The following is a 56,969-nucleotide window of genomic DNA, read 5'->3' on the forward strand; positions in this document are numbered from 1 at the left end:
CGAACCTGTCAGGAGATGAAATGTTCCCTCATGTTGCCAAACATGCGAGAAGAACAAAGAATCCGCCAAATGATACTTGGGTCGCATTTGCAAGCAATCCTAGAGGGTATAAAATGCTTCCACATTTCCAGATTGGATTATGGGAAACGCATGTATTTATCTGGTTTGCCATCATCTATGAAGCACCAGATAAAATGGCTGCAGGCAAGTTATTTGAGAACAGCCTGGACAAGATTTATAAAGAAATACCCAATGATTATGTCTGGTCCGGCGACCACACAAAACCAGATGCTGTTTTGCATGAGCAAATGGACAAGGAAGAATTGAGATCCATGTTTCAGCGTCTGCAAAATGTTAAGAAAGCGGAAATTCTTTGCGGCTATCATATTTCTCGAGAAGATGCCGTACGCATGTCACCTGATCAGTTTATTGAAAAAGCAGAATCTGTATTTAGAAATTTATTACCCCTATACAAATTGGCATAAACATGTTTTCAGAACGTGGATTTGGCAGTAAAAAAAACAAAACCTTCAGCAAGTTGAAGGTTTTGTTTTTTTTCAAAGTCTATTTCTGCATTTTTAATTTGTCCCCGGCTGAACGTTCTTTAGCCAATTTTACTGTTCTGTATGAGGAATAGCCGCTTTGTTCTTCAAAGTCATCGCAGATGTTTTTCTCCTGAGCTTTCCCCGGAACGATTTCCTTGAAGCGTCTATATGCATTCATGAATTGTTCCCGCTCAATTCCTTTTTCGTATGCCATTTCAATGCTTTCAAAATATTTTATAACATCCACTATTTCTTCTGTTGACCAATCCTGGTCAATCGGGTATTGATATTCCATTGCCTTTCACCTCATTTATGATATTCATGATGCATTTTAACATTAATTTGTCCATTTTCCCCTGATGGTTTCACCTTCTGATATAATCCGCTCGAATAGTTCTTCCACAGTGGGGATATCCTTAATTAATCCCATAACTTGTCCAGCCCATGCAAACCCTTCCTGATCTTTCCCTTCATATATATATTTCTTATTAGCATTCCCGCTAATATAATCTTTTAACTGCTCATAGCCGCCATTTTGTTTTTCGATTTCCAGTATCTTATCCGACCATGGATTCGCAATCACCCTTGCAGGTGCACCTAATGTTCTCTTAATGACCACTGTGTCATTTTCTGTTCCTTCGACTAAGCGGTTTTTATATAATTCAGATGCATGGACGCATTCCTTTGTTGCTACAAATCTTGTCCCCATCTCAATACCCTCTGCTCCAAGACTTAATGCTGCCATAAGCCCCCTGCCATCTCCAATTCCTCCTGAGGCAATCACGGGTATAGAAACAGCATCAGCCACCTGAGGGACGAGTATGAAGGTTCCAATATCATCCCTGCCTAAATGCCCTCCGCCTTCCTGCCCTACAACCATTACTGCATCAGCACCAAGCTCCTCCGCCTTTACTGCCTGCCTTTTTGCAGCCACAAGAACAAGCTTCTTAACATTTACACCCTTTAATTGATCAAAAATAGGTGCAGGATTTCCACCTGTCATAGAAATAACGGGAACTTCTTCTTCAATGGCTATATCCAGATAATCAGAGAATGGCCTTCCATGCTGCCCAATAGCAAAATTAACCCCAAATGGCATATCTGTCAATTTCTTAACCTTTTGAATCTCGTTTCTTAATTTTTCCGGACTGCTGAGAGACATTGCGGTAACCTGCCCTAAACCTCCTGCATTCGAAACAGCGGCAGCCAGATCTGAATAGGCAAGATGGGCAAGGCCCCCCAGTATAATTGGATATTTAATTTTAAGTAATTCTGTCACACGTGTATTCCAGTTCATTTATGTACCCTCCATTTCTTCATAATATTTTATTTCGATTTATGTGGTTTAATTTCCTGTTAACTTCTAAAACTAAACGGAAACTGAATTGTGGAGGCGAATGTCCGGAAAAGACACGCCTTAACAGAATGAAAAAACAATAGAACTTTCTATGCAAAGGGATTGAATAATGCTATAATGCAAATGTTTTAAATCAGCTTGAGCTTTCTGAAATATTATTATTAAAGAGGTGTGGGAATAAGTTGTCTCAATACAAAACACCGTTATTCAGCGGTTTGCTTGCGCACGCAAAGAAAGATCCCGTACAGTTTCACATACCCGGCCATAAAAAAGGAGCGGGGATTGATCCGGAATTCAGGGACTATATTGGAGATAATGCACTTGCCATTGATTTGATCAATATTGGCCCGCTTGATGATCTCCATCAGCCAAAAGGCATCATTAAAGAAGCCCAGGACCTTGCAGCTGAGGCCTTTGGAGCGGACAGGACATTCTTTTCCGTTCAAGGAACAAGCGGAGCCATCATGACCATGGTTATGGCTGTCTGCGGTCCCGGGGATAAAATAATTGTTCCGAGAAATGTTCATAAATCAGTCATGTCTGCCATTGTTTTTTCAGGCGCAACTCCTATCTTTATACATCCTGAAATTGATGAAAACCTGGGCATATCTCATGGGATTACAACTGAATCAGTATCGAAAGCCCTTGAACTTCATCCGGACGCAAAAGGGGTTTTAGTCATTAACCCTACTTATTTCGGTGTTTCGGCAGATTTGAAGAGTATCGTCGAAATTGCACATTCTTATAATGTGCCCGTGCTTGTGGATGAAGCCCATGGTGTGCATATTCATTTTCATGATGAGCTGCCCTTATCCGCCATGCAGGCAGGTGCTGATTTAGCCGCAACATCTGTCCACAAACTGGGCGGGTCCATGACGCAAAGTTCAATTTTAAATATGAAAGGAAATCTTGTTTCGGCCAAAAGGGTTCAATCCATTTTAAGCATGCTGACAACAACTTCCACTTCCTATTTATTGCTTGCCTCCCTGGATGTTGCCAGGAAACGTCTGGCTACTGAGGGAAAGGAGCTCATTCAAAAGACAATTGATTTGGCTCAATCCATTCGCCGCCGCATCAATGAGATTGACCGGCTCTATTGTGTCGGAGAAGAAATACTGGAAACCAAAGCCGCGCATGACTACGATCCGACCAAATTGATTATTTCAGTCAAAGAGCTTGGCATGAATGGTTTCGATGTGGAGAATTGGCTTCGGGAACATCATAATATTGAAGTAGAGATGTCTGATTTATATAATATCCTTTGCATTGTTACCCCTGGTGACTCTGAACGCGAAGCCGATATTTTAGTTACTGCTCTTGCCGAACTCGCCAGTGAGCGCAAAGGGAATACTGAAAAGCTTGAAACTCAAGTGCTTCTCCCTGATATTCCCGTTTTATCGCTTACACCTCGTGACGCATTTTATGCTGATACAGAGCTTGTTCCATTCGACGAGTCTGAGGGCAGAATAATTGCTGAATTCATTATGGTTTATCCGCCTGGAATACCTATTTTTATTCCGGGTGAAATCATAACCGGGGAAAACCTCCGTTATATAAAAACGAACATGGAAGCTGGACTGCCCGTTCAGGGACCTGAAGATTATGATTTCAAGTATCTTCGCGTTATTGAAGAGCACAAAGCCATCAGATAATATGCAAAAGAGCCTTCCATTTAGGAAAGGCTCTTTATGGTTAATGGCTATTTGTTTGTCTTCTCTGTTTTTTCTCCGTCACAGCAATTGCATTTTTTTGAATATAATACAGTTACTTTTTCATCCTCAAAGTGATCAATAGTTGAATTGCAAGCCTGGCATACGATTGTACCCATCTTTTCATTCTCCTTTTCAATGAGTTTTATTTGAAAGCGCTTTATCTTTAAATCTATAATAATATAACATTATTAATTTATCAAGCCTAATTGTATAACATAATTATTGCTTTTTATTGGCATTCTCCTTATTACCCATTGAAACTCTTCATTAATAGTATGTCATAATATAAAAAAACAGACCGATTATGGCCTGTTTTTTTATATTATTTTAGTCGTATTGTTCCTCAAAACGGGCACCTGGGATTGCTTCTAAGAAAAATTCGCTTAAATCTGCAGCCTGTTCATATAAATCAAGCTTGAATGCCTTTTGCAAATATTCGATGTCTTCGAGATCTTTAGGGTCGAGGAGAGTTGAGCGGCCTGTCTGCATACAAATAACCAGAGGCTTGGAAAAGAAGAGGTTTGTATATACAATTCCAAAATCATAACGTGTTGACTCCGTTGTAAAGCCAACAAAACGGACATTCACGTTTTCATGCTCATCATAGAGCTTCTCAAAAAAGTCCATAAGATTCCTCCTTATTTATAATAATATTTAGAATATTATTATAATTCATTATAGGCTCTTTGACAAGTAATATAAATTTACCTTACTATTTTAAGTTGTCATAAGATTTTATCTAATGCTAGAATGGAAGAGGATGTTCATTACCATAATTATTGGGATAATGGGGGGAAAGAAGTTGGCAGCTAATTCATTTATCAAGCTGGTTCCTTCATCAGCTAAGGAAAATATTTCAACAGAAGAGCTCAAAGAACTTTTTTTATATTATAGGGATATTACTGGAAAAACAGGCAGCCAGATTAAATGGGAATATAATGATGCCGCTTTTCCTTATGAGATAAAAGAGAAGCCTGAAGCAAAAGGAACCTGGTTTTACCTGCATTCTCAACATGACCGATATAACACCATATTGCTTGGCATTGACCAAGAAAAAGTGAAGGATGAAGACGGTTCTGAACGTGAGCAGTCTTACATACAAGTTACATTGCCGGAAGGTGCTACATTCGGGGATAAAGGCAAAGCAAATGAATTTTGCAAATTCCTCGCTAAAAAACTTCAAGGTGAATTGCATCTTTTCAATGGAAGAGTTATGTATTTTTATAAAAGAAAATAATCACATTCTTAAAAAATGAGAACAGCAGCGGCTGTTCTCATTTTGTTTCCGTGCTGATCAAAACTGGGTCAACTGGCGTAAATCCTTTATTCCTAAGCCCCTTCACAATATCCTCTAAAGCTTCTTTTGTCCATTTCCTATCATGCATCAATAAGTTTGCACCTTTCGATAAATAGGGTGAATTAACCATTATATCTGCTAAAGCTTCTTTTGACTGATATTCCTTCTCCCAGTCATACCCGTATGTCCAATTCATGAGCACCATGTTTTCAGCTTCAGCAATTTTCCTGCTGTAGTCTGTAATAGACCCGAATGGTGCCCGAAAGAATTTTGGCCTCTCTCCAATAATCTCCTCAACTCGATCATTAAGGTCAACAATCTCTTTATACTGCTGCTCTTCAGGCAAGCTATTCAGGTTAAGGTGACTATTTGTATGATTTCCAATAGCAAAGCCAAGTTCATGAATTTCCTTCAAAACTTTAGCTTCTTCCGGGGTATCTATGAAATGCCCGTTAACAAAAAAGATTGCAGGTGCTGAAAGTTTCTTTAAAATCCTGGCCATTTCCAATGCATTTTTATCTGGAGCATCGTCAATGGTCAGTAATACAACTTTTGAATCGGCCTGATTAATTGGTTCTATTGACCAATTATGTTCATTTATCTTGTATTGCGGTTCTGGCAGGGATACCGCTTCTTCTTTGGGCTTTTCATCGGCATCAGCTTGGTTTTTTTCAGATTTAGATGCCGGAACACTAGAATGATCAGCCAATTTATTTTCTTCTTCTTTTTCAAAATCTGATGGCTTATCTTCATCGGCAGAAAAATCCGTGCATGCTGTCAAGATTATAACGAAAATAATACAAATTGAAAATACAGCTTTTCTCATTGTTACCTCCCTAATGCATATTTCTTTAAACTCCCTTTCATAAGTGTTAATATGTAGCATGGCCTTTTTAAAAAGTAGTTCCCCTTAGGAAATCTTACTATTACCTACTGATTTTACCCGAAACAGTCTCGGTTTGAACATTAAAAGTAAAATTTAGAAATTAGATTGGATATCTACATCCTTTCCATTTTACTTTAAAGTCTGTTTTCGGGGAAGCTGCTCTCCCCTGCTGAGCTCCAATTGCTTAAAAAAATCAAGCAAACACTATCAGGAAAGCGGGATATTTAAATGCCTGCATGTTTAGGATTGGAAGTTTTACAGAATTATTTTATTTAGGTTTATATTATTGAGACTGGAGGGATTTGATGAAGAAACTGACACCCGTTTTTACGGTTTCAGTCATATTCACAGCAATATTTATTTTATGGGGATTAGTTCCGAAGACCATACTGCCAAAAGGCAACCTTGATTCTGTTACAGCATCTGTTCAGGGATTCATATTGGAAAAGTTCGGGTGGTTTTACCTTTTATCAGCTTCTATCTTTTTAATTTTTTCAATCCTATTAGCATTCAGCAAGTACGGAAATATTCGTCTGGGAAAGGATGCAGACAGGCCCGAATATAGCTACTTAAGCTGGTTTGCCATGCTTTTCAGTGCAGGGATGGGAATTGGCCTGGTTTTTTGGGGAGTTGCGGAGCCAATGTATCACTACTTTGCGCCACCTTTCCTTGAAGGGCAGACACCAGAAGCAGCAAGAGCTGCCATGAGGTACTCCTTCTTCCACTGGGGGCTTCATCCATGGGCTATATATACAGTCATTGGCCTTGCACTCGCTTATTTCCAGTTTAGGAAAGGTGCACCGGGAGTTATCAGTTCCATTTTGAGGCCAATTTTAGGGAGCAAAGTGGATGGTCCAATTGGAGTATTAATTGATTTTATAGCCGTCTTTGCTACTGTTTTTGGTGTTGCGACATCATTAGGTCTCGGGGCCATTCAAATATCTGGCGGACTTTCTGAAACATTTGACAGTATCGGCAATAATTTTACCACTCAGTTGATTATTATTTTGGTTGTGACAATTTTGTTTATGGTTTCAGCACAAACCGGTTTAAACAAAGGAATAAAATACTTAAGTAATTTAAATATTATTTTAGCTATCTCGTTATTGCTATTTCTGCTGTTTGTTGGCCCTACAAACTTTATTATGGATCTGTTTACAACAACGATTGGCTCTTATCTTCAAAATCTTCCTTCCATGAGCTTCAGGCTTAGTCCTTTTGATCAGGAGCTGACATGGTTTCAGGATTGGACCATTTTTTATTGGGCATGGTGGATTGCCTGGGCGCCATTTGTCGGCACATTCATAGCCAGAATATCACGCGGAAGGACAATAAGAGAATTCGTCATCGGCGTCCTTGCTGTTCCTACCCTCTTTGGAGCGCTTTGGTTCTCAGTTTTTGGAGGAACAGGCATATACCTTGAATTCTTTGAGGCAAAGCCTATTATGGAAACAATCGACCAGCAGGGAATGGAAGTTGCGCTGTTCACTGTGTTTGATAACTTCCCTTTCAGCACTGTTTTAAGCTTATTGGCTATATTCTTGATCAGTACATTCTTTATTACTTCTGCAGATTCAGCTACCTTTGTTCTTGGGATGCAGACGACAAACGGAAGCTTGAACCCTCCGGGCAAAGTGAAATTTGTCTGGGGAATAATCCAATCAGCCTCTGCAGCCATCCTTTTATGGACGGGAGGGCTGGAAGCACTCCAAAGAGCTTCAATTATAGCTGCACTTCCTTTTACAGTCATAATGCTTTTAATCGTGCTATCGCTGGCAAAATCGTTTAAAGAAGAAACCATACCAAAAAAATAGATGATAAAGACTAAAAAAATCGGCACCTGTAAATGGGTGCCGATTTTTTTGCTTGCCACTTTGCCAATTACCAATGTGTAATGTAGGACATTGCAAAATGAAAAGAAGCATATAAGCTTAGGCTCATAACTGTAACCATAAATGTTTTCTTTGCTGACTTAATAACCCAATTTCCAATATTGATTGCCAAATAGAAAAAAACAAAAAACATAATAACTTTATATACGAGCTGATCATATTTTGACAGCCACTCAATGAAAGTATATCCGCTCCAGATTAACATCTGCAGTAAAAGAGCTGTGTAAATCTTCATACACTCCACCACCAAATTTTTTAATCATTACCCGTTTTATTAATAGAAGAAACACTTGTGTTTGTAATATATGTTGAAAAGGATATTCTTATTTTTCATTTCTGTAACATTTGAATGACAAGCTAATATTTCCATTTACCATATGATAAAATACTCATAATTATTATGAATTGCTCACCTTCTGTCAAAAGGATGGAAAATTTTCATGACTTCTATACTGTTTTGGGGTCTCATGTAAAAAGGTGGAATTTATTATAAAGTGAGGGCAAAAGGATGAAAGGTCTGCCATTGTTATTGATTACTGCACTCTTGTTTTTGACCTCTTCATGCAATCATAAGGAAGTAAAAGAAGAGCTGAAGATAGACGATAATGTTAAGCAGCTTATTTTTTTTACTGATAATAAACAATATGAACAGGAAATCTCCTATTATGATGCCATCATCGAATTAAAAAGAAGCTATCCTGAACTAATTAAAGATATGAAAGTGATAACAGCAGCCGAAGCCAGTCACTTAAGCAATTATAAGGTAGAAAACTGCCCTGCCATTCTGCTGGTGTACCAAGACAAAGTATTAGTAGAAATAAAAGGCACTGTATCTAAAGATAAGATCATTTATCCGCTCGCCAAAGCCATGGATGAAAAGAACTAAAATCCGCAATCATCCACAAAAAAATCCTTCCCTGACAGGGAAGGATTTTTTATAGTATTATTTTACAATGTGAATTGGGCTTCCAATAGCAACTTCTGCTGCTTCCATTGTGATTTCACCCAATGTAGGATGTGCGTGAATAGTCATTGCAAGATCTTCTGCAGTCATGCCTGCTTCAATAGCCAATCCAAGCTCTGCAATCATATCAGATGCACTAGCACCGGCGATTTGCGCACCAATTACAAGTCCATCTTCTTTGCGTGTCACAAGCTTTAAGAATCCGTCAGTGGAATCAAGTGCAAGGGCACGGCCGTTAGCTGCAAATGGGAACTTCGCTGCTGTTACTTCGATTCCTTCTTCTTTAGCCTGCTGCTCAGTATAGCCTACAGAAGCTAATTCAGGCTCAGAGAATACAACCGCAGGGATAGCCAAGTAATCAATTTCAGCGTTATGGCCTGCAATTGCTTCAGCTGCAATCTTGCCTTCATAAGAAGCTTTATGAGCTAATTGAGGACCTGCAACAATGTCACCAATCGCATAAATATTGCTCACACTAGTACGGCATTGTTTATCAATTTCAATAACACCGCGTTCAGTCATCTTAACGCCGGCTTGCTCTAAGCCAAGTTCGTCTGTATTTGGACGTCTTCCGACCATTACAAATACATAATCTGCGTCAAGAGACTTCTCTTCGCCTTTTTCTTCAAACTTAACGGTAACTCCATTTTCATTCTCTTCAACACCCTTAGCAAGTGCCTTCGTAATGAATTCAACGCCTTTTTTCTTCAGGTTGCGTTTAACAAGAGATGACATTTGCTTCTCAAAGCCGATTAGAATATCATCTGCACCCTCGAGGATCGTTACTTGTGAACCAAAGTTCGCATATGCTCCTCCAAGCTCGATTCCGATAACACCGCCGCCGATAACGACGATTTTCTCTGGAATTTCCTGAAGAGCAAGGGCGCCTGTTGAATCAAGAACACGTTTAGAGAATTTAAACGTCGGCAATTCAATTGGACGGGATCCTGTTGCAATAATTGCATTTTTGAATGTGTAAGTTTGTGCTGAATTTTCATCCATTACACGAAGGGTATTACCATCAACAAAGTAAGCTTCACCACGCACGATGTCAACTTTATTTCCCTTTAATAGTCCTTCCACTCCGCCTGTAAGCTTCTTGACTACACCGGATTTGAATTCTTGAACTTTTGTAAAGTCAACCTTTACGTTTTCAGCTGTAATTCCCATTACATCTGAGTGCTTAGCATTTTCGTAGCGGTGGCCTGCTGCGATTAAAGCTTTTGAAGGAATACATCCAACGTTTAAGCAAACTCCGCCCATATTAGCTTTTTCTACGATTGTAACTTTTTGTCCAAGCTGTGCTGCACGAATTGCTGCAACGTATCCCCCTGGACCCGCACCGATGACTATAGTATCTGTTTCGATTGGGAAATCTCCTACTACCATTTGTAATTACGCCTCCATTAACAATAGTTCTGGATCGTTCAGTAAACGCTTGATGTGATTCAATGCATTTTGTGCAGTTGCTCCATCAATAATTCTGTGGTCAAAGCTTAGTGATAATGCCAATACTGGAGCAGCAACAATTTCTCCATCTTTCACTACCGGCTTTTCAGCAATGCGGCCAATTCCAAGAATGGCAACTTCAGGGTGATTGATGACAGGAGTGAACCATTGTCCGCCTGCAGAACCAATATTTGTGATTGTGCAAGAAGCACCCTTCATTTCGTCTGGAGCAAGCTTGCCGTCACGTGCTTTACCAGCCAATTCATTGATTTCATTTGAAATGGCAAATGTAGATTTGCGGTCTGCATCCTTAACAACTGGCACGAGAAGACCTTTTTCAGTGTCTGCCGCAATACCAATGTTATAGTAATGCTTCTGGATGATTTCACCTGCTGCATCATCGATTGAAGTATTTAGTGCCGGGAATTCACGCAATGCACTTGTTAATGCTTTTACCACATAAGGAAGGAATGTAAGCTTAATTCCTTTATTGGCTGCAACTTCTTTAAACTTCTTGCGATGTGCAACAAGTTTCGTAACATCAATTTCATCCATTAATGTAACGTGTGGAGCTGTATGCTTAGAGTTTACCATAGCTTTTGCAATAGCCTTACGGATTCCGCTCATTTTCTCGCGAGTTTCCGGATATTGTCCAGCAGGAATCACCTGTGCAGCTGCCGGTGCAGTTTCTTTTGCTTCAGCTTGTGGTGCAGCTTCCTGAGCAGGCGCTTCATTAGCTTGAGTACCGCCATTTAAGAATGAATCAATGTCATCTTTCTGGATGCGACCATTTTTGCCGCTTCCAGCTACTTGGCGAATATCTACGCCTTTATCACGAGCGTATTTTCTGACTGAAGGCATTGCAATAATGCGGCGGTTAGGATCTACATCCGTGTCAGAAATGGCTACGCCTTCTTTTCGTTCACCCTGTGCAGGAGCTTCCTCTTTCTTTACATCCTGGCCAGCTTCAGCAGTAGCCTGTACCTGTGCTTCTGTTTTTTCTTCTTTAGGAGCCTCATCTTCATGGTCTCCCTTGAATTTAAGATCTTCATATCCCGGAGCATCAAAAGTGATCAAAACTTGACCTACAGTTGCGACTGTACCTTCTTCAACTAGGATTTCTTCAACTTTACCTTTAACTGGCGAAGGAATCTCTACAACCGCTTTATCATTTTGAACCTCACAAAGCACGTCATCTTCTTGTACTTCGTCACCCGGCTTTACAAACCACTTGACGATTTCACCTTCATGGATACCTTCACCGATATCAGGCAATCTAAATTGGAATGCCAATGGAATTCACCCTCCTATTATTTCAATCGTTCTAGTAAAACACGTCAGGGGGATATTTTCCCCCTTGTGTCATTAGTTATTCAATTAAAACTCAAGTACTTTTTTAGCTGTTTCAATTACATCTTTATAGTTTGGAAGCCAAACTGTTTCAGCCTGCGGGAAAGCAAATACAGTATCTGGAGCAGCTACACGCAGAACTGGTGCTTCCAGGCTTAGAATCGCACGGTCATTGATTTCTGCAACAACATTTGCTGCAATACCGGCTTGCTTTTGTGCTTCCTGAACAACAATCGCTCTTCCTGTCTTTTCAACAGAAGCAATAATTGTCTCGATATCAAGAGGAGCCACTGTACGCAAATCGATAACTTCAGCAGATTTCCCTTCTTTTTCAAGCTCTTCAGCTGCTTTTAAAGATTCATGGACCATTGCCCCGTAAGTTACAATCGTCACGTCAGAACCCTCACGTTTAACTTCTGCTTTGCCAAGAGGAATTGTATATTCTTCTTCAGGCACTTCCTGACGGAAAGAACGGTACAATTTCATATGCTCAAGGAAGATAACAGGGTCGTTATCGCGAATAGCTGAGATAAGAAGTCCCTTTGCATCATAAGGAGTTGACGGAATAACAACCTTTAGTCCAGGCTGCTGAGCCATTAATCCTTCAAGGCTGTCAGCGTGCATTTCAGGAGTATGTACCCCTCCCCCGAATGGTGAACGGATTGTAACCGGTGAATTATATCTTCCGCCAGAACGGTAACGCATACGTGCCAGCTGGCCGGAAATAGAATCCATTACTTCATAAACGAATCCAAAGAATTGGATTTCAGGTACCGGACGGAAGCCTTGTAAACCAAGACCGACTGCCAGACCGCCGATTCCGGATTCAGCCAGCGGTGTATCAAATACACGCTCTTCGCCAAATTCTTTTTGAAGGCCTTCGGTAGCACGGAAAACGCCGCCGTTAACGCCCACATCTTCACCGAATACCAATACATTCGGATCGTTGCGCAATTCTGTGCGAAGAGCATCAGTAATTGCCTGAATCATTGTCATTTGCGCCATGGCTTACTTCGACTCCTTTTCTTTGTATAGTTCATACTGTTCTTTTAGGTTGTAAGGCATTTCTTCATACATGATGTTCATAAGGTCAGTAACCTTTTGCTTAGGTGTATCGTCAGCCTTTTTAATAGCTTCTTTAATATCTTCTTTTGCTTGTTCAATTACTTCGTTTTCCATATCTTCATTCCAGATTCCCTTATCTTCAAGGAACTTGCGGAAACGAACAAGAGGATCTTTCTTTTCCCATTCATTATCAAGGTCAGAAGTACGGTAGCGTGTTGGATCGTCACCAGCCATTGTGTGCGGTCCGTAACGATAAGTTAAAGTTTCGATTAATGTAGGACCTTCACCATTCAATGCACGTTCACGAGCTTCTCGAACAGCTGCATATACAGCAAGCGGATCCATGCCATCAACCTGAATTCCTGGAATACCGGCTGCCACTGCCTTTTGTGCAATTGTTTTAGCTGCTGATTGTTTTTCAACAGGAGTAGAGATTGCAAAACGGTTATTTTGAACAATAAAGATAGCAGGTGCTTTGAATGCTCCTGCAAAGTTGATGCCTTCATAGAAGTCACCTTGTGAAGCACCGCCGTCGCCAGTATAAGTGATGGCAACTTTCTTTTCGCCGCGCTTTTTCATGCCAAGGGCAACCCCTGCAGTCTGAATATATTGTGCTCCAATGATAATCTGAGGTGAAATAACATTTACACCTTCAGGAATATTTCCGCCTTCGAAGTGCCCGCGGGACCATAGGAAAGCCTGGTATAACGGAAGGCCATGCCAAATGATTTGAGGCACATCACGATAACCTGGAAGAATGAAATCTTCCTTCTCCAGTGCAAAATGAGATGCAAGCTGAGAAGCTTCCTGTCCGGCAGTAGGAGCATAGAAGCCCAAACGGCCTTGTCTGTTAAGTGAAATAGAACGCTGATCAAGAATACGGGTATAAACCATGCGGCGCATTAATTCCTGAAGCTGCTCATCGCTTAAGTCAGGCATTGCTGAATCATTAACAACCTTGCCTTCTTCATTTAAAATTTGTAGAGTTTGGAACTGTTCTTCAACTGTTTCGAGCTGTTTTTTCGCATCGAATTGTGCCTTCTTTGTTTTAGAAGCCATATCAGTCACCCTTTCCTTTCATAAAAAGACGTTAATTAAGAGTTTTTATACACAAAATTTAGGTTACCCAAAACGAAGCCATATTAGATACTCTTTCAAAAAGCAAAAAAGTACTTTTTCAGGCATGTTTTTATTAGCATCTCTAAATAGCAGAACGTTCTTTTCTGCCAAATGCATACTTGTAACTAGTGTTCCACAGATCACTTCTAAAAAAACGTCTTTCTGTTCATCTTTAACTATCATATTCTGTATTAGTTTATTTTGCAACAAAATTGATACAGAAATACTTACGAGATTTAGTTTAATACAGCTTCAGGACCTTCGTCAATAACCTTGCTTTTTGTTTTTCACAGTTATCATACTTTCTATATTTTATATCAAATTCCAGAACTGTATTAACGTCTGCACCTGATCTGTATTATAAAAAACTATTATATTTTCATGTGTTATAGTAAAGAAACTTCACCTGTCATTATTTTGAAATAAAAACGTCTGCATAAATTTAAGTAAGCGGATTCATAATGATCAGATGTCTCCATACGCATTAATAGCCAAAAAACAAAAAATGCCGCGCATTTACATGCCGGCATTAATATTATTCTTTTGTATTTATTTCCAGCCCTGCTTCTCTATAAAAATCAAGTTTTGCTTCATTATACTCTTTTGTTTTTTCATTGAAATGCTTATTTGAAGACAGAATCTTTTCATACATTTCATTTATTTCACTAATTTGAGTTTCAAGCTGCTCGAGAGTAAGGTCTTCCTTTTTAAACATTGCGTACAGCTCTTTATCCAGTTTAAGCGCTTTGGAATAGTCCTCATAAAGAGTGTCATGTATTTTATATCTGCCCATCATTATTTCGTGCAGTTTTTTAGCTTTATCTCTCAGTTTTTGACTCTCTATTTCCTCTATGATCGGAGATAATGATTCAAATTCCTTTTTTGATGCCTGTATGCTTTTCTGCTCTTTCTCCATATGATTTTTCCGCTGGTCCACAATCGAGGAAGCTTCATCAGACAGCTTCTTAATTTCCTCGAAATCCTTCATTCCCAGGTTGATAATTTTATCGTATAATTCCTTTTCTCTTTTCTCCAGCCTTACTAGCGGTTCCTGCTGCTTTTCAAAGTCCTTTTCTTTTTCAACTACATTCTCCAGAACATCATACACTTTTTCCTCTGGTTTTGGCTTGTTCATACAGCCTGAGAGGAAGATAGCTAAGATTATAAAAACATGCAACAGTCTGCTTTTGTTCAAAATTGACACGTTGAAACCTCCTTACTTATAACATTTTTAACTATAAAGGTACCCGCCATGTTTGACAATAGCCCTTTGGTTTGACACTTTTCACAACAGTTCACAGTTTGTCCTTTTTAGAAGTGTATTTAAAATTTATTCGCTTCATTTTTCCTTTATGACTTGGGCAAAGGCCTACACCATTCATCATTAAAAACATAGGCTATATTAATCGTCCGATGTGGCAAGGCAAAAAGATGGACGATAATCTTACTTTAGGGAGGTTATCCTTCATGTACGGATATGGCGGATACGGTTATGGATGCGGTTATCCAGTAGCGGGTGCAGGCTGCGGAAACGGCTTTGCGTTAATTGTAGTATTATTCATTCTCTTAATCATAGTTGGCTGCGCTTGCTGGAAGTTTTAATTACTTGAGAAGGTGCCAATAGCGCCTTCTCTTATTAACTTTTTTCCGCCGCTCTGATAGACTGAATATATTAATATTAACGTAATGCCTGGCAAACCTTTGGCTTTGCCATATGGTCTTCTTGCCAACAATTTAGCCATTTTTTTATTCTTTATTACATAGCGGGAGTGATAATCATGCTGAGCATGCAAGATATTATACGGGACGGCCACCCAACATTAAGGAAAATTGCCGCGGAAGTAAACATGCCTCCATCTGCAGAAGAAAAACAAATCCTGAGGGAAATGATGGAATATGTAAAAAACAGCCAGAATCCTGAGCTTGCTGCTAAGTATGGATTAAGGGCAGGCATTGGATTAGCCGCTCCTCAAATTAATATTTCCAAGAGGATGATTGCTGTCCATGTAACCTATAACGGCGAGCTGTTCAGTTATGCATTCTTCAACCCTAAGATTATTAGCCATTCTGTGCAGCGGTCTTATCTGGCTGCAGGAGAAGGCTGTCTGTCTGTTGATGAATCCATACCAGGTTTTGTACCCAGATATTCAAAAGTTACGGTTAAAGGCATTGACCTGGATGGCAATGAAATAAAACTCAAGCTAAAAGGGTTGCCTGCGATTGTCTTCCAGCACGAGATTGATCATTTAAACGGAATCATGTTTTATGATCACATAAACAAACAGAATCCTTTTGAGCCAATCGAAAATGCCATTGCTGTAGAACGATAGAGTGCCGATGCATTCACAACACTACAAAAGAAAGCCTCCAGCTATGAAATCGGAGGCTTTTTCTCTGCTATATTAATTGGAGTTCCTTTAGTCCCTTCCAGATTCCTTCCTGGTCCACTCCTGATGTTACGTGGTCTGCTGCCTTCTTAACCACTTCTTCTGCGTTGCCCATTGCTATCCCCGTTCCGACAGCATTCAGCATCTCTATATCATTCAGCCCATCACCAAATGCATATACATCCTTCAAATCAAATCCAAGTCTTTTAATCATTTGCTTTATCCCTTCAGCTTTGGACCCCCCAGCAGGCAATACATCTACGGAATATGGATGCCATCTGATAAAGCCAAAGTCAGGATATGCAGATGAAGAAATATACTTTTCCTCATCTTTTTCCTCGCAGAACAGCAATGATTGATATAATTCCCTGCCGCTGTAAAACTCCCGGTCTTCCTCAGGATGCGTGAACTTTAAGCTCCCCATGCTTTCCTCTATAAATGGATGATGGGTAACTGAGGCTTTCATTGTTTTCTCATTCATAAACACTAATGGATGTCCGTTTGACTGTGCATGCCGATATAGCTTTTCAATTTCAGCCGTTTTTAAAGGATTTCGGTATATCGGCTCGTTTTCAAATACGACATATTGTCCGTTAAAGCTGACAAATGAATCAATATCAAGCTCACTGCGCAAGTTCTCATACATGAAAGGAGCTCGGCCGGTAGCAATCGCCACAAAGGTCCCATTCTTTTTCAGCTTTTCTATTGCCTCTTTCGTACTATCCGGTAAATTTTTTTCGTGATCCAACAAGGTCCCATCTATATCAAAGAAAACAATCTTTTTCATATAAAACAATCTTCCTTTCAAGCAGTATTCTGCTGGCTTTTATTACTATTTTATCGTAATAAAACACTAAACCCATAAAGTAAAAAAGTCAATTTCATTGCTAGAAAGAATGGTAATTTCCATTTTTACCCACGATAAATTCAGTTATTTTACCATATAATATAATTAAGAAAAGCGGAATCTCCTTGCCCGCGAAGGACGCAGACTAAAAAAGCAGCCCGGTGGAGCTGGACAGCAAGAAAAGCAGCCACATTAATTACAAAAAACGTGTGAAAACGTCCTTGCTGTCTTTACTTTGGACAAGGATCGTTTAAAATAGAAAGTAAGGAGTTGATCCACTATGTTAAAGAAGCTGAGAAAGAAGCTTTTAAAACAGTGGAATGATATGCTTCGAAAAAAATCTATTGCCTGACAAATTTGAGCCCTTCAAACTTGCGAAGGGCTCCTTCCTTATTGTAAATTGGTTATCAGTATACTTTTTACATAGATTCGGAAGCGTATTAGCATCTAAGAGAATTAATATTCATATCCCGCAGGAAAAAACATGTAATACATGTTATTATTTTATATATTAGATAAAAGTTTTTTATCGGATTAAGGAGAGATAGAAATGATTTTCAAGGTATATTATCAGGAGTCCAAGACAGAAGTACCGGTTAGGGAAAAAACAAAAACGATCTTTGTGGAAGGCGATTCTGAAAGAGACGTTCGCAAAAAGCTGGCTGACCGCAACTATAATATTGAATTTGTAGCATCTGTTCAAGGAGATTTCCTGGAATATGAAAAACAAAGTGAAGACTTTAAAGTATTGGAGATTGAGTAATTTATGAAATTTGTTAAAAATGATCAAACAGCCGTTTTCGCCCTGGGCGGACTTGGCGAAATCGGAAAGAACACTTACGCGGTTCAATTCCAGGATGAAATTATCCTGATTGATGCCGGAATCAAATTTCCTGAGGACGAGCTTCTCGGAATCGATTATGTTATTCCTGATTACACTTACTTAGTTAAAAACGAAGACAAGATAAAGGGATTATTTATTACCCACGGACATGAAGACCATATTGGAGGAATTCCATACCTTCTAAGAGAAGTCAACATACCGGTTTACGGCGGAAAGCTGGCTCTCGGGCTTCTGAGAAATAAACTTGAAGAACACGGTCTATTAAGACAGACCACTCTTCATGAAATCAAGGAAGACGATATCATTAAATTCAGAAAAACTTCCGTGACTTTCTTCAGGACAACTCATAGTATTCCTGATTCATATGGAATCGTTGTCAAAACACCGCCAGGACAAGTTGTTCATACCGGGGACTTCAAATTTGATTTTACCCCTGTAGGAGAGCCTGCCAACCTGACGAAAATGGCCGAAATCGGTAAAGAAGGCGTCCTTTGCCTGCTTTCCGACAGTACAAACAGTGAAATACCTGAATTCACCATGTCTGAACGCCGAGTTGGCGACAGCATTCATGACATCTTCCGCAAGGTTGAAGGACGGATTATCTTTGCCACATTCGCTTCTAATATCCACCGTCTTCAGCAGGTGACTGAAGCAGCCGTTACAAATGGCAGAAAAATTGCTGTCTTTGGCAGAAGTATGGAAGCAGCCATAAATATCGGACAGGAACTAGGATATATTCAGGCACCTAAAGATACGTTTATTGATGCACATCAAATTAACAGACTACCAGCGAACCAGGTGACCATTCTTTGTACAGGAAGCCAGGGAGAGCCGATGGCGGCCCTTTCTAGAATTGCTAATGGAACGCATCGCCAGATACAGATCATTCCTGGTGACACTGTTGTATTCTCTTCTTCACCTATTCCAGGGAACACAATAAGTGTCAGCAGAACGATTGACAGACTTTCCCGTGCAGGTGCCGAAGTCATTTATGGTAAATTAAGCGATATTCACACATCCGGTCATGGCGGCCAGGAAGAACAGAAACTAATGCTTCGTTTAATAAAGCCCAAATTCTTCATGCCGATTCATGGTGAATACAGAATGCAGAAAATGCATGCCAAATTGGCTGTAGATTGCGGAGTGGAGGAAGAGAACTGCTTTATCATGGATAATGGTGAAGTTCTGGCTCTCAGCGAAGATTCTGCTCAGGTAGCCGGAAAAATCCCGTCTGGTTCTGTCTATATTGATGGTAGCGGAATCGGTGACATCGGAAATATTGTTTTGCGAGATCGCCGCATTCTTTCTGAAGAAGGTTTAGTGGTTGTTGTAGTGAGCATTAATATGAAGGATTTCAAAATTGCTGCAGGACCTGACTTAATTTCCCGCGGATTCGTTTATATGAGGGAATCCGGAGATTTAATCAATGATGCACAAGCACTCATCACAAAACACTTAAGCAAGGTTATGGAACGCAGAACAACTCAATGGTCAGAAATCAAGAATGAAATTACTGATACGCTTGCACCATTCCTTTATGAAAAAACAAAGCGCCGTCCAATGATTTTGCCGATTATCATGGAAGTTTAAAAGATCCCAAGAGCTATAAATATAAACTAAAAAAAAGGCTGTATCGCTCAAATGAGAGATACAGCCTTTTGCCTATTAAGACATCACTTTCTTTTCAAACCGGTTGATGTCCACGTCTGCTCCAATAACAATAAGAATATCGTCAAATTGTATTTTTTCATTCGCCTGCGGAGAAACGATAATTTCATTTTTTCTTTTAATTGCAACAATGTTGATTCCGTACTTTGCCCGGATATCCAGATCTATAATGCTGTGGCCGGCCAATTTTTCATTAGCCACGATTTCTACTATGCTATGTTCATCAGAGAGTTCCAGATAATCCAGTACATTATTTGAAACAATACTATGGGCAATCCTTCTGCCCATATCCCTTTCAGGATGCACAACATGATCGGCTCCTATTTTCCTCAATACCTTAGCGTGATAATCATTTTGCGCCTTAACCGTAATCTTATTAACTCCCACCTCTTTTAAAATCAAGGTAGTCAGGATAGAGGCCTGAATATTATCTCCAATCGCTACAATAACATGGTCAAAATTGCGTATTCCCAAACTCTTGATTACAGTTTCGTCAGTGGTATCGCCAACTACTGCGTGCGAAGCAACTCTCGCAAATTCATTCACACGGTCTTCATTAACATCAATCGCCATAACCTCCATACCTTCTTCAGCAAGAGCATGGCAGATGCTTCCTCCAAAACGTCCAAGTCCGATTACAGCAAATTCTTTCTTCATCCTATCTTCCCCCAGCCAAGTTAGCAATATAGACAATAATACCATAATAGTGTACCCAGTAGAATAGCTATTAGAATTACTTCCTGACAGTAGTAAAACCCCCGTCTGGAGGTTTTAATCTATTCATTAAATTACTTCAAGCATGTTAAATTGCTTCAAGCATATTAAATTGTGCCTTAACCAAATGGAAATATTCACCTTTCGCATTCATCAATTCCTCATGATTCCCCTGTTCTAAAATATTTCCATGATCGAGCACGAAGATTTGATCGGATTCCCGAATAGTCGATAGCCTATGTGCGATAATGATAGCCGTTCTGCCCTTTAAAAGGGTCCTTAATGCCTGCTGGATCTTCATCTCTGACTCTGTATCAATACTTGCTGTAGCTTCATCAAGTATAAGAATACGCGGGTCTGCAAGCAATGCGCGGGCAAAGGAGAGCAGCTGCCTCTCACCGACCGATAATACATTCCCTCTTTCCTCCACTTCGGTTTCATATCCCTTTGAAAGTTTTTCAATGAATCCATGTGCACCGACAGCTTTGGCTGCTTCCACTACCTCCTCATCCGTTGCGTCAGGCCTGCCAAAACGGATATTATCGCAGATTGTGCCGGAAAATATGAAAGTATCCTGCAGCACAACACTGATTTGCTTGCGCAAACTTGATAAAGAAACATCCTTTAAATCATAGCCATCTATTTTTACAGTGCCTCCTGTGGGATCATAAAAACGGCTGATTAAATTCGCTATCGTTGTTTTTCCAGATCCTGTATGACCGACGAGTGCTGCTGTTTGCCCTGCTTTTATCTTAAGGGAAACTTCATTTAGGGCTATTCTTTTTTCATCATAAGAAAAAGTGACATTCTCAAATTCTATCTTGCCTTCTATCTCCTGCAAATTCACCGCATTGTTTCTTTCTGATACGATTGGCTTCTCATCTAGAAACTCAAAGATTCTTTCAGAGGAAGCCATCCCCATGAGCAGCTGGTTATAAACCATACCAAGCCGGGAAATAGGCTCCCAGAACATCCCTAAATAAAAGGCAAAAGAAACAAATACGCCGATCGATATTGACCCTGTCTGAATCAGATGAGCTCCAAACCAAATCAATACAGCAGTACCCAGGGCATTGGTCAATTCAACCAGCGGTCTGAACATAGCGTTTTTCTGGGAGGCAACCCTCCAGCTTTCAAAGTTCTCTGTGTTCACACCATCAAAGAATGCCATATTCTCTTTTTCCTGTGTAAAAGATTGGGTAATCCTTATTCCCTGTATACTCTCATTTAAATGAGAATTCAATTTGGATTGTTTTAACCGGACAGTTTGCCATGACCTGCGGATATTTCTCCGCAAACTGGTTGAAATAAAAAACATGATGGGCAGGATGACCATTATTGCCAAGGTCAGTTCCGGACTTAGTGTAAATAAAATAATGAAAATCCCTGCCAGCATGATCAAATCCATCAGCAGATTTATGACTCCATTAGTAAAAAGCTCCTGGAGAGAATTAATGTCATTCATGATCCTTACCAGTATGGATCCTGCTGACCGCTGATCAAAAAAACCATGAGAAAGTGTCTGTACGTGTGTAAATAAATGTTTTCGAAGGTCATAAATAACACTTTGGCCAAGCTTATTCATCCATTTAATCCTGAAGTAGTTTGCAGCGTATGAAATGGTGTAAAGCGCTCCAATCAATGAAACCAGGACGGCAAGCAGCCGGCCGTCTTTTTCAATTAATGCCTTATCTAACGTATACACACCAATCAAGATTGGAATGATTAGCCTGACTGCCGTATTTATTAATACCATTATAATAGAGAGCGGGAGTAAATTTTTCCTGTACGGCCCCATATAACTGAATAATCGCAGCATCTGCTTCCAATTAAATGGCTTCTCGATCACTTCGTCAGCAGAATATTGGAACCTGTTTAACACTTTGTCATTTTCTGTTTTAGCTTTTTTCAATGACGCACCTCCTAGCCTGCATTTGATTGGAGAACCTTATCGCGGTCCTGATATTGAATATCGTAAATCCGCTGATATGGGCCATTATTTTTAAGCAGCTTTTCATGTGTCCCCCGTTCAGCCACTCTCCCGCTCTCAAGCACAAGTATTTCATCTGCATGCTTAAGGGAAGAAATCCGGTGGGCAATGATAAAAGTAGTTCGATCAGCCATTACTTCTCTCAAAGCTTTTTGTATTCTGAATTCTGTTTCCATATCCACCGCGCTTGTTGCATCATCCAGAACTAAAATGCTTGGATCAGCACAAATAGCCCTTGCTATCGCTATTCTTTGCTTCTGGCCGCCTGAAAGCCCCATGCCCCTCTCGCCAAGAACGGTATCGTATTGTTCAGGAAGCTCCATGATAAATTCATGAGCCTGTGCACGTTTGGCAGCTTCAATGATTTCCTCCATTGTTGAGTCAGGCTTCCCAAATGCAATATTTGCTTTAATCGAAGAAGAAAACAAGAAAGATTCCTGAAGAACAAAACTGATGTTGCTTCTCAGAGACTTAAGAGAGTAATCCTGCACATTTTTCCCATCAATCATCACATTACCTTCAACCGGCTCATAAAATCTTGTCATAAGCTGTGTTAAGCTCGTTTTACCTGACCCCGTAGAGCCGATTAACCCAATTACCTTTCCCGGCTCAGCATGAAAAGAGATATTTGATAAAGCATCATTGTCATCCTTCGTATATTTCAGGGTAACATTGCGGAATTCCACCTCTCCCAGCAAACGTTCTGTATGAACAGATGAATCGGTATCCTCAATCTCATTATCTGCTTCAAGAATCTCAATGAGCCGCTCTCCGGATGCTTTTGACTGTGAAAATAGGTTAACAATAAAGCCTAAGTTCATAATTGGCCACATAATATACCAGACAAGGCTATAAAAGGCGACAAGTTCCCCTGGATTCAGACTGCCGGCCATAACAAGATAACCGCCGTAAGCCAGAAGCAGTACAACACTTAAATTACCGAGAAATTCCATTAACGGGAAGTATTTGGCCCAAATATCCGAAGTAAAGAGATATTTATCTCTGTAATCGCTGTTAGAGCCGTTGAATTTATTAATCTCAAAGTCTTCCCGTGATAATGACTTCACAGTATTAATCCCGCTTATATTCTCCTGAACTTTTGTATTCAGACGCCCGAATGATTTCCGGATGCCACGGAAAGCCGGATGTACAGCCTTGTCGAATTTAAAGGTTACTACTGCAAGAAAAGGGAGGGTAATAAGTGTGACAATAGCAAGTGGAACAGAATAATAAAACATGACCGACATACTGATGAGGATCAATAAACAAAAACGAATGAGTTCAGAAAATCCGAATGAAAGAAAGAACCGGAATCCCTCAACATCTGCAGTAAGCCGGGACATTAAATCTCCTGTTTTTGCATTATCATAATACCTGAAAGGCAGGAACTGCAGTTTTTCATATAGTACATTTCTAAGCTTATAGACCGATGTGATTCCAAATAAATCACCAGTGTACTGATGGATATAAGTCGCCGCCCCTTTCACGGCCATTATGGCAATAAAGCCTAAAGCCAAATAAGGGATCCACCCATAATTCCCTCCTATGATAACTTCATCAATGGTCACCTGCAGGATCATTGGATACACAACCGTTATCGCTGTCACAATAAACAGAAAAAATATGGACCAAATAAAGTAATGTTTAAATGGCCAATAATATTGCTTTAACTTTTTAAATGTTTCCATCTGCATTCCCCCTTTTAATTTGCGGAAAAATTAGAAAAGTTAGAACGTAATATTAAATATATCGAGTTTCGAAGTATTTTTCCACCCCTTTTTGGTTGATTTAGCACTTTTTTTAAATTCATACTTATAAGCAGGATTCAGTTGTTCTCTCAATTATGAATCTGCTGAAAGGCTAAGGTTTGCATCTAAAACACTGTTACGATAGAATGATGACTTTAAGACTAATGAAAGGACAGTGGAAGATGGAATATCTAAATTTTTCACAATTAAATTGGGAAGCCCTGCTGATTGATGCTGGCCTTCTTCTATTAAAAATTGCTGCTATTTACTTTGCATTTGTGATTGTTAAATCAGCTGGGAACAAAATCATCCAAAAAAGCTTTGAGGGGATTGCGAAAAAGGAAAGAATATCCCCCGGAAGGTCGAAAACACTTCTAAGTCTTGCTGAAAACATATTCTCCTATGTTCTTATTTTTATTTTCGCTGTTACAATTCTGCAAATTTTTGGAATAAAGGCAACTGCCATTCTTGCCGGTGCAGGGGTAATCGGTTTAGCAGTCGGCTTTGGAGCACAGGGTCTTGTCAGCGATGTAGTAACAGGATTTTTTATCTTGCTGGAGAGGCAAATTGACGTAGGTGATTATGTAACAACTGGAAATTACTCAGGAATAGTGGAGCAGATTGGATTAAAAACCACTCAAATCCGAGGATTTGACGGAACTTTGCATTACCTGCCGAACCGGGAGATTACCAGTCTGAGCAACCATTCACGCGGAAACATGCGTGCACTGGTGGATATAGGAATTTCTTATGATGACAATATTGATGAAGCTATCACAGTCCTTCAGGAAGCATGCGACAGGATCGCTCAGGAAAACCAGGCGATTGTTGAGGGCCCGAATGTCATTGGCGTCCAAACATTAGGTTCATCTGATGTTGTACTAAGAATCATTGCCAAGACTGAAAACATGGAACAGTGGGCTGTCGAACGGCAGCTTAGAAAAGCTCTGAAGGAAGCTTTGGATGCCAGCGGGATTGAAATTCCATTCCCCCATCAGGTGCTGATTCAAAAACAGGCAGGAACAGATAGTGCTGCCGGATAAAGTGAAACTTCAATCAGTGGGGATCTTTATCCCCACTGATTGTTAGTTGAGGCCCACAGGAAGTGGGTCACAAAGACGTTGCCACAGGATAAGGAAAGCTACGGCAGCGATACATCGCACGACCGAAAGCGGCAGCTTTTGGGAGGACGTGGCGTTCTTAGTCTTTGTTCGCTTTTCGGCCTTTACGGGCAGTTTGGTTTGACCCCCACTTATCCCCCTTTGGCTCCTCTGAATCTTGTAATGGGGGTCTTACTGCCCGTTAGACTGCGATAAAGAGAAAGCAAAAAAGCTGATTTCGCAGATCCTAAAAGGGTTTATGAAATCAGCTTTATTATAGTTATATATGCTTTAGCCTTTATATTTTAAATATGCCGCAATCAATTCAATTGCAGTTTCGATTGCATTTTCATTCGGATTCAGTCTGGCATGATGAAGTCCATATTCTGAGTCGACGCCAAGCCAAAACATGAAGCCCGGAATTTCTTCAAGCATATAGCCGAAGTCCTCACCTGTCATGGCTTCACGGCATTCAACCACTTTTATGTCTGTATTGGTGCGTGCAAAATCCATGAATTCCCTTGCTAAGGTTTCCTCATTGTAAACCTGATGATACATGCTTCCGTAGTCAATTGAAGCTTCACATTCATACCCAACTTCGATACCTTTAACAAGTGCCTGAATTCTGCTTTTCACCTTCTTCATTGATTCTGGAGTCAGAGTGCGAATGGTACCTTCAAGCCTTGCTTTTTCAGCTATGATGTTTTGAACAGTGCCACCTGTTATTTTTCCAATTGTAACGACTGCGCTGTCAAGGGGGTCAACGTTCCTCGAAATGATGGACTGAAGCTGGCTGACCAGGGTACATGCTGCCACGACCATATCATTGGTATTATGCGGATATGCGGCATGTCCCCCTTTTCCTTTTAAATCAATAAATAGCTCCGACGTATTTGCAAAAAGCAAGCCTTCCCTCAATGCGATGGTTCCGACAGGATATTCCGGAGCAATATGGAGGGCCAATATCATATCCGGTTTCCATTCCTTCATTATTTCAGATTTAAGCATAGGTTCTGCACCGCCAGGCCCTTCTTCAGCTGGCTGAAATATAAACAATAAATCATCGTTAATGCGTTCTTCTATGAATTTTGTTATTAGGCCAAGTGCAATAGACATATGAAAATCATGCCCGCAGGCATGCATTTGTTCACTATGCTCGGATTTGAACGGCAGACCTGTCTCCTCTACAATCGGAAGGCCGTCTATATCAGCACGATACCCAATCATCCTGGATGGGTTCCTGCCGCTGATTTTCACAAAAATACCCGTTTTCCAAGTTTTTATTTCCAAATTGTCCTGAGGGAGAGAATACAGGTAATCTAATAGAAACTGCTGTGTTTTAAATTCACAGAACCCTAACTCCGGTATTTTATGCAGCTCACGCCGTAATGAAACGAATGGATTGTTTGTGACCAAAACTATCTTCCCCTTTTTTAAAATGCCCCTATATATTCCTTCACACAATAGCAATCATGAATTATTCCTTTAGAAAAAGCGCGGATCGAGATCCACGCTTTTTAAACTATTATAATTGGCGAAGTTCCTGCTTAATTTCAGTCTTAGACTTAGTCTTTTCATCAATCTCTTTAATCACACGAGCTGGTGTGCCTGCCACCACTGTATATGGGGGTACATCATCAATGACAATGGCACCCGCAGCAACTACAGCACCCTTGCCAACAGTTACACCTTCGAGAACCACTGCATTTGCTCCGATTACTACATCATCTTCTACAACAACAGGTTTTGCTGAAGGAGGCTCAATAACGCCTGCCAATACAGTTCCTGCTCCAATATGGCAATTCTTGCCGACTGTAGCTCTTCCGCCAAGTACAACATTCATATCGATCATTGTGCCTTCACCGATCACGGATCCGATATTTATGGAGGCACCCATCATGATTACAGCGTTATCCCCGATTTCTACTTGGTCACGGATGATGGCACCCGGCTCAATGCGCGCTTTAATATTTTTCATATCAAGCAATGGAATCGCAGAGTTTCTGCGGTCATTCTCAATTACATAATCTTCAATTTTTGACTGGTTTGCTTCAATAGCCTGGCTAATTTCAGACCATTCACCAAACACTACCCCGGCGCTGCCATTTACAAAGGACTTAGCTGAAGCTCCGAAGTCGATTCCCTCTATATCACCTTTAATATAAACCTTTACAGGTGTGGATTTTGTGCTGTTCTGGATAAAAGAAATAATCTCATTGGCATCCATCATTTTCATAATAAAAATCCTCCTCTATGTATAACATTGCAACTAGAATTACTTTAACAAACAAAAGCGCTGAAAACAAGAAAAAAAAATGACGGAAGAAAAAATGGGGTTTCACTGTCTTTCTTCTTCAATGTGCTCCTTTATCAACTCAACAAATGCCTGCACCTGCTTGAGCTGAAAGGCCGATTCGTATCCCAGAAGCCACGTATCACGCTTAATCGGCAAATTATTCTCGTCAAGCAGCGGGATCTTAAAAATATTTTTCTCTGCACCATTCAGCGTAATGGCCGGGAGAATGGCGTACCCTATTCCATTGAAAGTCATTTGCTTGCATGTTTCAATTTGGTCAACTACTATTGTCCTTTTTGGAGAAGTTTTGAACTGCCGCAGCCACCAGTCCTGAATTTCCTGATAATAGTTTGAATCACTCTTGAACTGAATAAATGGCCGATCTGTTTCAAGAACCTGCTCCGGCCTTGTAATTTCTGTATCAACCAGATAAAGACTGTCCTTAAATAAAGGGATTTTAATCCCCTTCCAATCCGGAGTCCCTCTGATAATTCCAATATGAACCTGATCATCATAAAGAGATTTTAATATTTCACTGCTCCAGCCGGTAATCAGAGATATTTTTGCCTGGGGATAGCGGCTGACAAACTTTTTAAGAACCTGCGGCAGCCAATTCTGTCCGACAATTGAAGCAACTGCAATTTTTAAAGTTCCATGAACCTCCGAATTAAGGGCAGTAATTGACTCCCTCACTTTTTCTTCTTTGGCCAGAACTTCATTTACAAATTGAATAACAATTTCTCCAGCCGGTGTCAGAGACAATCCCTTTTGGGAGCGGAGGAATAGCTTGTTGCCCCATTCCTTTTCAATATTCACAAGACGCTGTGAAAGCGCCGGCTGCGATACAAATAAACGCTCAGCCGCTTTTCTCATATTCATTTCCTGTGCCAGTACCGATAAAAGATGAAATTCTGTAAGTGAAGACATAAACATCTTCCCTTCATAAATTTTTCTTATAGTATATCTTAATTACTTTTGAATTTCTTTATCATCGATAATGGTTTGGGAGATAAAGTTCCAGAAGTGTAACATAAAAAATCTCTGCACGATAAATGCAGAGATTTACAGGCGCTTAATCGGCGATTTCCTTTTCATGCTTCGGCAGTGCAATGACCAATAAGAAGCTTATCACTGCAAATAACAGCACTGCATAATAAACCGAATGAAGCGAAACGGTAAGGCCATTTTGCAGAATTTCCTTTATTCCCGCATCCATGCTGTTTCTCGCATCTTCATTTAATAATACATTTGCTGAATCTAACGATAAGCTGGCGTCTTTGCCTTCACCATTCTTCTGTATATATGATTTGATCTGACTGTTCAAAATTCCGCCCAGCAAGGCTGCTCCAATGGTGTTGCCCAGATTTCTCATAAACATATTGGCAGCAGTGGCAATGCCCCTTTGATTCCACTCCACTGTACTCTGAATGGATACAATAAAAGCTGTAGTGGTCAAGCCCATGCCTGCCCCCACCAGAAAGCTCCCCGCTGCAGCCCATACGGGTCCCGCTTCAGGAGTGAGGGTAACAAACATAATACTCCCCGCTATCAAAAACACTCCGCCTATGACAGATGTACTTCTAAAACCAATTTTTAAAAGCAGCTTGCCTGCCGCTGCAGAAGCAATCGGCCATCCAATCGACATCGTGGTAAGTGTAAAGCCGGCTACTATCGGAGATCTTTCCATGACACCCTGTACAAATGCAGGAAGAAAACTGGAAATCCCTATAAGCATGACACCGGTTGTTAAGGAAGCCAAATTAGCGATTAATATTGGCTTCTCCTTCCAAATATTAAAAGGCATCATTGGCTCTGCAGCTTTTTGTTCCTGCAGGATAAATAAAATAAAGGCAATTAAACTGACCGCTAAAAGGCTGATGGCTTCAATGGAATTCCATGCCCAATTGGTACCTCCCTCCACAAGCACAAACATGAGAGATGAAATGGAAACAGTTAATAGCACAGCTCCTGCATAATCGATCTGGTGTTTTTTCCTTTCCACATTCTCATGGAGGAAAAGCCACAAGCCTGCAATAGCCATGATGCCAAGCGGAATGTTTACCCAAAAAACATATCGCCAGCTGACGAATTCAACCAGCAGTCCGCCTATTGCCGGGCCCATGATAGCTGAAATTCCCCATACGCTTGATAAATAACCCTGCACCTGTGCCCTTTCCTCTTTAGTATAAATATCCCCGACAATGGTTGTTGCAATCGGCATTACGGCTCCGGCACCAAAGCCCTGGATTAACCTGAAAATGATCAGAGCAGTCATCGATTGCGCAAAACCGCATAAGATGGAACCAATTAAGAAGATGATAATCCCGAACGTTAAAACGGGTTTCCGTCCAAATAAGTCTGAAAGCTTGCCGTAAATCAAAACAGTCACAGCATTCATTAACAGATATGCTGAAAATACCCAGCTATATAAAGCAAATCCGCCTAAATCCCCAACAATGGCAGGCATCGCAGTTGACACTATGGTTGCCTCAATGGCCCCCATAAACATGGCAAGCATTACTGAAGCCAGCACAAAAGGCTTTTTGGTCACTTTCCTCTTTCCTTGAGGCATTTTTTTATGTAAAGTTTGACTCAAGTATTTCCCCTCCATGAATAAACCCGAAAATAACGGCTATAAACCCGCCTGAATACTCGAATACTCAATTGAAAATAAAGCAAGCTCCCACTGCGGGGAGCTGATTTTTATTGTTTATTTAATCGTCTGATATGTTTATTTAGTTGATCCAATACTGTTCTGCGGGTAAGTATTCCCTCAAAGTAGCCTTCCTTGTTTTCAACACAAACAAATGGATGGTCAACTAATAGCGCGATGGATTGCTGTATAGAAGATTCAACATCAAGCCTTGGAATATTTGCGTTCATAGCCTCTTCAACCCTTTTTTTCTCCAGCTGCTCAAACTCAATCCGCTCAAGACCAAGAATGGAATCCATAATAATGGGTGTGCTAATTAAGCCCTGCAGCTTATATTGAGGGTCCAGTACAGGAATAGCTGTGTATCCGCTTTTCGTTAGTACTAAGAGGGCATGCTCCAGGTTATTGCCAACCTGCACATGTGCTACCCGTTCAGAAGGAATCATGAAATCACTAATGTTAAATTCTAAAAATTCCTCGCTATGAAGACTGATCATCACCGAAAACTCCTCAAAAATTAGTTATGCTTCTTAACCATTTTATCACAGTCTCCGGCATTTTGCGCCTATTATCCTTTACTGGTTTGAATGTCTTTAACTTCATAGCCGCAGTCAGGACAATGAAAAATAACATTTTGATTGGATTGTGCAGTTAGTACGGCATCAATTTCTTTTTCTGCCCTGCAGCTCGGACATGTTACAGTTGGCATCATTCTGCTTCACCTCAACTTAAAGGATCATATAATGCTTATTATTCTCAATGCCTATTTTTTCAAGTCTTATTGTCTTTTAAAATTTCTTTCATTTCTTCAAGAGTTTTCCTGATCCGTATTACTTCTCTTTTTGTATTAATTAAATCTGCAAGCAAAAGCAGAACAGTAAAAAACAGCATAATCATGAGCAGGTAATACATTTCACACCTCTGGCAATTGGTTTATTATTAAAGCACATATAAGAAAAGAGGCCAAAAGGCCCCTTATGTATGTGGTGAATTATTGAATCAAATCGAAAATTTCGATTGTGATCATATCAATGTTGTCGAATTGATATCTTTTTGGCTTTTCTTTATCGTTATATACTTCCAGTTCAAATGTTTCATTTTTCGGATGAAAAGTTACCTGGCATTTTCTTTCACCATTCACCTCAAAAAATCGTTGCATTGGCTCTCCGCCTGTTGCTTGTTCCTGTAAGCTCTTTAAGCGAGTTAATATACCTTGAAGCTGTGACATGCTCTCTCTCCTTTCCAAAACAAAACCCATAATTAACATTTAGGTTTCTCTTTTGGCATGTTTCTATCCTTAAGAAATAAATTCAGAATATTCAAGCTGAATGCTTTACATACCAATATTAACAGAATAAAATATTGTCAGGTGTTTGTACAAGCAAAAGCTTTATAAAGGACGTGATTTTTTTTGGCAAAACCTGAAAAATTAGCGGAAAACCTATATTTAATTGATGATTTTGACCTATCAATGGAAAAACGTACCGGTACATATGTCTTAACAGAACAAAAGCTGACTTTGATTGAAACCTCGGCCAGCCCCTCTATCCCTTACATTTTGGAAGGACTGAACCAGCTTCACTTTACACCGGAGGAAGTTGATTATATCATCGTGACACATATTCATCTTGATCATGCGGGCGGCACAGGGTTATTATTAACTCACTGTCCAAACGCAAAGGTAATAGTCCACCCGAAAGGTGCAAGGCACCTAGCAGACCCTTCACGCTTAATTACCGGTGCAAAAGGAGTTTATGGTGATCAATTCGACGGACTGTTTAATCCAATATTGCCTGTTCCAGAGGATAAGATTATCACTAAAGAACATGAAGAAGAGCTTGAAATAGGTCCAGATTGCACCCTAAAATTTTATAATTCGCCCGGACACGCCAATCACCACTTCAGTATCTTTCACCCTGCCTTAAATGGGATGTTTACGGGAGATACAGCTGGTGTATTTTATCCGCAGTTGAAAGAGCTCGGGATTGAATTGTATCTGCCCTCAACTTCACCAAACCAATTCAGTCCAGGCAAAATGCTCGAATCCATTGACATGTACGAAAAAAAGGACCTTGAACTCATTTTCTTTGGCCATTACGGCATGAGTTCAACCCCTAAAGAAGTCTACAGGCAAATAAAGGATTGGCTTAAGATTTTCATGAACGCAGGGGAAATTGCCTTTTCTGGCGGGGGCTCAATTGATCAGCAGGCACAGGCAGCACAAGCCATCCTCAAAGAGAAAGTTAAAACTTATCTTAATGATAAAGGCATTCCATCTGACCATCCTGTATACGAGGTTCTTTCTGTAGACATAGCTGTCTGCTCGATGGGATTGATTGATTACCTGCATAAGGCAAACTGATTGCCTGCTGGATCATCCTGCTTTATGATAAAGTAACAAAAGACAGGGAGGATACAAACATTGAAAGAGATTGTTATATATACACAGCCGGATTGTCCGCCCTGTGAAATCACAAAAATGTTTTTGAATGAGAATGGATATGCCTATACAATTAAAGACATAAAAAAAGATGCCGCTGCACATAAAGAACTGACAAAGCAGTTTAGCTCCTTTTCTACGCCAACTGTGGTGATCGGGGATACCGTCATTAGAGGATTTGACCTGGAAAAACTTAGATCAGTTTTGGGAATGGAATAAAAAAAGAGCTTAAAAGCCCGTTAAGCTTTTAAGCTCTTTTTAGTTGGCTGCCAGCTGTCCGTTCAGCTCCTGCTGTTCAAACAAAGCTAATATACCTTGGTTATCTGATAAAAGCATGCTGCCTGACCGAAACATGACATCAAATGGATTTAACAGAAATCCGAATTGATAGGAAGGCTTATTTTGCCAATTTGTTTCAGGAGTTTTAAAAGAGGTTTGTTTTGCCGCTTTTTGCCCACCCTCAGCTTTGTTTATTATTTTCCCGGGAATATTTTCACCCAGGAATTTAACGACTTTCATCTTCCCTCCTTGCTCCGTCAGCAAAATTCCCTCATAGTGGCTGTCATAACCTACAGGTCCTTCATGGTTTTCCGGAAAATATTCATACACATAAACTTCCCCTTTTTCTTCCACAACTTTTGTATTATCCGAATACGTGAAAAACGGAATGTAGTATGCCGCTGCATCTCCTCCAAGAGTAAAGTATTTGCCATTTTCCGAAACAAGGTTTTCTTTCAGAAACTGATTTTTAGCTTCTTCAGAAAAATATGGCTCAAGCAATTCATCGACTTCATTCATGCTTCGCTCTTCCCCGCTAAGCTCAACCTGTGCTTGAAAGGCATTCTGCAGGAATTCGTATACCTCTTCTTTATTTGTATCTCTCTCGGCATAAGTATGAGAAGGAATCGCTGCGATCATGACTGCAATTGTGATAATAATTCCTGTTATATGCTTGTACATTCCACTCTCCCTTTCTTTATCGATCACTTAGTTTGTACCCTCAATTTTACCAGCAAATAAATTTCCTGATACCTGCTTTCGTTCCCCAAATTCCCGTGTGTTTTGACAGAAAAATTCTTTTCTTGTTAAGAATCTACCCGTATTGACAAAGAATTAACGCAACAGATGGAAAAGCCCATAATTAATTTTGATGTAAATATTGTAAATTGATCAATTTCATTTCTATACGTCAAAAGAAGACCCTCCAAGTGGAGGGCCTTTACCAAGTCCATGTAAGTGCAAAATAAGTAATCATGACAAGAAGGATTCCAAAACATATGGCATATGTCAAAAAAATAGGATTTCTGATATATGCATGCTTTTGAACATTATCCGGCAGTTCTGCATCGATATCGCCCTTTACTGCCTTTCTTTCTTTTCCAATAAACAAAGTGTAAACTAAGGAATATACAAGTATCCCAAGTCCGATCAGTAGTATGATCAATGTGTACATGCTCATGGTTAATCTCTCCTTGAGGAAAGTTCTACACTTACATTTCCTCAAACCAAGCATGTTTATACTTAATATTTAATCTTATAATAACCCATCATGCTCATATAAATATTCATATGATAAATCCACAAATAAGTAATCACTGGCATTAAGAGGAAAGGAAAAAGTCCTTATGGTTTCACCTGTCTCAATATCGGTATATAAATCAGAGAGGATGCCCTTTTTATTTATTCGCATTTTCATTATATTTTCAAGGAAATACGGACGCCAGCTCCAATTTTTATGTAGATATTCATTTTGGGTTAACCATCCTCCATCCCTTTTGAAGTAATTCGCAGATTTCTGAAATCCGTCTTCATCGCAGATATACAGGCGAAAAGCTGCCCCGTCCAAAAGAAGGGCAATCTGCTCCAAGGTTTCTTCATAAGCAATAACCTTTTTATTTTTATTTACAAAATCAATCAGCTTGTCGTTGAACTCAAGTGTTACCTGATACAGCGATTCCAATTTTTTCTTTTCATGCACAATAAACCGGTGACATTCGTTTCGTAACTTTTCCTTTAAAATATCTCTATCCGGAAAATTTTCTGCAGGTTTTTGCAAATAATATCCCTGATAGTAACGGCCTCCATTTTTCCATGCATATTGAAGCTGGTAAACCATTTCAATATTTTCAAAAAGCAAGCTAGCTCCAATTTTCCTGGCAAGCATGGATAAGGAATAGAGGATATCATTAAAATTATAAGCAGATGCATTGGATTTCATGGACTCCAAATCCACCTTTAAAATGTCAGGAGCCAATTGTCCGATTCGATCTAGATGACTGCTTTCATTTCCAAGTTTATCTATTGCTAACTTGATTCCATATGTCCTGTAGTAATTTAAAAGATGGTCCAGATGGTCAATATCTCCCTTGTAATTCCTTTCGGTAATTTCCAATACAATCCTATCAAGGCTTATGCCTTTTTTTTCATATTCCTGGAGGGTATTTAAAAATTGTTCCCCATCGTTATACATGAGCAAGTCAGCATCTCTATTTATAAAAATCAGAACATCTTTATCAAGATGCTGCGCCTTGCCTAGAGCCTTTTTTAATATTTCATAATCTACCTCAATCCGGAATTCTTCGGGAATATTCTCATCCTGGAAGAATGGCCCCAGACTGATAACCCCATTAGAACCTTTATATCGGCCTAATACCTCATAACCAATGACACGATGCTCATCTGCACTGAATATTGGCTGGAAATAGGGAAATACATTATCCAAATCTGTAAGGATATCCAATGCATCCATGTCCTAGCCTCCCTATGTAAATAAAGTGAAACTGCGATTAATGAGTTATTATACCATATTCGCTTAAAACTTTTACTATTCAAAATATAACTTCCACTTCTTGATGAAACATGTTTGTTTGGCAAAAGCTTTGCATCATATTGCCGTGTTATACTCCACAAGCTAATATCAGGACATCAAAAGAAAGAGGGTATTTCATGAGGAACTTCCTATTTATATCCCTTCTTATTCCTTTGCTTGGCTGCGGACATTCAGAACCTGCCAGTCCTGTACAAGAGACTGGCATGGTTTCAAGAGAGCTGACTGCTAAAATACCTGTCAACGCAGAAAAGGACCAGCAGAAAGTAACAGCCCAAAATATGGACACCACTACGGCTGTTAAAAAACGATCTGTCATTATTGATGTTCCACTAATCAGACAAAATCCCGAATTGAAGTATGGATGTGAAGTAACCAGCTTGACAATGCTTCTGCAGCATGCAGGTGTCAAAGTCGGGAAAATGGATTTGTATGATGCAGTAAAAAAAGATAATGATCCGCTGATTCGCTCAAAAGGTGATATTTTAAAATGGGGTAATCCTGAAGAAGGATTTGTGGGTGATATGACAGGGAGAACTGCCGGATACGCAGTTTTCGATAAACCAATTGAAGAATTGGTGAATAAATACCTGCCAGGAAGAGCCGTTAATTTAACCGGTAGGGATTTTGATGCAGTTCTTATGCATGTTTCCATAGGATATCCTGCTGTCGTCTGGACGACAGGAGATTATAGGCTTCCTGACCGCTGGGAATCCTGGACTCACTCCGGCAAAACCATTAAAACTCCATTAGATCTTCATGCAGTCGTATTGGTCGGGTATGATGATCAGTTTGTTTTCCTAAACGACCCCCTTTCAGGAAAAAAACAGGTGAAGGTTTCAAAAGAACGATTTATTTCATCATGGAAGGCTTTGCAGTCGAGAGCTGTAAGCTATCAATAGATATGCCAGCCGGCTGAAAACAATTCAGCCGGCTTTTATATACATTAAAACGGAAACTGGTTTAGCCACTGGCCGCCATCCATTGTGATGCATTCCCCATTAATATAACCTGCATGTTCTGAGAAAAGGAAGAAGGCCAATTCTGCAATTTCCTCCGGCTTCCCAAGCCTGCCAAGCGGTACACTTTGAAGTGTCCTTCTTGCAGCTTCCTCCGACTCCCACAGCCTGTCAGCCCCCCCTGTCCTTTCAATTGGACCTGGAGCTATGGCATTTACCCTGATACCATATTTTCTTCCCCATTCTACAGCCAATGTTCTTGTCATGGATAATACTCCTGCTTTTGCGGCAGCCGAGTGTATGACTCCCGCACCGGCGTCCCATGCATATGTAGCCACCATATTGATTATGCTTCCCTTAATCCCCTTTTCAATCCAGTATTTACCGACTTCGCTTGAACAATAAAAGGTTCCATTCAGGACAATATTAATAACAGAATTCCATCCATTTGCACTCAGCTGCTCTGCAGGGCAAATAAAATTTCCTGCAGCATTATTAACGAGAAAATCAACTTGCCCAAATGTACTCAGCGTTTCATTAAGCATATGTTTAACATGTTCAATCTCACGGACATCCATTTGAATGGTTAAAACTTGTCCATTGGCTGTCTCAATTTCAGCTTTTGCTGCCTCCAGGCGTTCCGGGTTTCTTCCTGTTATCACCACATTGGCTCCGGCTTCAGCAAACCTCTTTGCCATATACTTCCCCATGCCGCTGGAACCGCCGGTAACAATGACTGTTTTATTCTTCATCCTAATTCCCCTCTCAAAAAATGAATGATCATTCATTTATATTTTACCATTAAATAGAGAATTTTCGAACTATTATTTATAAAAAAATTAATTTGGCTCTTTTCGTATATATTGTTGGTTATCATCTTTATGTTGTCCGTTGATTTCCGCTCCAGCCTGCCAGCTACTCCCGCTGGACGTTGAATAAGCTCCTCGAGGATCTTGCACCTTCCTCTCCAATCAACTCAGTAAATAAGATACAGAAAAGCAGCAAACCTTGCGAAAACAGCCATTTATTTAAAGGAAAATGAAGGATAAAAACAAGCATAGTTAATTCTTCTTTTTAATAGGATAGTTTGATAGTATTAAAGATACTGTATGAAAAGGTTATAACTCTCTTCTCATGCAGACTCCAGAAAAATTTATATAGATAGGTTGGTATGCCCAATGGCGAAAAAAGTGTCCAGAAGATCTTTTTTAAAAAGAGCTCTCGGCTTTTTTGCTGCTATGTTTGGTATTAGTGCAGGCGGCTATTATTATGCACGGGATATTGAGCCCCGGCTCCTGGAAATCACAAACTACAAAATCTCTGACAGCGCAATTCCTCAAGCGTTCGATAATAAAAAAATCATCCAATTCAGCGACACCCATCTAGGCTTTCATTATGACCTGAAACAGCTGGAAGAATTGATTGAAAAGATAAACAGCCTGAAGCCAGATATTGTTTTCTTTACAGGTGACCTGATGGATGAACCCAATAAATATCAAAAAGCAGACCAAATTGCACCGCTCCTGAAAAAAATTCAAGCACCTCTCGGCAGGTTTGCTATTTATGGGAATCATGACCACGGGGGCTATGGTTCAGATATCTATAAGTCCATTATGGAAGAATCCGGCTTTATTCTTTTACTGAATGAAAATCGCAAACTCGAGTTTTCCGGAAGCAGCATCGGGATTATAGGCATTGACGATGCCATGCTCGGAAGGCCGGACATAAAGCTTGCCAGCGAAAATATGGACGGTGGATCATATAATATTTTATTATCCCACGCACCGGATTTAGCAGATGCAGCCTCAGCCTTCAGCATAAATCTGCAGTTGAGCGGTCATAGTCATGGAGGCCAAATTAAACTGCCGTTCTTTGGAGCCTTAGTTAAACCTCCACATGCTGAAAGATACTATGAAGGTTTTTATGAAATTGGCAGTCAAAATCCATTAACTCTTTATGTAAACAGAGGGCTTGGGACAACCCGTCTGCCCTTCCGCTTTTTATCCAAACCGGAACTGACGGTGTTTACCCTTCAAACCGACAGCGGCAAGTAAGGGAAAGCAAATCATTGCAGCTTTCCCTTTTTTGCTGCATTCAGGACATTATTTAAGCAATAAGTTACAAGATGATTTTCTCAGGCATATATTTAAATAAATCTTTTCAGAAAGAGGTGGCTGCTATTTACCATATTGTAAAGCCAGGTGAAACAATGTCTGTCATTGCTCAAAATTACCGCCGCCCATTAAGCGAGCTTTTGGCGGCAAACCCTGCCATTGTAAATCCCGGACTGATTTATCCCGGCCAGCGAATAATAATACCAGGACTGCCTGAACCAGATTCCATACCATATACAATCATAGTTTCAAGAGGCAAAAAAAGCTTAACACTTTTATCTAACGGTGCTGTACAAAAAGTCTATCCCATTGCGGTGGGAAAAATGCTGACGCAGACCCCAATTGGAGAGTTTGTAATTGTGAACAGAGAACCAGACCCCGGCGGTCCATATGGGGTCATGTGGCTTTCCCTGTCAAAGTACGGCTACGGAATCCACGGAACCAATAACCCTTCCTCAATTGGCCAATCTGTTTCCAAAGGCTGTATACGAATGTATAACCAGGATGTCCTCCAATTGTCACGCATAGTACCAAATGGCACAAGGGTAATAATACAACCATAAAGATTATCGTCCCTTAACAAAACTTTCGCTAAAAAATTGCGAAAGTTTTTTATTTTTTGTTGATTTTATTATTAACACAACATATCATATTGATATATCAAAGTAATATATCGTGTTGATACATTGAAAGGAGTTGCAATCTTGTCTATAGAACATACCATCCTTGCTGTATTAAGCTTTTGGCCCAGCACAGGATATACAATTAAATCAGAATTTGAACACAAAGCTGCTGGTCTTTACTGGGGAATGAGCTATGGGAGCATATACCCAAAATTAAAAAAGCTTGAGGCAGAAGGATTTATCTATGCAATCGAACAGGAAGATGAAGGAAGGAAGAAAAAAATGTATGAGCTTACTGCTAAAGGCTGGAAAGAGTTTGAAAATTGGCTGAAGACACCTCCTTCTTTCCCCGTGATTAAAGATGAACTGCTAATGAAAATGTCAACCTGGCATGAAGATATGGATAATGAAGTGTTAATCAGCCACTTATTAAAAAGAAAAGAAGAAGCTTCAGATATTCTTAAATTCGTAAAGGAGTGGCCGAGAAATGGTTATTCTTATGTCAGCAAGCTTGGCACCCTCTCAATCCGATATGCAGAAATGAAGCTGGAAACAGAAATAAAATGGATCGATGAATCAATCGAAGCGCTGCAAAAAGATAATTTACCAGATGGCCAGGATCCTCATGGCAATACTGAAAAGCTTCTGAACAGGAGAAGGATGGCCATCGGAAGGGATGAAGGGAATTGACAGCGAAACCAGGTATTTTTAAACCGCTCAAGCTAAAATCCTTTCGCGCACTTTTTGGCGCCCAGTTATTTTCAGACTTGGGGAACTGGCTGGATTTAATTGCTTTGCAGGTTATTGTCGCTTATCACTGGGGTCTGGATGAAACGGCAATTGCCTCTGTCATTATAGTTCTCGGTCTTCCCTGGGTCATCATTGGCCCATTTGCAAGTGTGTTTGTGGACAGAATGCCCAAGAAAGCAGTTATGATTGTTTGCCTCCTTTTAAGAATAGTCTTTGTAGCAGGTTTATTTTACTCTCCTAACCTATACCTTCTGCTATTATTTGTGTTTTTAAAAGGAACCGTATCAGCACTTTATGATCCTGCAAGGCAGAGTGCCATCCGTATGATTGTACCTGAAAGCATGCTGCCTGAAGCAGTAACTCTAAGCCAGCTTTCAGTCAATACAATGAAAATTGCGGGGCCCGCATTAGGAGGAGGGATTATAGCTGTTTTTGGACCAAAAAGTCCATTTCTGTTCGAAGCAGCAGGGTTCTTTATAGCTGTAATTTTTCTGCTGTTTCTTCCCAGCTTAAAGTCCTTTGAGGAGTCAGATAAAAAAATGGCTGGCGACCAAACAGGCAAAGGGGAATTTTGGAAAGATTTCTCCGAAGGCATCAAACATATTTTTCATACTCCCCTTTTAAAGATCTCGATTATTCTTTCTTCTGCAGCGTTTTTCATTATTTTCCTTTATGATGGGTTATTTGTTTTTATTGCAAAGCAGATAGGATTCAATGAGGGGAATTTTGGATTGCTGATAAGTGCAGTGGGAGCAGGAAGTGTTGCGGGTTCACTATTGCTGGGCCAATGGACAGGGTGGAACCGGAAACCCATCCATTTAATGAGTTCTTCAGCCATATTAAGCGGCATTTTTATAGCAGCTGTTGGGCTTGGAGGCTTAGGTTTTCTTAATTTACCACAATTGGCCTGGATAATCGGTGCATGTTTTTTAGGCCTTTTAGGGGCGGGAGAATCTGTCCCCTACGGCTATGTTCTTCAATCTGAAACACCGAAGCAAATGATGGGCAGAGTTTCTGCTGCCGCCATGTCCCTGCAGACTTTTTCCATGCTTATAGCACCTGCAGCCGGAGCTCTTCTTGCCAAACAGCTGGGTGTCTCTTTTGTTATGATTGGCGCTGGTATGGCAACGACATTATTAGGCTTCACCATGCTCATAGTTATATGGAAAAAATCAGGATTCTTACAGTCCATAGGCGGAAAACAGCTGGATGGATAAGCTTTTCTAATATAAGCCCTATCCTAAGTTGGTTTTATTGACTAATAGGGGTATAATATGTTTATACCCCTTTAAAATATGAAAGGAGATTGGAAATTGAATTCTGATAAGAAACAATATCCCCATCTGCAGCCAACGGTTGAAAACCTCTCTCAAGCCATCTTCACCGTTAACCGCCATGCAAAGACAGCACCAAGTCCTAAATTTTTGTATAAATTAAAGCACGATGCACTGCACAAGCTGATCAAAGAAGGTAAAGCCCAAAAAGCAGGCCTGCACTATTCCGGCAATCCCAAAAATAGCCAGCAGCAATCAGATGTTCTTGTAAAGTGCGGGAACTATTCTTTCCATCTCCCGCCCTCTAAAGAGGATTTTTCTGAGCTTCCCCATTTGGGCAAGCTGGATTCCTTCGTCCGAAATCCTAAGTCCTCCTTATCACTTAACGCAGCGAAAAAATTGCTAATGTCATATACTGGACTAAAAGAGCTTAATAGCCCGCCGAATGAAAAAAAACAGCGCTATCAAAAGCCTGTATTTAAGAAATTAGGAGAAAGTTACTTTTAATCAAGAAAAGCGGAAGCGCCTGTTCACCCCCGACGACCTCGAGGGGGTAGGCGCTGGAGCTAGAAAGTTATCAAAGTACCAAAAGCTGGAATGTAAACTCCAGCTTTTTTTGTTATGCCTTATAACGCATGCTGATCAATTAATAGCACTAATTCTGCAATTTCAGGCTTGCTCACCTGTGCATCTGCCCCAACCATTTGACCTTTATGGCGAAGATCTTCGGTAATCAATGAAGAAAAAATAATTACCGGGATTTCTGCAAGCATCGGGTGATCTTTCACCTTCTTTGTGAGGTGATGGCCGTCCATTTGAGGCATTTCGATATCAGTGATTATGAGCTGTACTTCATCAGTGACATTCCGTCCGGATTCTGCTAAAGAATGCAGATATTTATAAGCCTCATAACCGTCCTCAAAAAATTCAACTCGGGAAAAGCCCGCTTCATTTAATGTATCGTTCAAAAGCTTTCTTAATAGTGGAGAATCCTCTGCAATAATCAGCTTCTTATCAGATCTTTCACGCTTTCCAAGTTTTTGAACCTTCTGGATGCTGATCCCTGTATCAGAATTAATTTCAGTGACCATTTTTTCAAAATCAAGCAGCAGGACCATTTCTTCACCAAGCTTAATGATTCCGATAATCTGGCTTTCCTGTCCCTGGTACATTTCAGATGGTTTTTCAATTTGGTTCCAGGAAATACGGTGAATTTTCGAAACATTATGAACATGAAAAACGATTTTCTGCTGATTAAACTCTGTAACAATAAACTTATCCTGCTGGGGGGCTTCCGATGGAGCCATTTTCAATGAGGAAGCTACATCAACTACAGGAAGCACCTCACCCCTCAGTTCAATGATTCCTTCAATATTTCTATGAGAATGAGGGACAGGAGTGACCTGTACAGGGTTTATAATTTCCTTTACTTTAATCACATTAATGCCGAATTTATTCCTGCCTATTGAAAATTCAACAATTTCAAGTTCATTCGTTCCGCTTTCAAGTAAGATGCCTTTTTTCTGATTCACTTTTTTCGCCCTTCCTTTTTCATCTGCCTATATCTAAATCGTTGCTTCAAATTATGTCTCCTATAGTAGAGCGCATGCCATTTGATTCTTTTGCTCTATTAATATACCATGAATGGGTAAAATTTCTTATTGAAATTTGATATTTTTTGTTATAAGCCCCCATTCTGCAGCAGAAGTCTGTAATGCTAAAACAATAAAAAGCAAGCCTGGAGCGGCCTGCTTCTAAAATGCTATACAAGATGTACGGTTATTCAGGAATGCTGTCGTCTTTAATTTTTGAATGAACGAACAGTCCGATTATAGTCAAAATCATTAATGAGCCTAAAGCCATTCTGCTCGCCATGTTTCCGTAGCTTGCGAAGATCAGTGTAATGCTTCCGTAAATGAGCGGACCAATAATGGATGATACTTTTCCTGAAAATGCAAACAAACCAAAAAACTGTCCTCTTTTATTCTCAGGAGTTAATTCCACAATATACGTCCTTGTGGTTACCCACATGGAACCGAGGGCAACCCCAAACATGCTCCCTGCAATCCAGAACATTGCTTCATTGACAGCGCCAACCGCAATTGCCAATGCAACAAGAAGAAGGATTCCAACATATTTAACCGCTTTATTTGCCCCTTTCGCCTTGGTTATATAGCCAAATACAAAAGAACCAATTATACTGGAGACCGTGGAAACCAGATATAACAAAATGAATTTGCCAGTGGTAAAGCCGACAATTGTTTTTGCATAAACGGCCATCATCGCAATCGTGGTGGCAATTGCATCATTTAAGAAAAAATAAGCAATCATGAAAGTGAAAATTGATTTATAATGTTTCATTTCTTTAAAAGTCTTCCAAACTTCCTTATAGCCTGATAAAAATGTTTGTTTTTCTTTTGCCTGTAGGGGCTTATCTTTTACAAAGAAAAACAGCGGCAGTGAAAACACCAGAAATAAAATAGCAGTTGGTATGAAAGATTCGTGAAAACCGTCATCACCTACAAATAAATAGACAGTCAGACCTACAAGGGTTCCAATATAGCCGACAGCTACTCCAAAACCTGATATCAGCGGAATATCCTGCTTTGTTCCCAAGTCTGAAATCATTGCATCGTAAAACACCAGACTGGAATGGAAAAAAAACTTTGCAATTATAAAACAAATAATAACAAGTGCAAGGTAAACAGGCAGCCCAAATATTTTCCCGCTAATCTGGCTGGATGCAAAAACACCCATCAATATCGTTGCCATGACAGTAATAAGCGTAAAGATCACTATATATTTCTTTTTTCTTCCTGTCCTGTCTATCATAACTCCGAACAAGGGTGAAAACAGGACAAGAAAAAAGCTTGCCAATGCATTAGAATAAGATATAAAAGTACTTGCAATCTGATTTAAAACTTCATTCTCCCCTATTACTTCCTGCAGGTAAAAAGGAAAAAATATCGTATTAATATTGGATGAAAAAATGGTATTCGCAAAATCATATAGTGCCCATGATACAATCGGCAGGGTCATATACAGGCGCAGGGAATTAAATTTCCCCGGCTTCTTGAGCTCCGTTTTCTCTATTTCCATGCCATCAGCTCCTTAATGTAAAAACAGTGAGACTGTCACCGCATATTAAACCCTGATGCCGGCAGCCTGGATAATTTGCTTTTTATGGTGAATGTCATGTTCTATAAAATCAGCAAAATAATCACGCACAGTTAAGGCAGTGCTGCCTATTGTAAATGCTGTATCCAGTTTTTCTTCAGTCATTCCTTCAAGTATATGAAGGAATTTTTCTCTGACTGATAATAGTTCTTCAATAATTTCCAGTTGTGCATGCTTTTGAGCATATTCTGTGGCAGCATCATTCACATACTGAAAGTCAGGATAGCTCTCAAGCTCCGCACCCTCTTTAAAAAATGGGAAACGCTTCGCAAGGGAATATCTATCCCAAAATAACAGATGGGCAACTACTGCGGCAACCGCCCATTTTCCTTCTTTAACAGGCTTTAGCCAGGTTTTCTGGTCAAGCTCTTTTAAAGACTCAAGCCACACTGAAAAAGATTCATAATGAGTAATAATGTCCTTCTTTTGCATTTTCATCCTCCCTTTCTAAAAATATATTCTGCATGCAATCAATAAATCCTTTTTAGTCCTGATCCTCAAAAAGCTGTATAGCAGCTAGGCCATACAGCTCTTTTTGAGTTATTTTTTTACTACAACTGTGCCTGCGATTAAATCGTGCAGTGCCTGTTTTTTCTCTGTAAAGGCAGCAATGATGTATCCGATAAGGAAAATTCCAGACAAGATGGCCATGGCCAAATATCTCCCAAGCGCTCTCCAGAAGGAAATGCGATTACCGTTTAAGTCAGTCACTTTTAATCCCAGCAGCTTTTTCCCCACAGTACCCTGCCATGCGGATGCATGCAGGCCTGCAAAATAGGCAACAGCGATGACAAGATTGACAATAAAAGTTACTCCAAGTGCACCAAAATATGACCCCATGAATGCAAGAGCTTCTGCATCGGTCATTTCTGCTTCCATATAAGATGGGTCACTTATCATCGTGTTAAAAGCGTCAGAAGTGCCAAAGAAGATCATAAAAATAACGATGCTTAGAATGGCAAGCGGGATTCCAACAATAATAGAATCAATTAAATAGGCCGCAAATCTGAGCCAGAATCCGCCATATTCCTTTGTGCTTTCATAAGGCTGCTTCTCTAAAGATGTCTCCACTTAAAAACCTCCTTAAATTAATTAAGCAGGAAACTTATAAACTAAAAATATAGTTTCCACTATCTACTAATGTTAATCTCTAAATGAATTATATTCAACTATTTGTAAAATCTTACACAGATTTATTTTCATCAAATATTTTTTTAAAACGTTTTCATCTTGACTATTCTGTGAACACTCTTCTAACACTGTAGACACCCTTTTACTCAAGGCATAAAATAAGTCTGTAAAGCAGAAAGCAAGGTTTTACATAAATAAAAAAAGAGGTGCAATCAGGCATGAAAGGTACAGCAATCCTTTACCATGATGAAAATAAAGTTACGATTCTTGAAAATGTGGAACATTCAGTGTATGAGGAAATGAAAGATCAATGCGGCGATAAACATTGTCATTGTCATATAGAAAATAAAGTAATCGACTTTGGTGCAGTATACCCGGTTTTATGGCATGAAGATGAAGTTGATTGGGATTACGGATACTAATTATATTTTTGCAGGCTCTGAATAGAACTCAGGGCCTGTTTTATTTTTTACTGTTTACTGCTGTACCAAAGTGTTAGAATAAACAGTATGATGATGCGAGGTGAATACATTGGAACATTTAATCAACCAAAGAGTTAAGGACATAGAAATTTCCGGAATCAGAAGGTTTTTCAATATGGTTGCCGGCACCAAAGATATGATTTCTCTTACAATTGGACAGCCTGACTTCCCTACGCCGCTGCATGTTAAAGAAGCAGCAAAACAGGCAATCGATGAAAACTTTACCTCCTACACACACAATGCGGGCGATATTCGATTGCGTGAAGCTGCAGCTTCTTTTGTAAAAACAAAATATAACCTTACATATAACCCTGAATCTGAAGTCATTGTGACATCGGGAGCGAGTGAAGCAATTGATATTGCCTTCCGGACAATTTTGGACGAAGGATCGGAAGTAATCCTGCCTGGTCCTGTTTATCCCGGATATGAGCCAATCATAAAACTTTGCGGTGCAGTTCCAGTACATACTGATATTTCGAAAAACAAATTCAGATTTACTGCTGATATAATCTCGAAACAAATGAGTGAAAAAACAAGGTGCATTGTTCTTCCATACCCATCGAATCCGACAGGTGTCAGCCTGACACTGGAGGAACTTGATCAAATTGCAGCTCTTGTTAAGGGCAAAGATATCTTTATCCTTGCTGATGAAATTTACAGCGAACTGATCTATGATCAAACCCACCACTCAATCGCCTCCCTTTTAAGGGAGCAAACAGTGGTCATTAATGGTTTATCCAAATCCCATTCAATGACAGGCTGGCGCATTGGGCTATTATTCGCTCCGGAAAATCTGGCAAAGCATATCTTGAAGGTTCATCAGTATAATGTGACTTGTGCAGCATCTGTCTCCCAAATGGCGGCTCTTGAAGCACTGACAGCAGGGATCGACGACGCCCTGCCAATGAGACGGGAATATGCCAAGCGCCGTGACTATGTTTATGAGCGATTAGTACAAATGAATCTGGATGTAGTCAAACCTGATGGCGCCTTTTACTTTTTTATAAAAATACCGGATGGTTCCATCACCTCCTTTGAATTTGCCCTTTCGCTTGTTGAAGAGGCAGGAGTTGCAGTAGTTCCGGGCAGTGCATTTTCCTCATATGGAGAAGGCTATTTCCGAATATCTTTTGCCTATTCCATGGACACATTAAAGGAAGGGCTTAACCGGATCGAAAAGTATCTGGAAGGCATAATAATGTAAATATCTAAGCGCCAATCCTTGTTTAAAGAGATGGCGCTTTTTTTTGTATATTCCATTAAAAAAGCAAAAAGGCAAGCTCCAGCCTGCCTTTTTGCTACTATTGCCCCTAATATTCCCCGTTGTTTTTTGACGCTTTTTCTTTTTTAGCTTTATCCTTCTGAATTTTATTTGTATCAGCACTTCCAAATTCGTGAGAGAATTCAGAATCAATGGCAGCAGAATCGAAACCTTTTTTGTTCTTCTGCTGAGGATCATTTTTCTTGTTTCTTTTAGCCAACTGTCTAACCCCCTTTTCACTTTCTTTATTAGTTTGAAGTGAAAAAAGAGGGTTTATTCATAAAATGGGGCTTATCACTTTTCCCAATATTTATATAATGCCTGTGTACCGCTGTTTTCTTCTCCGTTTTCAGCAAGCTCAGCATACATTTTCTTTGCGAGCGAGAGTCCCGGAGTCATCATCCCCATTGCTTCTGCTTCATTTAAGGCTATATTCATGTCTTTTATGAAATGTTTAATATAAAAACCCGGTTCAAAGTTTCCCTCAATCATTCTAGGTGCCAGATTGGATAAGGACCAGCTGCCTGCAGCTCCAGATGTTATGCTTTGAAGCACTGTTTTCGGGTCCAAACCTGCTTTTTCAGCATAAACAACGGCTTCACACACCCCTATCATATTGGATGCTATCGCAATTTGATTGCACATTTTCGTATGCTGTCCGGCTCCCGCATTTCCTTGATAAACGATATTCGTTCCGAGGAGATTGAAAATCGGTTCTACAGCCAGAAATGCGTCCCTGTCTCCTCCTGCCATTATTGAAAGCTTTGCATCCCTTGCGCCGATATCTCCGCCTGAAACAGGGGCATCTATTGCATATATGCCGATTTTGCGTGCTTCTTCATATATCCTTTTGGCTAATGTAGGTGTAGAGGTGGTCATGTCAATTACATATGTATTTTCTCTGCCATTTGTGATAATGCCATTTTCCCCGAGATACACTTCCTCTACATCTGCGGGATAACCAACAATGGTAATAATAACATTTGCTTTCTTTGCAACTGCTGCAGGAGTCTCTGCCCACTCTGCCCCCTTCTCTATCAGTTCAGAGGCTTTTTCTTTGGTTCTTGTATACACGACTAACGGATAGCCGGCTTTCAACAGGTGTCCCGCCATGCTCTTGCCCATAACCCCTGTTCCTACAAACCCGATAACTGTATTTTCAGGTGAAACCATGGTACCCTCTCCCTTGAAATATCTGAATTTTTTATTTTAATTCTACCATTACTTTTGTTTGAATAAAAATTTTAGGATTTACAAAACGACAAAAGACCAGGCAAATACCTGGTCCATCCCCAATTTTATGCGCGTAATTTATAATACCCAACTCAGGTTAAAATAAAACACCCTTTAAAGCTGAGATGAAAAATTGTTTAAGAATGCTCTCGCTACCACTTCATCCTCATTTATAATTTCGACGGAAACTGCATCTTCATTCACAATCATTTTTTCTATTTCGAACACATGCAAGTCCTGAGTAAGAGGAATGGGATTCATAAAAATATAGTTCCCCTTTTCATTATTTACTTCTATATATTCCCCATTAATAATAGTGTCCTCCCCGTAAACAAACTCATCCGTTCCCAGGGCAGCAGCCAGTTTTTCATTATGTATGGTAACTTTCACCTTGTATAATTCTTCTTCCGAAAGAATTTTATCATTAATTTTAAACCGGAACTGCAGCTCATTGTTTTTAGTCAGCAGGGCTTCAGCATGACTATTGACGATTGAATTCTGTGTACCCTGCATGCAGCCTGACAGAAGCAATGCCAATAGGGCGGTGAGCATTAGGCTAATTGTTTTTTTATTCATGAAAAATTCCTCCTTTTTCATTACCTTTTCCTTTACCGCCTGACAATAAACTCCAATCTGCAAAACTTAATTCTAATCTTTGGAAATAACAGAAATTAGCATGAATTAAAAGAAGCCCTTCTCAGGCTTCTTTAGTGCAGAACGCGGCTTAAAAATGCGCTTTGTTTCTCATATAAGTCGTTCTGCTGTTTTTCTTTAATACATCTATATCGATCATGAAAGAGAAAGCTGATTATTATGGTAACCATTTTCCATCTCTCCTTTTTGTTGTTGTAGCTTTATTATAGGAGAGTTTCTTATTTCGGATAACATCCATAAGATGTGATTTAAGTCATCCTTAGGACTGAGAACCGGTAAAAGCAAAAAATAAACCGGCCTTAATAGGCCGGTTTAAAAAGGGGGGAAAATGAGAATGATCAGCTTAGTTAAGTCTGACCTAAGTGCTTACTTCTAATTTACCCGCGAGATTATATTTAAAACTCACAAAATATTACAGTTTGATTACAGGTTAGCTGTTTCTTTTACAGCTTGGACTACTTCTTCAGCTGTATTCATATGAAGCGCTTTTTCAGCCAGGGCTTCCATGTCCTTTTTGTTCAGACGGCTGATTTGAGAACGGGCTTTAAGAATTGATGTAGCGCTCATGGAGAACTCGTCAAGACCTAATCCCAGCAGCAATGGAATTGCCGTTTCGTCTCCAGCCATTTCACCGCACATGCCAGCCCATTTTCCTTCTTTGTGCGCTGCGTCAATTACCATTTTAACTAAACGCAGAATCGCAGGATTATACGGCTGGTAAAGGTAAGAAACACGCTCATTCATGCGGTCTGCAGCCATAGTGTACTGAATTAGATCATTTGTGCCTACACTGAAGAAATCGACTTCTTTAGCGAATTGCTCAGCCATAACAGCAGTTGAAGGAATTTCAACCATAATGCCAATTTCAATGTTATCGGCAACTTGTGTGCCTTCGCTGACAAGCTTCTGTTTTTCTTCTTCAAGGATTGCTTTACCCTGACGGAATTCATCAAGAGTGGCAATCATAGGGAACATGATTTTCAGGTTTCCATAAGTACTTGCTCTTAATAAAGCCCTTAATTGCGTCCTGAACATATCCTGTTCTTCCAGACATAGGCGAATAGCACGGAAGCCAAGGAATGGGTTCATTTCCTTTGGAAGATTAAGATAAGGAAGCTCCTTATCCCCCCCGATATCCAGTGTACGGACTACCACCGGTTTTCCGCTCATTCCTTCGAGTACAGCTTTGTAGGATTCAAACTGCTCCTCTTCTGTTGGAAGCTGATCTCTTCCCATATATAAAAATTCCGTACGGTAAAGACCAACGCCTTCTCCGCCATTTTCAACTACACCCTTCAAGTCTTTAGGAGTACCGATATTGGCAGCCAATTCAACATGATGGCCATCAGCTGTCACTGATTTCTCATTGACAAGCTTGGCCCACTCTGCTTTTTGCTCCTCGAATTTTCGGTGCTCTTCTTTGTATTCAGCGATAGCCTCCGGGGTCGGATTAATATGTACCAAACCTTTTAATCCATCCACGATAACCATATCGCCATTATTAATTTGCTTCGTAGAATCCTTTGTTCCCACTACTGCTGGAATTTCCATGGAACGGGCCATAATGGCAGAGTGAGATGTTCTTCCGCCAATGTCAGTTGTAAATCCTTTAACGAACTGGCGATTTAACTGAGCAGTATCGGATGGTGTCAAGTCTTCAGCGATGATGATAACTTCTTCTGCAATCGTGCTGGGATTCACTACTTGTACTCCGAGCAAATGTGAAAGTACACGTTTCGTTACGTCACGGATATCCGCTGCACGCTCTTTCATGTATTCATTGTCCATTTGTTCAAACATAGTAATGAACATATCCGCAGTCTCTTTTAAAGCAGATTCAGCGTTTACATTTTCTGTTTTGATTTTATCTTCAATTGGCGAAATTAATTCCGGATCACTCAATACTAGGAGATGAGCATCAAAAATAGCTGCTTTATCTGCACCCAGCTCTTTATGGGCATTATCGCGAATTACTTCCAATTCACCTTTAGATTCAGCTAAGGCTGTTTGAAAGCGTTCCACTTCCTGTCCAGCATTTTCGACTGTTACTTTATCAAAAGAGAGATCCGGCTCAACCAAACGGTAAGCCTTGGCAATAGCAATACCGCTTGACGCCGCAATACCATTTAAAAAGCTCATTATTCAGCCAATCCTTCTTTTTTCAATGTTTCTTCAAGGCTGTTAAGAGCATCCTGTTCATCGCTGCCTTCAGCAATAATTGTAATATCGGCACCTTGTCCAACACCTAAAGACATAACGCCCATGATTGATTTTAGGTTTACTTTCTTTTCTTTATATTCAAGGTGAATTTCTGAGTCAAATTTGCTTGCAGCTTGTACAAGCATTGTTGCTGGACGAGCGTGAATTCCTGTTTCTGCAGTTACATTAAATTGTTTTTGTACCATATGAGATCAATCTCCTTCGTATTATTGAATATGAATTAAGATGTGCAAGGCGTTGCCTCACGAACTTAATGACGGGAACTGGAGTTTTTTCAGCAAAACCAGCAGCAGGATGAAACCGTTATATTCCGTCCTATATGCTGTTTTATTTTTTCCAATGCCCTATTATTCATGTATATAGTTGTTCAAAAAGGCTGAGAAAATTAGTTCAATCATTTCCTCTCGAAGCTTCTCTGCCTTTAGAACACTTCCATAGAATCAGGTAAGATTACCGGGCTGTAATTAAGTCATCGGACAACTTACATCTCAGACAAAAGAATAGCATTTCACATTCATTTAGACAATGAAAAACCCTTAATTTTTAACGTTTGTTCACATTTTTTTGAGTAAAACGCTTTCATTTGCCAAGGATTTCTACTTAGTTATATTTTTCTTTAAATCTATGGCATTTGATGGTACTTATCTTGTTTTCTAACCATCTTTGATGTTTCTTTGTATTGAAGTACATTATAGCCTATTCTCATTTTTGAAATAGTCCCTTTTAGAGCCGTTTCATGATCGCCTTCCCGTTCCGTATAGAGTGTAACAAGATCTGAGACGGATCGGGCCAGCATTTCTATTACATGTTTTAAGTCTTCATGACGATAAATTGTGTTGTCTTCCATTAGGTGCTCGAGGATATCCTGAGATAAGCTTTTCACTCTGTATGCTTTTTCTTTTTCATGTTTCATTTGTTAATCCCGCCTTTTTGATTAATTTCTCAATTATATGCGGGCAAGAAGGGTGAAATGCTGTGAGCTTGACTAATAAAAACACTAGCTTTTTCCTTCAGGGAAAAATTGGGCATCCTGATTGAAAAAGTTCTTATAAGATAGAAGGATAAATAAAATTACAGTTAAACCTACACTGCCCAAAATCCCCAGCAGAATGACAATCTGATATTCAATCGCAAGCAATGGACTTACTCCCGATAATATCTGCCCTGTCATCATACCAGGCAAAAAAATGATGCCCATTCCAAGCATATTGTTTATAGTCGGCAGAACAGCGGAATCAAAAGAATGATTAACATATGGCTTAACTGCAATTTTGGGTTCAGCACCAAGCATCAGGGCACCCTCGATCATATCTCTTTGGGTGGTAAAGGAATTTAGAAGCTCCTTTACACTCAGCGTGATGCCTGTCATGGAGTTGCCTATTATCATGCCTGCAATTGGAATGAAGTAGCGGGGATCATACCAGGGCTCAAAGTGAATAACAACAAAATTAAAAAATATTAAACAAAATGCTGTACCTGTTATCATGGAAATCGCAATGGTTTTTTTGAGGCTTACTGACAGTCTGATTCCAGCCTGTTTATAGATTGTGTAAATTGCAAAACCTTCCATAATACAAATCACACCTAACGTTAAGAACGGATCGGAAAGTTCAAACAGATAGGTTAATACATAGCCTGCAATCACAAGCTGAAGTGTCATTCTGAAAGCAGCTATTGCCAGCATTTTTTGACGTGCGATGCCTCTCACCTTGAAGATTAAGATTAGAAGCAGCACAAATAGGTAAGCTGATATTAGTCTCCAAAGTTCAATATCAATAATTGAGCTATTTTCCATCAGACTCCTCCATAGGTGTTTTCTCCACCTCTTCCGCAGACCGGGATAAAGTGAAACTTCAGTCAGTGGGGGCTTTCCTTATCCCCACTGATTGTTAGTCGCGTTCTAGTGTCGCTAAGATCTCCGCTATCGCTTCGATCAATCGACACTACGAACCCGATTGGTTCAACTAAGCCTCTGCCTTCGCGTCGGCAAGTTTCACTGTATCTCACCAATCGGGCCTTTACATTATAAAGCGAGGCGACTTGCCTTGGGGTGACAAGCATAAGACGAGCAGATGGTGGGGAGTGCTTTTCTTCCCATCAGCTGATTGGCTTATGACCTCGAGCCCCAAGGAGCCGCAGCTAGATTGGGCAGTTTGACCCCCACTTATCCTCCTTTGATTCCTCTGAGTCTTGAAGTGAGGGTCTTACTGCCCGTTAGACTGCGATAAATATATTCTTTCTTCTGCGAATTGTTCATTGACTGTATTGGAGTGGGTTATCATGAGTAATGAAGCTTGTTTCTTTTTGATTTCACGTATAAAGTACTCCAAAATCATCATCTCAGTGTCTTCGTCAAGTGCAGAAGTCGGCTCATCCAGAAGATAAACATCTGCTTTAAGGAGCAGGATCCTTGCCAATGCCAGGCGCTGTTTCTCCCCGCCTGAAAGAGTTCCTGCATCTCCATGAAGCTCCTTAGTCATCTGCATATTATGTAGAGCCTGTTTAAGTATTTCATCATCACAAGGTTTCTTTCCGTTAAGCTTATAACCCATAATCAGGTTATCTTTTATTGTGCCCGGAAAAATTAATGGAACTTGTGATAGCATGATTACTTTTCTCCTATGCTGGACAGAATCGATTTCTTTCAGCGAAGTGCCTTTATAAAATATTTCACCTGAATCAGGGGTAATCATTTTGTTTAGGGTCTTCAAAAGAGTTGATTTTCCAGCACCGCTCTCTCCGGTGATGCAGGTTACTTTATCTTTTTTTATGTCAAGATGATTCACATTTATAATGTTATTAACTCTTAATTCTCTAATAGCGAACAGCAAATCTGTTGTCATATTCAGCTCCTTTTTCAGTTTCCGTATACCCTCTAGCTTATCCCCTTAATCACAAAAGTTTGCCATGGTTTTAAAATATTCCATATAAAAAAAACGCACAGATTAAAAATCCATGCGTTATATATAGTTGCTATTGTGCCTTTAAATTCTTCAAAATGTTCCATACGAAAATTAAAATGCCGCCAGCCGTAATCGTAGCTCCAACAGCAGTACCAGGAAGAAAAGCATTATTTTCTGTAACCAGGACTAGGGACAGTGACAGCATCATGATTGGAAGGCCGATATTATGAAGCCAAAAATGCCATTTCCCGGCTTTCCCTTCTGCAAGAGCAGGAAACATGTAGTATAGAATTCCTGCCAGAGTCAAGGACGTCCACCCGAGTAAATTAATATGGACATGAACAGGACCTAATAGGTAAGAATGAGTACTCGACATATAATACCCCAGCAGAATTCCCACAGCAAAGTATACGGATGAAATCTTAATCATAGTAATGCCCATTGAACCCCTCCCCTAAAATCATCCTAAAGCACTAATAAAATATGAGCATTTAGAATCATTTAGAACAGAGGACTTATTCCTCTTCCCAACTTTTTTCACCATCATTATGGTTAATTTACAAAGGGTTTCTATTCAAAGGAAAATAGGGACTATTATTCTTCATACATCATTTTCCTTGTCATGCCTCCATCCACTGTAATATTTTCACCTGTTATAAAGTCGTTCTCCGGATGGGCTAAAAATAGGCAGGTCCTTGCAATGTCGCCGGGTTTTCCAACTCTGTTGGAAAAATGCTGCTTATGGTCAATCTCTCTGAGACTTTCATAATCGCCTGTTTCAATCCAGCCGGGGCTTATGCAATTAACCCTGATCCCCTTTTCAGCGAGGGTACTGGCCATCGCGTGGGTAATTGCCGCAATTCCTCCTTTTGAAGCTGAGTATGCTTCGGTCCCGCTTTCTGACATTACCGCTCTCGTAGATGAAAGATTGATAATACAGGAACCTTGTTTCATCAATTTGGCACCCTCCCTGCTGCACAGGAATACACTCCGAAGATTCGTATTGATTACCTCCTCCCACATTTCCACACTCAAATCAAAGAACGAATGAAACTTTGATATGCCTGCATTATTTATCAGGATATCTATAGCACCAAACGCCTCAAATGATTTTGTGATTAGTTCCTTAATTTCAGTTTCATTCTTAACATCTGTTTTAATGAACAGGCTGTTCATGCCCGTTTGGTTGAAATGTTCTTCTAATTTTTTTCCCTTCATTTCATCAATGTCGGCAATAACAACATTGGCCTCCTTCCTCGCGAATGACTCGGCAATACTCTTGCCTATTCCGCTGGCTCCTCCTGTAACAATGACTGTTTTTCCTTTAAAATCGCTCATGTTTGCACATCCCTTCGAAATTATCTATTGCTTTTATACCCAGTTTCCTTTGCTTTCTATTCAATTACATTGCATAGACATAGCAAAGACACCTGATATGATCAAGTGTCTTTGCTATGTGCTATTTATTTAAGCTTCATTTCCTTTTCAGCTTCGGGGTGATTCTAAATATTGATAAATAACATGTCCGCCTCTCTGTGCGATTCCGCGAAAATGCTTAAAGTCCTCCCTATTTACGATGACACTGCGAAAAGGAAGAAAATCTTCTTTAGACACATGAAATTCAGAGATGATTCCATTTTTTAATTGTTCGAGCACTTCCTGAATTTGTTCATGATTCATTATCCAGAACTCCTTTTATTTCATTCTTTCTTTATCATAAATAAAGTGCTGCTAATTTTGAAGTATGAAATAGTATATTTGCATATTGATGTTTTTTCTGAATATTAAATATTTTTATGTAAAAAAAGAATTTTATCTGGTATAATATTACCAACCTAAAGAATGTAACATTTTACCTTAGCAACAGCGAATTGCAAAATTCTTTACGCATTTCAAAATATAGTGCAAACTGTTACTACCAGCGAAAGAAATGGACAAAAGGAGAGATGCTTTTTGAAGAAAGCAGAGGTTGGAAATATAATTGAATTCCGTGATGGGCTACAGGGAATTGTAGAAAAAGTAAATGAGAATTCTGTTATTGTAGATTTAACGTACATGGATAACTACCGGGATCTCGAATTAGATCAGAGAACAGTTGTCAATCATAAAAATTATAAGGTTGTCAGAGAATCAGCAGTATAAAAAAGAAAAAATGAAAGCGTATTCTTACGTCACTTTTAAAAGCAGCTCTTTTTGCTGCTTTTTTGTTTTTGCCTTTTGTCTGATCCGAACCATCGGCCACTTACGGCTTCACGCTATTTATCTCCACAGTTATGGCCTCCTGTTTAGGAGGCCGTAATTTTTATTCTTTCTCCCCTGACAGCTCTTTTAAGGACTTCACTTTTCCATGTGGATGCTGATCCTGCTTTCTAACTGTCCAGGCACGCTCTTTTTCTCTTTTTGATTTCGTCATTATACATACCTCCCTTCATATGGGCTTATGATTAGCATTTCTGCATTATTTTATCTTAGCGTTACCAAAGAAATCTTTTCCTTACTTTTTATGTTTGTTTTTTGTTAGAATAGTGTTTGGTTATTTTTTTGCTTGAAAGGAGTTAAATCAATTGAAAAATATTGCTGCAGATGTCCGTTTTATTGGCGGGCTGGTACTCGCACATCTGCTTATGTATTTTACATTTCAGGATAAATCAATTTTTTGGTATATCTTTTCTGCCTCTTTACTGCTCCTAATCAGTTACTCCATCATAATGGAGGAAGTGGAAGACAAGGCTTCTTTTGGAACATACATTACCTATGGAACTCTTTCAGGTTTTCTTTTATACGGACTATTTTGGACGGGATACAGTTTATTTGATTTGCTCAACCTCCCTTTAGTGAATCAGGTTGAACAATTATACGGCCGATTTTCACCTTCGTTTATTTGGCACTTTATTGTGCTTATATTAATTATAGTTCCAGGAGAAGAGGTGTTTTGGAGAGGGTTCGTTCAAAAAAGATTAATGAAACATACAACTGTTAAAGTAAGCATCATTATATCTTCTCTCCTCTATACTTCTGTCCATTTTTATTCCGGATAC

At 39.8% G+C, this 56,969-nt stretch carries 65 protein-coding genes (2 of these 65 only partly in view); 22 read left to right on the plus strand and 43 right to left on the minus strand.

Annotation, left to right across the window (positions count from 1 at the left end; all coding sequences use genetic code 11):
* Positions 1–485: the 3' portion of a YktB family protein gene (locus AC3WTL_RS08535; protein WP_048010625.1), read on the plus strand. The gene continues 136 nt to the left of window position 1, outside the view; the window shows 485 of its 621 coding nt (coding positions 137–621); its start codon lies off the left edge, out of view; the stop codon is at positions 483–485.
* A gap of 79 nt (positions 486–564) precedes the next feature.
* Here the strand turns inward: AC3WTL_RS08535 and AC3WTL_RS08540 are convergent, their stop codons facing one another.
* Together AC3WTL_RS08540 and AC3WTL_RS08545 are read right to left on the minus strand one after the other, a co-directional pair.
* The gene (locus AC3WTL_RS08540) at positions 565–840 is read right to left on the minus strand and encodes a UPF0223 family protein (RefSeq protein WP_048010626.1); all 276 of its coding nucleotides are present in this window, start codon (positions 838–840) and stop codon (positions 565–567) included.
* Between the two features lie 42 nt (positions 841–882).
* A complete protein-coding gene (locus tag AC3WTL_RS08545) occupies positions 883–1,842 on the minus strand; it encodes an NAD(P)H-dependent flavin oxidoreductase (RefSeq protein ID WP_492369285.1) in 960 nt (319 codons plus the stop codon).
* 242 nt (positions 1,843–2,084) lie between these two features.
* Between AC3WTL_RS08545 and AC3WTL_RS08550 the strand changes: the two genes are divergently transcribed.
* Positions 2,085–3,554 (plus strand): aminotransferase class I/II-fold pyridoxal phosphate-dependent enzyme, encoded by a 1,470-nt coding sequence (locus AC3WTL_RS08550; protein ID WP_222497133.1) that lies wholly within the window; start codon positions 2,085–2,087, stop codon positions 3,552–3,554.
* Between the two features lie 47 nt (positions 3,555–3,601).
* Here the strand turns inward: AC3WTL_RS08550 and AC3WTL_RS08555 are convergent, their stop codons facing one another.
* Positions 3,602–3,730: a GapA-binding peptide SR1P gene (locus AC3WTL_RS08555; protein ID WP_048010629.1), complete on the minus strand. Its 129-nt coding sequence runs from the start codon at positions 3,728–3,730 to the stop codon at positions 3,602–3,604.
* Positions 3,731–3,941: 211 nt separating this feature from the next.
* Complete coding sequence (locus AC3WTL_RS08560; RefSeq protein WP_035328617.1) at positions 3,942–4,241, minus strand: DUF3055 domain-containing protein; 300 nt, start codon at positions 4,239–4,241, stop codon at positions 3,942–3,944.
* Positions 4,242–4,416: 175 nt separating this feature from the next.
* Here AC3WTL_RS08560 and AC3WTL_RS08565 point away from each other — a divergent pair, with 175 nt between their 5' ends.
* Entirely contained in the window at positions 4,417–4,851 is a 435-nt protein-coding gene (locus AC3WTL_RS08565) for a DUF1885 family protein (protein ID WP_172581917.1), read from the plus strand.
* A 37-nt stretch (positions 4,852–4,888) separates the two neighbouring features.
* Here AC3WTL_RS08565 and AC3WTL_RS08570 read toward each other — a convergent pair whose 3' ends face one another.
* Positions 4,889–5,737, minus strand: coding sequence for a polysaccharide deacetylase family protein (locus AC3WTL_RS08570; RefSeq protein ID WP_252221420.1), 849 nt, complete (start codon positions 5,735–5,737; stop codon positions 4,889–4,891).
* A gap of 365 nt (positions 5,738–6,102) precedes the next feature.
* Between AC3WTL_RS08570 and AC3WTL_RS08575 the strand changes: the two genes are divergently transcribed.
* Positions 6,103–7,611 (plus strand): glycine betaine uptake BCCT transporter, encoded by a 1,509-nt coding sequence (locus AC3WTL_RS08575; RefSeq protein WP_222497141.1) that lies wholly within the window; start codon positions 6,103–6,105, stop codon positions 7,609–7,611.
* Positions 7,612–7,678: 67 nt separating this feature from the next.
* On the opposite strand, the gene AC3WTL_RS08580 is transcribed toward AC3WTL_RS08575, so the two are convergent.
* Entirely contained in the window at positions 7,679–7,924 is a 246-nt protein-coding gene (locus AC3WTL_RS08580; protein ID WP_048010632.1) for a hypothetical protein, read from the minus strand.
* 273 nt (positions 7,925–8,197) lie between these two features.
* Here AC3WTL_RS08580 and AC3WTL_RS08585 point away from each other — a divergent pair, with 273 nt between their 5' ends.
* Positions 8,198–8,575, plus strand: coding sequence for an NUDIX hydrolase (locus tag AC3WTL_RS08585; RefSeq protein ID WP_222497145.1), 378 nt, complete (start codon positions 8,198–8,200; stop codon positions 8,573–8,575).
* Between the two features lie 57 nt (positions 8,576–8,632).
* Here the strand turns inward: AC3WTL_RS08585 and lpdA are convergent, their stop codons facing one another.
* The 5 genes from lpdA to AC3WTL_RS08610 all read right to left on the minus strand — a co-directional run bounded on the left by lpdA (position 8,633) and on the right by AC3WTL_RS08610 (position 14,840).
* Entirely contained in the window at positions 8,633–10,042 is a 1,410-nt protein-coding gene (lpdA, locus tag AC3WTL_RS08590) for a dihydrolipoyl dehydrogenase (RefSeq protein ID WP_222497146.1), read from the minus strand.
* Positions 10,043–10,048: 6 nt separating this feature from the next.
* Positions 10,049–11,395 (minus strand): dihydrolipoamide acetyltransferase family protein, encoded by a 1,347-nt coding sequence (locus AC3WTL_RS08595; protein WP_048010635.1) that lies wholly within the window; start codon positions 11,393–11,395, stop codon positions 10,049–10,051.
* A gap of 84 nt (positions 11,396–11,479) precedes the next feature.
* Positions 11,480–12,457, minus strand: coding sequence for an alpha-ketoacid dehydrogenase subunit beta (locus AC3WTL_RS08600; RefSeq protein ID WP_048010636.1), 978 nt, complete (start codon positions 12,455–12,457; stop codon positions 11,480–11,482).
* A gap of 3 nt (positions 12,458–12,460) precedes the next feature.
* Positions 12,461–13,576, minus strand: a complete 1,116-nt coding sequence (pdhA, locus tag AC3WTL_RS08605) for a pyruvate dehydrogenase (acetyl-transferring) E1 component subunit alpha (RefSeq protein WP_048010637.1) — start codon at positions 13,574–13,576, stop codon at positions 12,461–12,463.
* A 595-nt stretch (positions 13,577–14,171) separates the two neighbouring features.
* A complete protein-coding gene (locus tag AC3WTL_RS08610) occupies positions 14,172–14,840 on the minus strand; it encodes a YkyA family protein (RefSeq protein ID WP_222497152.1) in 669 nt (222 codons plus the stop codon).
* Between the two features lie 263 nt (positions 14,841–15,103).
* Between AC3WTL_RS08610 and AC3WTL_RS08615 the strand changes: the two genes are divergently transcribed.
* Positions 15,104–15,238, plus strand: a complete 135-nt coding sequence (locus AC3WTL_RS08615) for a YjcZ family sporulation protein (RefSeq protein WP_082139011.1) — start codon at positions 15,104–15,106, stop codon at positions 15,236–15,238.
* Here the strand turns inward: AC3WTL_RS08615 and AC3WTL_RS08620 are convergent.
* Entirely contained in the window at positions 15,235–15,378 is a 144-nt protein-coding gene (locus AC3WTL_RS08620; RefSeq protein ID WP_492369286.1) for a hypothetical protein, read from the minus strand. The two genes, AC3WTL_RS08615 and AC3WTL_RS08620, sit on opposite strands and share 4 nt — an antisense overlap.
* 36 nt (positions 15,379–15,414) lie before the next feature.
* Here AC3WTL_RS08620 and def point away from each other — a divergent pair, with 36 nt between their 5' ends.
* Positions 15,415–15,966 (plus strand): peptide deformylase, encoded by a 552-nt coding sequence (gene def / locus AC3WTL_RS08625; protein ID WP_197214769.1) that lies wholly within the window; start codon positions 15,415–15,417, stop codon positions 15,964–15,966.
* A 67-nt stretch (positions 15,967–16,033) separates the two neighbouring features.
* Here def and AC3WTL_RS08630 read toward each other — a convergent pair whose 3' ends face one another.
* Entirely contained in the window at positions 16,034–16,810 is a 777-nt protein-coding gene (locus tag AC3WTL_RS08630; protein ID WP_048010641.1) for a Cof-type HAD-IIB family hydrolase, read from the minus strand.
* 610 nt (positions 16,811–17,420) lie between these two features.
* Between AC3WTL_RS08630 and AC3WTL_RS08635 the strand changes: the two genes are divergently transcribed.
* Positions 17,421–17,633 (plus strand): DNA-dependent RNA polymerase subunit epsilon, encoded by a 213-nt coding sequence (locus AC3WTL_RS08635; protein ID WP_035328587.1) that lies wholly within the window; start codon positions 17,421–17,423, stop codon positions 17,631–17,633.
* 3 nt (positions 17,634–17,636) lie between these two features.
* On the plus strand, positions 17,637–19,304 hold the full coding sequence (gene rnjA / locus AC3WTL_RS08640) for a ribonuclease J1 (RefSeq protein WP_035328584.1): 1,668 nt from the start codon (positions 17,637–17,639) through the stop codon (positions 19,302–19,304).
* Positions 19,305–19,379: 75 nt separating this feature from the next.
* Here the strand turns inward: rnjA and AC3WTL_RS08645 are convergent, their stop codons facing one another.
* The 3 genes from AC3WTL_RS08645 to AC3WTL_RS08655 all read right to left on the minus strand — a co-directional run bounded on the left by AC3WTL_RS08645 (position 19,380) and on the right by AC3WTL_RS08655 (position 23,774).
* On the minus strand, positions 19,380–20,039 hold the full coding sequence (locus AC3WTL_RS08645; protein WP_048010643.1) for a potassium channel family protein: 660 nt from the start codon (positions 20,037–20,039) through the stop codon (positions 19,380–19,382).
* 145 nt (positions 20,040–20,184) lie between these two features.
* Positions 20,185–22,008, minus strand: a complete 1,824-nt coding sequence (locus tag AC3WTL_RS08650; RefSeq protein WP_222497155.1) for an ABC transporter ATP-binding protein — start codon at positions 22,006–22,008, stop codon at positions 20,185–20,187.
* A gap of 11 nt (positions 22,009–22,019) precedes the next feature.
* Complete coding sequence (locus AC3WTL_RS08655; protein ID WP_492369287.1) at positions 22,020–23,774, minus strand: ABC transporter ATP-binding protein; 1,755 nt, start codon at positions 23,772–23,774, stop codon at positions 22,020–22,022.
* 242 nt (positions 23,775–24,016) lie between these two features.
* On the opposite strand from AC3WTL_RS08655, the gene AC3WTL_RS08660 reads away from it, so the two are divergent.
* The gene (locus AC3WTL_RS08660; protein ID WP_048010646.1) at positions 24,017–24,877 is read left to right on the plus strand and encodes a mechanosensitive ion channel family protein; all 861 of its coding nucleotides are present in this window, start codon (positions 24,017–24,019) and stop codon (positions 24,875–24,877) included.
* 348 nt (positions 24,878–25,225) lie between these two features.
* Here AC3WTL_RS08660 and AC3WTL_RS08665 read toward each other — a convergent pair whose 3' ends face one another.
* From AC3WTL_RS08665 to AC3WTL_RS08695, 7 genes are all read right to left on the minus strand, one after another.
* Positions 25,226–26,350 carry an N-acetyldiaminopimelate deacetylase gene (locus AC3WTL_RS08665; RefSeq protein ID WP_492369288.1) on the minus strand — a complete coding sequence of 375 codons (1,125 nt, stop codon included), beginning with the start codon at positions 26,348–26,350 and terminating at the stop codon, positions 25,226–25,228.
* A gap of 109 nt (positions 26,351–26,459) precedes the next feature.
* Complete coding sequence (dapD, locus tag AC3WTL_RS08670; RefSeq protein WP_248346830.1) at positions 26,460–27,170, minus strand: 2,3,4,5-tetrahydropyridine-2,6-dicarboxylate N-acetyltransferase; 711 nt, start codon at positions 27,168–27,170, stop codon at positions 26,460–26,462.
* Between the two features lie 102 nt (positions 27,171–27,272).
* The gene (gene ccpC / locus AC3WTL_RS08675; protein ID WP_048010649.1) at positions 27,273–28,157 is read right to left on the minus strand and encodes a transcriptional regulator CcpC; all 885 of its coding nucleotides are present in this window, start codon (positions 28,155–28,157) and stop codon (positions 27,273–27,275) included.
* A gap of 145 nt (positions 28,158–28,302) precedes the next feature.
* Entirely contained in the window at positions 28,303–29,802 is a 1,500-nt protein-coding gene (locus AC3WTL_RS08680) for an MDR family MFS transporter (RefSeq protein WP_492369384.1), read from the minus strand.
* 131 nt (positions 29,803–29,933) lie between these two features.
* The gene (gene cbpB, locus AC3WTL_RS08685; RefSeq protein WP_048010650.1) at positions 29,934–30,380 is read right to left on the minus strand and encodes a cyclic-di-AMP-binding protein CbpB; all 447 of its coding nucleotides are present in this window, start codon (positions 30,378–30,380) and stop codon (positions 29,934–29,936) included.
* Positions 30,381–30,451: 71 nt separating this feature from the next.
* Entirely contained in the window at positions 30,452–30,595 is a 144-nt protein-coding gene (locus tag AC3WTL_RS08690; RefSeq protein ID WP_175609180.1) for a hypothetical protein, read from the minus strand.
* Positions 30,596–30,874: 279 nt separating this feature from the next.
* Positions 30,875–31,111 (minus strand): YkuJ family protein, encoded by a 237-nt coding sequence (locus tag AC3WTL_RS08695; RefSeq protein ID WP_035328567.1) that lies wholly within the window; start codon positions 31,109–31,111, stop codon positions 30,875–30,877.
* A 183-nt stretch (positions 31,112–31,294) separates the two neighbouring features.
* On the opposite strand from AC3WTL_RS08695, the gene AC3WTL_RS08700 reads away from it, so the two are divergent.
* Positions 31,295–32,245, plus strand: coding sequence for an MBL fold metallo-hydrolase (locus tag AC3WTL_RS08700; RefSeq protein WP_492369289.1), 951 nt, complete (start codon positions 31,295–31,297; stop codon positions 32,243–32,245).
* A gap of 60 nt (positions 32,246–32,305) precedes the next feature.
* Positions 32,306–32,542, plus strand: coding sequence for a glutaredoxin family protein (locus AC3WTL_RS08705; protein WP_048010652.1), 237 nt, complete (start codon positions 32,306–32,308; stop codon positions 32,540–32,542).
* A 39-nt stretch (positions 32,543–32,581) separates the two neighbouring features.
* Here the strand turns inward: AC3WTL_RS08705 and AC3WTL_RS08710 are convergent, their stop codons facing one another.
* From AC3WTL_RS08710 to AC3WTL_RS08720, 3 genes are all read right to left on the minus strand, one after another.
* Positions 32,582–33,283 (minus strand): DUF3993 domain-containing protein, encoded by a 702-nt coding sequence (locus AC3WTL_RS08710; RefSeq protein WP_222497164.1) that lies wholly within the window; start codon positions 33,281–33,283, stop codon positions 32,582–32,584.
* 259 nt (positions 33,284–33,542) lie between these two features.
* A complete protein-coding gene (locus AC3WTL_RS08715) occupies positions 33,543–33,782 on the minus strand; it encodes a hypothetical protein (RefSeq protein WP_048010654.1) in 240 nt (79 codons plus the stop codon).
* 75 nt (positions 33,783–33,857) lie between these two features.
* Entirely contained in the window at positions 33,858–35,072 is a 1,215-nt protein-coding gene (locus tag AC3WTL_RS08720) for an EAL domain-containing protein (RefSeq protein ID WP_048010655.1), read from the minus strand.
* Between the two features lie 197 nt (positions 35,073–35,269).
* Here AC3WTL_RS08720 and AC3WTL_RS08725 point away from each other — a divergent pair, with 197 nt between their 5' ends.
* A complete protein-coding gene (locus tag AC3WTL_RS08725) occupies positions 35,270–36,052 on the plus strand; it encodes a C39 family peptidase (protein WP_197214761.1) in 783 nt (260 codons plus the stop codon).
* Between the two features lie 44 nt (positions 36,053–36,096).
* On the opposite strand, the gene fadH is transcribed toward AC3WTL_RS08725, so the two are convergent.
* Positions 36,097–36,861: a 2,4-dienoyl-CoA reductase gene (fadH, locus tag AC3WTL_RS08730; protein ID WP_163142979.1), complete on the minus strand. Its 765-nt coding sequence runs from the start codon at positions 36,859–36,861 to the stop codon at positions 36,097–36,099.
* 426 nt (positions 36,862–37,287) lie between these two features.
* Here fadH and AC3WTL_RS08735 point away from each other — a divergent pair, with 426 nt between their 5' ends.
* From AC3WTL_RS08735 to AC3WTL_RS08755, 5 genes are all read left to right on the plus strand, one after another.
* Positions 37,288–38,163, plus strand: a complete 876-nt coding sequence (locus tag AC3WTL_RS08735) for a metallophosphoesterase (protein ID WP_492369290.1) — start codon at positions 37,288–37,290, stop codon at positions 38,161–38,163.
* Between the two features lie 125 nt (positions 38,164–38,288).
* Positions 38,289–38,786, plus strand: a complete 498-nt coding sequence (locus AC3WTL_RS08740) for a L,D-transpeptidase family protein (protein ID WP_048010677.1) — start codon at positions 38,289–38,291, stop codon at positions 38,784–38,786.
* Positions 38,787–38,927: 141 nt separating this feature from the next.
* Entirely contained in the window at positions 38,928–39,536 is a 609-nt protein-coding gene (locus AC3WTL_RS08745) for a PadR family transcriptional regulator (protein WP_163142976.1), read from the plus strand.
* Positions 39,533–40,813, plus strand: a complete 1,281-nt coding sequence (locus AC3WTL_RS08750; RefSeq protein ID WP_222497175.1) for an MFS transporter — start codon at positions 39,533–39,535, stop codon at positions 40,811–40,813. Before AC3WTL_RS08745 ends, AC3WTL_RS08750 begins: the two co-directional genes overlap by 4 nt.
* A gap of 78 nt (positions 40,814–40,891) precedes the next feature.
* On the plus strand, positions 40,892–41,377 hold the full coding sequence (locus AC3WTL_RS08755; RefSeq protein ID WP_172581916.1) for a YkyB family protein: 486 nt from the start codon (positions 40,892–40,894) through the stop codon (positions 41,375–41,377).
* A gap of 119 nt (positions 41,378–41,496) precedes the next feature.
* On the opposite strand, the gene AC3WTL_RS08760 is transcribed toward AC3WTL_RS08755, so the two are convergent.
* The 4 genes from AC3WTL_RS08760 to AC3WTL_RS08775 all read right to left on the minus strand — a co-directional run bounded on the left by AC3WTL_RS08760 (position 41,497) and on the right by AC3WTL_RS08775 (position 45,118).
* Entirely contained in the window at positions 41,497–42,402 is a 906-nt protein-coding gene (locus AC3WTL_RS08760; RefSeq protein WP_222497176.1) for a chemotaxis protein, read from the minus strand.
* Positions 42,403–42,649: 247 nt separating this feature from the next.
* Positions 42,650–43,969, minus strand: coding sequence for an MFS transporter (locus tag AC3WTL_RS08765; protein ID WP_222497177.1), 1,320 nt, complete (start codon positions 43,967–43,969; stop codon positions 42,650–42,652).
* Between the two features lie 45 nt (positions 43,970–44,014).
* Entirely contained in the window at positions 44,015–44,479 is a 465-nt protein-coding gene (locus AC3WTL_RS08770; RefSeq protein ID WP_492369291.1) for a DinB family protein, read from the minus strand.
* 108 nt (positions 44,480–44,587) lie between these two features.
* Positions 44,588–45,118: an RDD family protein gene (locus AC3WTL_RS08775; protein ID WP_197214753.1), complete on the minus strand. Its 531-nt coding sequence runs from the start codon at positions 45,116–45,118 to the stop codon at positions 44,588–44,590.
* A 278-nt stretch (positions 45,119–45,396) separates the two neighbouring features.
* Here AC3WTL_RS08775 and AC3WTL_RS08780 point away from each other — a divergent pair, with 278 nt between their 5' ends.
* Together AC3WTL_RS08780 and AC3WTL_RS08785 are read left to right on the plus strand one after the other, a co-directional pair.
* Positions 45,397–45,600: a hypothetical protein gene (locus tag AC3WTL_RS08780; protein ID WP_222497181.1), complete on the plus strand. Its 204-nt coding sequence runs from the start codon at positions 45,397–45,399 to the stop codon at positions 45,598–45,600.
* 109 nt (positions 45,601–45,709) lie between these two features.
* Positions 45,710–46,864, plus strand: a complete 1,155-nt coding sequence (locus tag AC3WTL_RS08785) for an aminotransferase A (RefSeq protein WP_222497182.1) — start codon at positions 45,710–45,712, stop codon at positions 46,862–46,864.
* A 106-nt stretch (positions 46,865–46,970) separates the two neighbouring features.
* Here AC3WTL_RS08785 and AC3WTL_RS08790 read toward each other — a convergent pair whose 3' ends face one another.
* The 11 genes from AC3WTL_RS08790 to ykzS form a co-directional block, all read right to left on the minus strand.
* Positions 46,971–47,141: a hypothetical protein gene (locus AC3WTL_RS08790; protein ID WP_222497183.1), complete on the minus strand. Its 171-nt coding sequence runs from the start codon at positions 47,139–47,141 to the stop codon at positions 46,971–46,973.
* Positions 47,142–47,215: 74 nt separating this feature from the next.
* Positions 47,216–48,094, minus strand: coding sequence for an NAD(P)-dependent oxidoreductase (locus AC3WTL_RS08795; protein ID WP_163142956.1), 879 nt, complete (start codon positions 48,092–48,094; stop codon positions 47,216–47,218).
* Between the two features lie 174 nt (positions 48,095–48,268).
* Entirely contained in the window at positions 48,269–48,730 is a 462-nt protein-coding gene (locus AC3WTL_RS08800) for a hypothetical protein (protein ID WP_163142954.1), read from the minus strand.
* Between the two features lie 501 nt (positions 48,731–49,231).
* Positions 49,232–50,947, minus strand: coding sequence for a phosphoenolpyruvate--protein phosphotransferase (gene ptsP, locus AC3WTL_RS08805; protein ID WP_492369292.1), 1,716 nt, complete (start codon positions 50,945–50,947; stop codon positions 49,232–49,234).
* On the minus strand, positions 50,947–51,213 hold the full coding sequence (locus AC3WTL_RS08810) for a phosphocarrier protein HPr (RefSeq protein WP_048010672.1): 267 nt from the start codon (positions 51,211–51,213) through the stop codon (positions 50,947–50,949). Before AC3WTL_RS08810 ends, ptsP begins: the two co-directional genes overlap by 1 nt.
* 437 nt (positions 51,214–51,650) lie before the next feature.
* Positions 51,651–51,941, minus strand: coding sequence for a hypothetical protein (locus AC3WTL_RS08815; RefSeq protein WP_222497185.1), 291 nt, complete (start codon positions 51,939–51,941; stop codon positions 51,651–51,653).
* A gap of 84 nt (positions 51,942–52,025) precedes the next feature.
* Entirely contained in the window at positions 52,026–52,823 is a 798-nt protein-coding gene (locus AC3WTL_RS08820; protein ID WP_492369293.1) for an ABC transporter permease, read from the minus strand.
* A 409-nt stretch (positions 52,824–53,232) separates the two neighbouring features.
* The gene (locus tag AC3WTL_RS08825) at positions 53,233–53,871 is read right to left on the minus strand and encodes an ABC transporter ATP-binding protein (RefSeq protein WP_197245609.1); all 639 of its coding nucleotides are present in this window, start codon (positions 53,869–53,871) and stop codon (positions 53,233–53,235) included.
* 130 nt (positions 53,872–54,001) lie between these two features.
* Entirely contained in the window at positions 54,002–54,373 is a 372-nt protein-coding gene (locus tag AC3WTL_RS08830; RefSeq protein WP_163142942.1) for a cbb3-type cytochrome c oxidase subunit I, read from the minus strand.
* A gap of 152 nt (positions 54,374–54,525) precedes the next feature.
* Complete coding sequence (locus AC3WTL_RS08835; protein ID WP_197214747.1) at positions 54,526–55,269, minus strand: SDR family NAD(P)-dependent oxidoreductase; 744 nt, start codon at positions 55,267–55,269, stop codon at positions 54,526–54,528.
* Between the two features lie 147 nt (positions 55,270–55,416).
* Positions 55,417–55,611, minus strand: a complete 195-nt coding sequence (gene ykzS, locus AC3WTL_RS08840; protein ID WP_222497188.1) for a protein YkzS — start codon at positions 55,609–55,611, stop codon at positions 55,417–55,419.
* A 273-nt stretch (positions 55,612–55,884) separates the two neighbouring features.
* On the opposite strand from ykzS, the gene AC3WTL_RS08845 reads away from it, so the two are divergent.
* Positions 55,885–56,073 (plus strand): YkvS family protein, encoded by a 189-nt coding sequence (locus AC3WTL_RS08845; RefSeq protein ID WP_009331029.1) that lies wholly within the window; start codon positions 55,885–55,887, stop codon positions 56,071–56,073.
* Positions 56,074–56,233: 160 nt separating this feature from the next.
* On the opposite strand, the gene AC3WTL_RS08850 is transcribed toward AC3WTL_RS08845, so the two are convergent.
* Positions 56,234–56,344 carry a DUF6254 family protein gene (locus tag AC3WTL_RS08850; protein ID WP_019381647.1) on the minus strand — a complete coding sequence of 37 codons (111 nt, stop codon included), beginning with the start codon at positions 56,342–56,344 and terminating at the stop codon, positions 56,234–56,236.
* 151 nt (positions 56,345–56,495) lie between these two features.
* Here AC3WTL_RS08850 and AC3WTL_RS08855 point away from each other — a divergent pair, with 151 nt between their 5' ends.
* A protein-coding gene (locus AC3WTL_RS08855) for a CPBP family intramembrane glutamic endopeptidase (protein ID WP_248346814.1) crosses the window boundary here: on the plus strand, positions 56,496–56,969 show its 5' portion. It continues 138 nt past the right edge of the window; 474 of the gene's 612 nt are visible here — the first part of the coding sequence; the start codon lies at positions 56,496–56,498; the stop codon falls past the right edge of the window.

This window comes from Cytobacillus sp. EB106-05-05-XG126 (genome assembly GCF_058791715.1).

Bases quoted from the DNA above. Each gene is read 5' to 3' on its own strand.
- AC3WTL_RS08570 (WP_252221420.1), bottom strand. From the start codon at position 5,737: ATGAGAAAAGCTGTATTTTCAATTTGTATTATTTTCGTTATAATCTTG.
- rnjA (WP_035328584.1), top strand. From the start codon at position 17,637: ATGAAATTTGTTAAAAATGATCAAACAGCCGTTTTCGCCCTGGGCGGA.
- AC3WTL_RS08810 (WP_048010672.1), bottom strand. From the start codon at position 51,213: ATGGTACAAAAACAATTTAATGTAACTGCAGAAACAGGAATTCACGCT.
- AC3WTL_RS08710 (WP_222497164.1), bottom strand. From the start codon at position 33,283: ATGTACAAGCATATAACAGGAATTATTATCACAATTGCAGTCATGATC.
- cbpB (WP_048010650.1), bottom strand. From the start codon at position 30,380: ATGATCAGTCTTCATAGCGAGGAATTTTTAGAATTTAACATTAGTGAT.
- AC3WTL_RS08835 (WP_197214747.1), bottom strand. From the start codon at position 55,269: ATGAGCGATTTTAAAGGAAAAACAGTCATTGTTACAGGAGGAGCCAGC.
- AC3WTL_RS08755 (WP_172581916.1), top strand. From the start codon at position 40,892: ATGAAAGGAGATTGGAAATTGAATTCTGATAAGAAACAATATCCCCAT.
- dapD (WP_248346830.1), bottom strand. From the start codon at position 27,170: ATGAAAATGATGGATGCCAATGAGATTATTTCTTTTATCCAGAACAGC.
- fadH (WP_163142979.1), bottom strand. From the start codon at position 36,861: ATGAAGAATAAAACAGTCATTGTTACCGGCGGTTCCAGCGGCATGGGG.
- AC3WTL_RS08720 (WP_048010655.1), bottom strand. From the start codon at position 35,072: ATGGATGCATTGGATATCCTTACAGATTTGGATAATGTATTTCCCTAT.
- AC3WTL_RS08680 (WP_492369384.1), bottom strand. From the start codon at position 29,802: ATGCCTCAAGGAAAGAGGAAAGTGACCAAAAAGCCTTTTGTGCTGGCT.
- AC3WTL_RS08545 (WP_492369285.1), bottom strand. From the start codon at position 1,842: ATGAACTGGAATACACGTGTGACAGAATTACTTAAAATTAAATATCCA.
- AC3WTL_RS08560 (WP_035328617.1), bottom strand. From the start codon at position 4,241: ATGGACTTTTTTGAGAAGCTCTATGATGAGCATGAAAACGTGAATGTC.
- AC3WTL_RS08695 (WP_035328567.1), bottom strand. From the start codon at position 31,111: ATGTCACAGCTTCAAGGTATATTAACTCGCTTAAAGAGCTTACAGGAA.
- AC3WTL_RS08795 (WP_163142956.1), bottom strand. From the start codon at position 48,094: ATGGTTTCACCTGAAAATACAGTTATCGGGTTTGTAGGAACAGGGGTT.
- ccpC (WP_048010649.1), bottom strand. From the start codon at position 28,157: ATGTCTTCACTTACAGAATTTCATCTTTTATCGGTACTGGCACAGGAA.
- AC3WTL_RS08580 (WP_048010632.1), bottom strand. From the start codon at position 7,924: ATGAAGATTTACACAGCTCTTTTACTGCAGATGTTAATCTGGAGCGGA.
- AC3WTL_RS08585 (WP_222497145.1), top strand. From the start codon at position 8,198: ATGAAAGGTCTGCCATTGTTATTGATTACTGCACTCTTGTTTTTGACC.
- AC3WTL_RS08815 (WP_222497185.1), bottom strand. From the start codon at position 51,941: ATGAAACATGAAAAAGAAAAAGCATACAGAGTGAAAAGCTTATCTCAG.
- AC3WTL_RS08825 (WP_197245609.1), bottom strand. From the start codon at position 53,871: ATGACAACAGATTTGCTGTTCGCTATTAGAGAATTAAGAGTTAATAAC.
- AC3WTL_RS08765 (WP_222497177.1), bottom strand. From the start codon at position 43,969: ATGGAAATAGAGAAAACGGAGCTCAAGAAGCCGGGGAAATTTAATTCC.
- AC3WTL_RS08800 (WP_163142954.1), bottom strand. From the start codon at position 48,730: ATGAATAAAAAAACAATTAGCCTAATGCTCACCGCCCTATTGGCATTG.
- pdhA (WP_048010637.1), bottom strand. From the start codon at position 13,576: ATGGCTTCTAAAACAAAGAAGGCACAATTCGATGCGAAAAAACAGCTC.
- AC3WTL_RS08830 (WP_163142942.1), bottom strand. From the start codon at position 54,373: ATGGGCATTACTATGATTAAGATTTCATCCGTATACTTTGCTGTGGGA.
- AC3WTL_RS08735 (WP_492369290.1), top strand. From the start codon at position 37,288: ATGGCGAAAAAAGTGTCCAGAAGATCTTTTTTAAAAAGAGCTCTCGGC.
- AC3WTL_RS08575 (WP_222497141.1), top strand. From the start codon at position 6,103: ATGAAGAAACTGACACCCGTTTTTACGGTTTCAGTCATATTCACAGCA.
- AC3WTL_RS08540 (WP_048010626.1), bottom strand. From the start codon at position 840: ATGGAATATCAATACCCGATTGACCAGGATTGGTCAACAGAAGAAATA.
- AC3WTL_RS08780 (WP_222497181.1), top strand. From the start codon at position 45,397: ATGAAAGGTACAGCAATCCTTTACCATGATGAAAATAAAGTTACGATT.
- AC3WTL_RS08635 (WP_035328587.1), top strand. From the start codon at position 17,421: ATGATTTTCAAGGTATATTATCAGGAGTCCAAGACAGAAGTACCGGTT.
- AC3WTL_RS08725 (WP_197214761.1), top strand. From the start codon at position 35,270: ATGAGGAACTTCCTATTTATATCCCTTCTTATTCCTTTGCTTGGCTGC.
- AC3WTL_RS08630 (WP_048010641.1), bottom strand. From the start codon at position 16,810: ATGAAAAAGATTGTTTTCTTTGATATAGATGGGACCTTGTTGGATCAC.
- def (WP_197214769.1), top strand. From the start codon at position 15,415: ATGCTGAGCATGCAAGATATTATACGGGACGGCCACCCAACATTAAGG.
- ykzS (WP_222497188.1), bottom strand. From the start codon at position 55,611: ATGAATCATGAACAAATTCAGGAAGTGCTCGAACAATTAAAAAATGGA.
- AC3WTL_RS08620 (WP_492369286.1), bottom strand. From the start codon at position 15,378: ATGGCTAAATTGTTGGCAAGAAGACCATATGGCAAAGCCAAAGGTTTG.
- AC3WTL_RS08645 (WP_048010643.1), bottom strand. From the start codon at position 20,039: ATGAAGAAAGAATTTGCTGTAATCGGACTTGGACGTTTTGGAGGAAGC.
- AC3WTL_RS08660 (WP_048010646.1), top strand. From the start codon at position 24,017: ATGGAATATCTAAATTTTTCACAATTAAATTGGGAAGCCCTGCTGATT.
- lpdA (WP_222497146.1), bottom strand. From the start codon at position 10,042: ATGGTAGTAGGAGATTTCCCAATCGAAACAGATACTATAGTCATCGGT.
- AC3WTL_RS08600 (WP_048010636.1), bottom strand. From the start codon at position 12,457: ATGGCGCAAATGACAATGATTCAGGCAATTACTGATGCTCTTCGCACA.
- AC3WTL_RS08850 (WP_019381647.1), bottom strand. From the start codon at position 56,344: ATGACGAAATCAAAAAGAGAAAAAGAGCGTGCCTGGACAGTTAGAAAG.
- ptsP (WP_492369292.1), bottom strand. From the start codon at position 50,947: ATGAGCTTTTTAAATGGTATTGCGGCGTCAAGCGGTATTGCTATTGCC.
- AC3WTL_RS08655 (WP_492369287.1), bottom strand. From the start codon at position 23,774: ATGGAAACATTTAAAAAGTTAAAGCAATATTATTGGCCATTTAAACAT.
- AC3WTL_RS08770 (WP_492369291.1), bottom strand. From the start codon at position 44,479: ATGCAAAAGAAGGACATTATTACTCATTATGAATCTTTTTCAGTGTGG.
- AC3WTL_RS08690 (WP_175609180.1), bottom strand. From the start codon at position 30,595: ATGATGCCAACTGTAACATGTCCGAGCTGCAGGGCAGAAAAAGAAATT.
- AC3WTL_RS08615 (WP_082139011.1), top strand. From the start codon at position 15,104: ATGTACGGATATGGCGGATACGGTTATGGATGCGGTTATCCAGTAGCG.
- AC3WTL_RS08820 (WP_492369293.1), bottom strand. From the start codon at position 52,823: ATGGAAAATAGCTCAATTATTGATATTGAACTTTGGAGACTAATATCA.
- AC3WTL_RS08715 (WP_048010654.1), bottom strand. From the start codon at position 33,782: ATGAGCATGTACACATTGATCATACTACTGATCGGACTTGGGATACTT.
- AC3WTL_RS08555 (WP_048010629.1), bottom strand. From the start codon at position 3,730: ATGGGTACAATCGTATGCCAGGCTTGCAATTCAACTATTGATCACTTT.